The sequence below is a fragment of the Pantoea sp. AG1095 genome, assembly GCF_003208415.1.
Classification (GTDB): domain Bacteria; phylum Pseudomonadota; class Gammaproteobacteria; order Enterobacterales; family Enterobacteriaceae; genus Pantoea; species Pantoea leporis.
The window spans coordinates 57672-115342 of the sequence record NZ_QKMJ01000005.1 but is presented as its reverse complement, the minus strand read 5'-3'; the positions used below and the strand labels follow the sequence as shown (position 1 = coordinate 115342).

The following is a 57671-nucleotide window of genomic DNA, read 5'->3' as shown; positions in this document are numbered from 1 at the left end:
CTGGTGGAAGTGCGTCAGGTGGCGCCCGCCGTGAGTTACTGGAGCCTGCCTTCTATGTCGGTGCGGCTCTACCATGATGCGATGGTCGCTGAAGTGTGTTCCACTAAACAGATCTACCGATTTAAAGCGCGCTATGATTATCCTAATAAAAAACTGCATCAGCGCGATGAAAAACATCAGATTAACCAGTTCCTTGCGGATTGGTTGCGTTACTGCTTAGCGCATGGCGCTGTGGCAGTACCGGTTTGCTGATAGCGTAAAAAACGCAACGATGGCGTGGAGATTAAGGAAACGCTTTGGATAGCCTGCTAACTCTTCCTGCGCAAGATGGGTCTGATATCAGGATTTTACAAATCACGGATACCCATCTTTTTGCCGGAAAACATCAATCGCTGCTTGGGGTAAATACCTGGTCGAGTTTTGATGCGGTACTGGATGCTATTGAAGTACAACAGCGTCAGTATGATCTGATTATCGCCACTGGCGATCTCGCTCAGGATCACACCGTCGAAGCTTACCAACACTTTGTAGCAGGCATTAATCGTCTGCCAAAACCTTGCGTCTGGCTGCCGGGAAATCACGATTTTCAGCCGGCAATGGTGGATACGCTGGCCGACGCGGGCATCAAATCTGACAAGCACGTTCTTTTGGGCGATCACTGGCAACTGGTGCTGCTCGATAGCCAGGTATTTGGTGTGCCACACGGCATGTTGAGTGAATATCAGCTGGAGTGGCTACACTCCGCACTTAGCAAGTACCCAGAACGCCACACTTTGGTACTTCTGCATCATCACCCGCTGGCTTCCGGATGTACCTGGTTAGATCAGCACAGCTTGCGCAATCCGCATCAGCTGGAAGCGGTACTGCAGCACTTCCCACGCGCACGCAATCTGGTGTGCGGCCATATTCATCAGGAGCTCGATCTCGACTGGCATGGTCGCCGCGTGATGGCTTCACCATCAACCTGCGTCCAGTTCAAACCGCATTGCACTAACTTCACCATTGATACGCTGGCGCCGGGCTGGCGTTGGCTTACCTTGCAGCCCGACGGCACGCTGCAGACCGAAGTGAACCGCCTGCAAAGTGACATGTTCCGCCCCGATCTTGATTCTGAGGGCTACTAAGCAATGGCGGCGCTGATTTATCTGCATGGCTTCAACAGTTCCCCGCAATCGGCGAAAGCCACGCAGCTGCAGCAGTGGCTCAACGAACAGCATCCGCATATCAATGTGATGGTGCCACAACTACCGACGTTTCCGTCTGAAGCCGCCAGCATGCTGGAAGATCTGGTGATGCAATATGCCGGTGAACCGCTGGGATTGGTGGGATCGTCGCTGGGCGGCTATTTTGCTACCTGGCTGTCGCAGTGTTTTATGTTGCCAGCGGTGGTGGTTAATCCCGCCGTACGGCCGTTTGAGCTGTTAGTGGATTACCTCGGCGAAAACCGTAATCCCTACACCGGCCAGCAATATGTGTTAGAGTCTCGCCACATTTACGATCTGAAAGTAATGCAGATTGACCCTCTTGAAGCGCCCGATTTACTCTGGCTGCTGCAACAAACCGGCGATGAAATACTCGATTATCGCCAGGCGCTGGAGTATTACAGCGCATGCCGCCAGACGGTTGAAGAGGGCGGCAATCATGCCTATATCGGATTCGAACGCCATTTCGCACAGATCGTTGATTTTCTGGGATTAAACGCCCAGTGACCTTGCGAAGTGGGGCCATTTTCCTATTGCTAATCAGACATTTACGATGAGCCAATCAAGCTATAATGCCGATGCCATTGAGGTCCTGACCGGCCTTGAACCGGTGCGTCGTCGTCCGGGGATGTACACCGATACCACGCGCCCGAACCACCTGGGCCAGGAGGTGATCGATAACAGCGTCGATGAGGCGCTGGCCGGTCACGCTAAACGCGTGGAAGTCATTCTTCATGCCGACCAGTCGCTGGAAGTTATTGATGATGGTCGTGGCATGCCAGTGGATATCCATCCGGAAGAAGGCGTGCCAGCGGTTGAGCTGATTCTTTGTCGCCTGCATGCGGGCGGCAAATTCTCCAACAAAAACTATCAGTTCTCAGGCGGCTTGCACGGCGTCGGGATCTCGGTGGTTAACGCCTTGTCGAAGCGCGTGGAAGTTACCGTGCGACGTAACGGCGAAATCTACCAGATTGCCTTCGAAAATGGCGACAAGGTGCAGGATCTTACGGTTACCGGCACCGTCGGTAAACGCAATACCGGTACCAGCGTGCACTTCTGGCCAGATGAAAGCTTCTTTGATAGCCCGCGTTTCTCGGTTTCTCGTTTATCACATCTGTTAAAAGCCAAAGCCGTGCTGTGTCCGGGCGTTGAAATTGTTTTTAAAGACAAGGTCAACGACACCGAACAAACCTGGATGTATCAGGATGGCCTGACCGATTACCTGTGTGAAGCGGTTGACGGCTTACCCACGCTGCCGGAAAAACCCTTTGTAGGCAGTTTTGCAGGCGATGTGGAAGCAGTGGATTGGGCGCTGCTGTGGCTGCCGGAAGGCGGAGAGCTGCTAACAGAAAGCTACGTTAACCTGATCCCAACCATGCAAGGCGGCACGCACGTCAACGGTTTGCGTCAGGGCTTGCTGGATGCCATGCGCGAGTTTTGCGAATACCGCAATATTCTGCCGCGCGGCGTGAAGCTGTCGGCCGAAGATATCTGGGATCGCTGTGCGTATGTGCTGTCGGTGAAGATGCAGGATCCACAGTTTGCCGGTCAGACTAAAGAGCGCCTGTCGTCGCGTCAGTGTGCGGCATTCGTCTCCGCGGTGGTCAAAGATGCCTTCAGCCTGTGGCTGAATCAAAACGTGCAGGCGGCTGAAATGCTGGCGGAGCTGGCGATCTCCAGCGCGCAGCGCCGCATGCGCGCCGCGAAGAAAGTGGTGCGTAAAAAACTCACCAGCGGCCCGGCGCTGCCGGGCAAACTGGCTGACTGCACCGCACAAGATTTGAACAAAACCGAGCTGTTCCTCGTCGAAGGAGATTCTGCGGGCGGATCTGCCAAGCAAGCGCGCGATCGTGATTATCAGGCGATCATGCCGCTGAAAGGTAAGATCCTCAATACCTGGGAAGTCTCTTCGGACGAAGTGCTGGCCTCACAGGAAGTGCATGATATTTCAGTGGCGATCGGTATCGATCCTGACAGCGAAGATCTGAGCCAACTGCGTTACGGCAAAATCTGTATCCTCGCGGATGCGGACTCCGATGGTCTGCACATTGCCACGCTGCTGTGCGCGCTGTTTGTGAAGCATTTCCGTACGTTGGTGCAACACGGCCACGTGTACGTGGCGATGCCGCCGCTGTATCGCATCGATCTCGGCAAAGAAGTCTATTACGCCCTGGATGAAGATGAGAAAGAGGGCGTGCTGGAGCAGTTGAAGCGCAAGAAAGGTAAGCCGAATGTGCAGCGTTTCAAGGGATTGGGTGAAATGAATCCGCTGCAGCTGCGCGAAACCACGCTTGATCCGAATACGCGTCGTCTGGTGCAATTGACGATCAGTGATGAGGATGTCGATCAAACCCTACGCGTGATGGACATGCTGCTGGCGAAGAAACGCTCGGAAGACCGCCGCAACTGGCTGCAAGAGAAAGGCGATTTAGCCGACCTCGAAGTGTAAAAAAACAGGGACGCCGCGGCGTCCCTGTTTTATTGCTGCTGTAATGCCTGTTTAACCCGCGTAATAACCGTGCTCCACTCTTCATCCTGCCCGCGCCCAAACAATCTCATTTGCGGATACCACGGCGATTCATCGCGATTTTCCAACCAGCGCCAGTCTCGCGCCCAGGCGGGAAGTAATACCCAGCAAGGTATCCCCATCGCCCCCGCTAAGTGAATCACCGACGTATCTACACCAATCACCAAATCCAGTTGTGAAATGACCGCGGCGGTATCCTGATAATCAGTGAATTGGGCACCAAGCGGCTGTATGTGTGGAAAGTCAGCGATTTCCTCTTCACCTGCACCTTTTTGCAAGCTAATCCAGTTGATATCAGGCAGGTCAAATAAAGGTGCAAACTGTGAAAGGTGCGCAAGCGATCGTTGGCTATCATTCTTATGCCCGCGAGAGCCTTTCCATACGATACCAATTTTTTTCCCGTTCCCCTTAATCGGCCACCTCGCCTGTTGTTCTGCAGAGCTAAACAGATAGGGATGATGCGCGCTAAAGGGCTGTGTTGAGTTGAGGAAGTGCTGCGGTAAATCCAGTAGAGAGCACCAGTAATCTGCCGCTGGCAACGTGTGTTGTACATCTTCCCGTGTCAGATAATTATCAAGGTGCGGCAGCGTAACCATCAATGATTTTAAGGACTTGCTACCCAGCATGATCACTTTTACCGCATGCTTTTCAGTTTTAACGCGTGTGAGATAACGACAAAACTGAATTTCGTCCCCCATGCCTTGCTCGGTCCGTACCAACAGCGTTTTGCCGCGCAGATCCTCTCCTTGCCAGTAGCGAATAGGGAGTTTCGGTAAGGTAAAGAAGCGATCGGGATTATCGGGCGCATAACGCGCCTGATAGTTAGACCAGCCAGCAGCGAAGTTGCCTTGTTGTAGCTGAACCATGCCGAGCGAATTTCGGCAACGTTGATCGGCGTCACGCACTTGCAGCACTTGCTGCATCTGACTTTCTGCTTCTTGTAGCTGGCCCATGTGCGCTAGCAACGTACTTATGCCATAGCGGGCTTCGGTATAATCTGGCTGGCTTTGCAGCGCCAATCGATACTGATCTAAAGCAAGGTGATAGCGATGCTGTTTATGCAGCAAAATAGCGTAGTTATTGTGACAGGCGGCATAGCCCATATGTGATTGCAGCGCAGCCTGATAACAGGCTTCCGCCTCGCTCCAGCACCCGGCGTCATAATGGGTTAGGCCAAGACCGTTGAGTAATCCCGCATCTTTTGGCGCAAGTTTTAGCGCCCGCTGATAATAGCGCTGCGCCGTATCCAGATCGCCGTTGCGCCGTGCAAGCCGTGCGGCTTCATGAAGGAACCAGCCATCGTAGGGAGCAAGCGTCAGGTGTGCCCGAATCTTACGCCAGGCTTCTTCCTGTCGCCCTTGCTTCAGCAACTGGGTTACCGCTTGTTGCTGACGTAAATCGTTAGCCACCCGAGGTTTATGGCGCATTGTGATATCCTGCCGCGAATAAAGTGGCGTAATTTAAGCCAAAAGTGTCAGAAACCGCGCTAAGACAGGTCTCGATCTTTAAGGATGGGAATTTGAAAATAACACTGGAAGAGTTACGTGCCTGGGTCGCGGTGGTGGATACCGGATCAATCACATCAGCTGCGGAGCAGTTAGATCAAACCAGCTCTGGCGTGAGCCGTGCGCTTAGCCGGCTGGAAGGTAAGCTGCAAACCACCTTAATGCATCGCACCACGCGTCGCCTGGCATTGACCGAAGAGGGGCTGATTTTTCTCGATCATGCGCGGCAGATTCTGGCGTCGGTTGAACAGGCGGAAGAACTGATCGCGCAGCGCCGGGACATTCCTTCTGGACGCTTACGCGTCAATGCCAATACGCCTTTTACCCTGCACGTCATTGTGCCGCTGGTGGCGGAGTTTCGTCAGCGCTACCCGCTGATTCAGCTGGAATTGAACACCGACGATATTGTGATCGATCTGCTGGAGCAGCAAACGGACATCGCCATTCGCATCGGCGAGCTGCGCGATTCGACGCTGCGTGCGCGTGTGCTCGGAAGCAGCGCCATACGCCTGTTAGCCAGCCCAGATTATCTTGAAAAGTTTGGTGTACCGGAAAACGTTGATGCACTGGCGAACCATCAGCTGTTGGGGTTCAGTCAACTTGATGTACACAACGTCTGGCCGGTTTGGCAGCGCGAAGGCGAGTTCCTGCGTATCAAACCTACGCTGTCCGCCTCCAGTGGTGAAACATTGCGTCAACTGGCTTTAGCTGGGCAAGGTATCGTACGTTTATCCGATTTTGTCAGCCGTGAAGATCGCGAGAGTGGGCGTTTGGTACAGGTTTTGGCAACGGAAACCCGTGAACAGCGTTTACCCATCCACGCGGTCTATTATCGCAATCAATCCCTTACCTCGCGCATTACCTGTTTTCTGAGTTTTTTACGCGAAAAAATTCAGGAAAATCATCTGTTATAGTCTTGTTCCTGCTCGATTATTTACCCTTCATCTTCATATCTTTATTCATAAAAAGGCTTTAATTCATATAGTTAATTAACTAATAACTTTTCTGTCAATGTTGGGAAATTTTTTCTTTCCTAACGGGACGTTTCTTATGTCTCGGAAATCTCTCTTTCCCGATTATGTCGCTCACTTTGAGCCCGCACAGGTGGGTTAAGCCAGGGAGATTGTTGCGCTTGTACGCAATCGCACAATCAAAATCTAATGTACGGAAGGGATTAAACATGAACGTTTCGCCCGTGAGTGTTGCGGTTATTGATAAAAAAACAATAACGAAAGCGGAAGCATTGCGTGTAGGTAAAGACGGTAAAGCTGCAAAAGTTCAGGCTATTACCAACGGCAAATATTTGCTGACCCAGGGTAATGACGGCGTTGCACCAGAAAACATTACCGTTAAGCGTGTCGGGAAAGATTTGCTGGTGATGCTGGAAGGATCCGACGCCAGCGAACCAGATCTGATTATCGAAGACTTTTTTGCTAAATCAGGTGCTTTAGTTGGTAAAGCTGAAGATGGCGCCATGCATGAATACGTCGCTACCGATGGTGATGCCGATCACGATGCTGCCGCATTGGCTGATGGCGAAACCACCGCATTAGCGCTTGGAGAGAGCACGGTTGATACCGATTCTGGTTTCATGCTGGCCTCAGGATTTGAATGGTCCCCGGCGTTGATCGCTTTAGGCGGATTGGCGGCTATCGCTGCGGCCGCCGGCCTGGGCTACGTGGCAGCCAAAGAGCAGTATCAGGATAAAAACGCTCACGAAAACGGCAGCAGCGATCAAAATGGTGGGGACAACGGGAAGGGCGGTGATGGCGGCGGTGATGGCGGCGGTAAAGGTGGCGGCGACAGCGGCGGCGGCAATGTAAACGTCCCGGTAGTTAACGGCCAGTATGACGACGTGGGCAGCATTACCGGATTGATCGCGAAAGGCGGCCGTACCGACGACACCACGCCGACACTGAACGGCACGGGCACCAAAGGGAATGTCATTGAAATTTGGGATGGCAGCACAAAAATTGGTGAAACCACGGTTGGTGAAAACGGCACGTGGTCCTTTACACCTGGTAAAGCATTGGGCGCCGGTAGCCACAGCATCACCACACGTGAACGCAATGAAAGTGGCGTAGTAGGCGATTCAAGCGAGGCCTGGAGCTTCGTTATCGATCTGACCGCCCCTGCCAAGGGCACCATTGGTAGCATGGTGGACGACAGCGTGAATCCGCCGAAAGAGATCGTTAAAGATGGCATCACCAAAGACAACACGCCGACGCTGGCGGGTAAAGCCGAAGCGGGCGCTACCGTTGAAATCTGGAAAGATGGCCAGTTGCTGGGCACTGCCAAAGTAGACAGCGAGGGTAACTGGACCTACACCAGCCCGACGCTGTCAGAGGGTAAACATGATTTCAGCATCGTCGTCGTGGATGAAGTCGGGAATAAATCGCTACCTTCCGAAGCCTGGATTATCGAGGTTGATACCGTAGCACCAGAAAATAAAGGCATTGGTGCCATCGCTGATGATGAAGGTAAGTTGATTGAAAATGGTGGCGAAACGCAAGACAGCACGCCAACCTTCTCTGGCATCGGTGAAAAAGGCGACATCATTAAAATCATTGATAACGGCCAGGTTATCGGCAGCACCGTTGTAGACGACGAAGGAAAGTGGCAATTCACCCCAGAAAAAGCCATTGGTAATGGCGATCACGAATTCCAGATTATTGAAATGGATCCAGCAGGTAATGAATCTGCGCCTTCAGAAAAAGTCATTATCGAAATTAACGATCCGAATAACCCTATTGATCCCGGCAAGGAAGTGATTCCGAATCCCGATGTACCGGTAACTGGCGCGGTTGACGACGTGTATCGTGATGAAATGTTGGATAACGGCGAAAAGTATTTCATCGGTAAACAGCCTATTGCTAACGGCGATGCGGTGAATGATTCAACGATTTTTGTGGGTGGCTCCGGCAACGCGGGCGATATTGTTTATATCTGGCTCAGTGGAAGCAATAACCATTATTACCTCTCCTCTGTCGTAGATGAGAACGGGAAGTGGAGTATCGCCACGCCAGAGTTATCTGATGATGTTTACAAGATTGAAGCGGCATTTAAAAATGCTGAGGGCGTAGTAACAGCCAAAACCGAAGCATTTGAAGTTGAGATCGACACGCTTCCACCAGAACCCATCGATCCGGGCGATCTCTTCCCAGATTTACTTAGCCATGTTGAATTATCTGAGCTGCTCTCGGCAAACGGTGACACGTTATTCAATGAAGCGCAGGAAGAATCTGCATTACTCAATAATATTGATGAAAGCATTTTGAGTAATATGATTTTTGATGCGGATATTAAGAGTTCTGCAGTGGACGGCGTAATGTCTCTCGATATTACAGCTTTGAAGGATTTAGATATTCATTATTTATCTGAATAATTATCACATCATTGCGATTAATAGAATAAAAACAGGCGTCGTCTGGCGCCTGTTTTCTGGAGTTATAATGAAACTTAAAAAATATGCTATTGCCACGGTGCTTGCGTCATTGTCCATCAGCGCAACTATCCAAGCGCAATCTAATTTTGGCAAAGCCTGGCAATCCATGCCTGCAGCGGCCTCAGAGCAAACCCGCATCGTTTATTATCGAGCTACAGACGATAATAATAATAAAGCAGCACACATCTATGTTGATGGCGAATTCCAAACGGCATTATTAACCGGTGGCTACACGGTGTTTTGCCTGAAACCGGGTGTACATTCATTGGGGAGCTATATCGATGATGCGCCGGGTTATCAGGGCAAGCAGCAACAGCCATGGCGCGATAATCTGGCGGCGGGCAAAACCTATTATATTATTGCCAGCCTTGACGGTTCTGGCCGTCCTCTGGTGATGGATAGCGAACAGGCACAGCAGCAATTAGTAGGAACACGTCAGCAAACTCACTTGCTTTCCCGCGCGTCAGCGGTGGTGCCGTGCCAGCCTGGAACTACACAGTCTTATGATAATTATGAGTTTTCATCGGATTTGTTGTTTAATTTTGGTAGTGCGAGCAGCGCCGATATCTCCGCTCAGGGTCACAGCGCCATTCAACAATTTGCGACCTTGTTGAAAAGCAAAAATAAAGCCGAACAGCGCATTATAGTCACCGGCTTTACCGATCCGATTGGGGAGGAGGAAAGCAACATCAAGTTAGGCCAACGCCGCGCGGATGCAATCAAGAAATTATTGGTTAATAACGGGCTCGCGAGCGAGCATATTCATTCGCAAAGTATGGGTGAAAGCCAGGTCACGGCGCAGTGCACCGGCTCCCTGAAGCAGCAAAAAGCATGCTATCAAGGCGAACGTCGTGTAATTATCAGTGTGGAGAATAAATAGTTTTATCACTTTCTTAAAATGAACCAATGGTCTGATTTTTTCAAATTTAGACCATTTTTTTCGGCCGCCGGTTTCTATTAGTGATTTCGTTAAAAGACCATTAATTAAGACATGTCCTGTGTTGGTTATTTCACTAACTGGTCGAGAATACTTGCGTTCCGGGAGGGAACCGGAACACGAATCTAAATATTAAAGGAATATTATCATGGCAAATAACAGCATTAACGCATTAAAAAAAGTGGACATTAAAACTATCACCGATAGTCAGTTTGGTTGGATAGGTCAAACGGTCGATCCTAAAGACGCCGGTGGTTATGTTGAAATTCTTATTGATGGTGTGATTTACAAAGCACCTATTGATGAAAACGCTAATTGGTCTTTCACACCGCCAGCGGGCTGGGACGAAGGCTCACATACCGTGCAGTTGATCACCGTCGATAAAGCAGGTAACCGCGCACCACCATTGTCCTTTATTGTAATTCTGGATACCCAAGCCCCAGAAGCGCCGGAAATCTGGCGTGTGGTGGACAACTCTGGCAGCAATAAAGGCAATTTGAATCCGGGCGAAATCACCGATGAACATAAGCCTGTCATTTCAGGCGTAGCGGAGCCGGGCGCGATTGTTTACCTGTATGACAACGGCGGAAAAGATCCGATTGCGTCAGTCAAAGCCAATAGCATGGGTGCATGGACCATTACTCCAGAATTGGCTGATGGCGAACATAGCCTGACCGTAGTGGCTAAAGATGCGGGTAAACACGAAAGCCCAGCCTCTGCGCCTTTCGTGGTCGTGGTTGAAGCGGGCGCGGTGGTGAAAGCCGAAGGCCCAACTTCAGAGTTACAGCAATCTGAAGAGTCAGTAATTGGCACGCATGATTTCGGCACATTTAAAAATGCCAATGAGGCCTATACAAGTAAAAGTTATATTGAGCAAGCGGGAACAATTAAGGACAAAAACGCCGAAATTCAAATCACGTTAAATAACGAAGTTTATATCATTCGTTCTGATTCAGAGGGTAAATATCATTTCAAATCTGAAGAGCTGCCAGATGGTATTTATTACTATCAGACGCGCGTTCGCGACAACGCTAATAACTGGGGACCAGCTACCACATTTATTATACATATTGAAGCTGAAACACCCGAAGCGCCGCAAATCCTGCGCGTGATTGACGATGTAGGGAATGTTGACCACTTAACTTCGGGTCAATACACCGACGATAAAAACCCAACGCTGTCTGGCGTGGCTAAACCAGGCTCGCTGGTCTTCATTTACGGTGCGGATTCAGCACCGATCGGCAGCGTGACAGCAGGTGGCGATGGTCGTTGGACCTTCACACCGGAACTGACCACGGATGACACCTATATCTTCAACGTGGCGTATCAGGATCGCTACGGTCGTATGAGTCCGAAATCAGACAACTTCATCCTGAAACTGGATGCTACTGCACCTGAAGCGCCTTCACTGGAAGGTGTTTACGATGACGTAGGCCGCGTAACCGGTGAGCTGAAATCAGGCGATACCACTGACGACACCACCCTGTCGCTGTCGGGTAAAGCGGATGCCGGTTCCATTGTACGTATCTGGGATGGTGAAAAAGTAGTTGCAACCGTTATTGCCAACTCACGTGGTGAATGGTCTTACGAACTGGATGTCGCCGAGGGCAAACATGCACTGCGCGTAGATTCCGTCTCCAAAGGTGGTGCTGCTTCTGCTCCATCAGAAGAGTTCATTGTGATTGTTGATACCCAAACGCTGCCTCCGGCACAGATCGAAGAGATCGTTGCCAACAACGGTGCAGAAGAGCGTCCGCTGGTAAGCGGTGATGCTACCAACGATGATACCCCAGTGCTGCGCGGTTCAGGTGAAGAGGGTGAAATTGTTTATGTTTACGATAAAGATAAAGTCATTGGTTCTGCTACCGTAGGCAAAGATGGCAAATGGGAAATCGAGCTTGATCCACTGGAAGAAGGTTCGCATGAGCTGAAGATCAAAATCGAAGATCCAAAAACCGGCAAAAGTTCAGACTTCTCAGATCCGGTCACCATCGTGGTGGATTTGACTGCACCTGAAAAACCGGTTGCTCCGGGCATTGTCGATAACACCGGTGATGAGCAGGGCGTCATCCAGCCAGGCACGCCAACCGACGAAACCCAGCCGGAGTTCACCGGTGGCGGTGCTACACCGGGCGACGTTGTGGAAATCATCATCATTGATAAAGACGGAAAAGAGCAGGTCATTGGTAGCGGCGTGGTCGACGAGAAAGGTGATTGGACCGTCACTCCAACCGATCCAATCGGTGATGGTGAGTACGACGTGGTGGTTGAAATTACCGATCCGGCGGGCAACACCTCCGATCGTTCCGATCCAATTGAACTGATTATCGATACCAAAATTCCGGTCGAAATCAAGGACTTCGAATTGTGGGATGACGTAGGTGCAATTACCGGTCAGATCCTCGATGGCGGCGTTACTGATGATAAATCGCCAACCGTGCGCGGTACCGGTGAAAACGGGTCTAAAGTCATTATCTATGATGGCGATAAGCAGATCGGTTCAGCAACCGTGGTTGATGGGAAATGGAGTTTTGATCTGCCTGCTCTGACGGAAGGTGCGCACAATATCCGCGTTCAACCTGTCAGCGCTTCAGGTGTGAAAGGCCCTATCAATGACGGCATCAACTTTGATGTGGATCTGACCGCGCCTCAGGCTGGTACATACACCGGTGGTACGTTCATTGACGTTGATGGCTATCCTCGTCCAATTGTTCCTGATATCAACGGTCAGGTCATGAAGCTGAACGGTACCGGTAAAGAAGATGGCACCGTGGTAGTGGTCTATGGCGATGCAGCGCGTACCGAAATTATTGGCAGCGCGGTGGTGACCAACGGCAAATGGACACTGGATACCAAAGAACTGGCTGAAGGTAGCTACCATATCTCCTTCGGTTACCGTGACGCGGCGGGTAATGAAGTGGCCGGTGAAGAATCGTTCGATGTGAACGTCGACGTTACACCACCAGAGCCTATCGATCCAGGCGACCTGTTCCCAGACTCATTCAACGAAGCGCTGATGAGCATGTCACTGACGGATATTCTGTCCATGAGCGATGACTCGTTATTCATCGACAACGGTAAAACGCAGTTGATGATTTCGGATTCTGCGCAGGAAGTGACCTTGCAAGACATCCTGCCGGAAGGTGAAGACGTGAATAACTGGAGCCAGGCAAATGGCACCGTAACCGTGGCAGGCGTTGAATATAACGTTTACCAGAACAACGGTGGCGATGCTGAAGTGATGGTTCCACAGCACCTGCTGCAGGAACAACAGCACTAATTTCTGATTAGCTGTTAAACAAAAGCCCCGATCGTAAGACCGGGGCTTTTTTATGCACGATATGTAACAACACAGTAAATTGACTTACTTAGCCGCTTCCAGCACCAGGATCTTCACATCAACCACTTCATCTTTAATCAACGCGCGATGTGCATCCATGTGTGGCATCTGCTGATGCTGCTCCAGATGACGCAGTGATTCCCACAGCTCCAGCATGAAAATGGAATCGGGTGAATTCTGTTTCCAAGGCACTTGCGCCTGATGATCAACTAATGCGTCATATTGATGACAGCCATCTTCTTCCAGCACGGTAGGAATCAGCTGGTTAATCGCATCCAAAACCACCTGGCGACGGCCCGGTTTGACACAAATCTCTGCAACGACGGTTAACATAGTGCTTCCTCTTTTCCCTGGGTGCTTACAGTTAAGCAAAGATCTGGCTGAGATGAGTCCGATAACGTTCAATATCGCGCGGCACGTCCGGCATTTTAATCACATCGTTACAGATAAAGGTCGGCAAACCTTCCATACCGAGGAACTGGTTGGCCTTGTGGAAGTGCAGATACAAACCGTCCACGCCCACGCCTTCAAAGAATTGCTCAGGATCGTTAAAGGCTTCCAGCGGCGCGTTCCAGGTCAATGACAGCATGTATTTCTTACCTTGAATCAGACCGCCGGAGCCGTATTTTTTACCGGCACCGCTGCGTGTGCGGCCATCGCTGGCATACAGTGAACCGTGACCTTCGGTGAAGACATCATCGATATACTTTTTTACTGTCCACGGCTCGCCCATCCACCAGCCGGGCATTTGATAGATCACCACATCGCTGTCGAGGTATTTCTGCACTTCTTCTGCCACGTTGTAGTCGCTGTCAGCAATCGTTACCTGCACCTGATGACCAAGATCGCGCAACTGGCTGGCTGCGACGTCAGTTAAGGTATGGTTCAGTTCGCCTTTCGAATGGGCGAAGGTTTTGCCACCATCGATAATTAAAAAGTTCATGTCATCCGCTCCGTTTCTCGTTAATGCCGCACACTCTACGCGCGCGCAGCAGCGAGAAAAATGCGTGATTGATCACAACACTTTTGCTAATAAAGCAATAATACGCAGGGTTATGAAACAATCCGTGAGCAAACCAACATCAACTCCCATAAAAGAAGAAAACATGAAAACCGCGATACTGAGTGCATTACTTATGGTGACGGGCGCTGCTCAGGCGCAATCCCACCTCGATGACATCCGCGCAAGCAAAACCTTAAAAGTCTGTACCACCGGTGATTACAAGCCATATAGCTATTTGCGCAGCGATGGCCAATACGAAGGATTGGATATCAGCATGGCGCAATCGCTGGCGGCAAGCCTGGGCGCAAAAGTGCAGTGGGTGCCAACCACATGGAAAACCCTGAGCGATGATTTTGTGGCCAAGCAGTGTGATATCGCATTGGGCGGCGTATCAGTCACCCTCAAGCGTCAGCAGATCGCCTGGTTTGCTCAGCCGCTCGGTGTTGATGGAAAAATTCCACTGGTGCGCTGTGCTGATAAAGCGAAATACCAGACGGTTGAACAGATTAACAAGGCGAGCGTGCGCGTGATCGAACCGGCGGGCGGCACCAACGAAGCCTTCGTGCACAGCCATCTGCCGCAGGCAACGCTGCAGCTGGCTGACAATGTGGGGATTTTCCAGCAGTTGGTGGATAACAAAGCGGACGTAATGATCACCGATGCGTCTGAAGCGCTGTTCCAGCAGCAGCATTATCCCACGCTGTGCGCCATCAATCCGGACAAACCGATGCAGTACGGCGAGAAGGCCTACATGATCCCGCGCGATGATATGAGCTGGAAGTTGTATGTCGATCAGTGGCTGCATCTCAGCACCGCCACCGGCGAATACGCGCAGATTGCTAAACAATGGTTGGGTGCGACTAAATAACAAAAGAGCGCGATAAATCGCGCCGCTACAAATATGTGCGCGTGGCTGATTACCATACTTAATATCTGCACATATCGTAGCGGCGCAATTTATTGCGCATTGCCGAGCACGTTGAAGATGCCAGGCTTACTACTTAACTCAGCGATACAAACTCGCCTTACCCAACCCGCCAAACAGATTCATTTTGTAGCGAATGACTTCCTTCGCCGCCGCAATGGCATCGGGATAAATCACATTCGGATCCCACCAGGTTTCGCGTGCCAGAATCTCGCGCAGCTTAGCGAAATAGGCGAACTTCATGTCGCTGGAAATATTGATTTTGCCCACGCCCAGCGTCACCGCTTCCGCGATCTCAGCATCCGGATTTGCTGAACCGCCGTGCAGCACCAGCGGAATAGTGGTGCGCTGCGCAATGTCTCTGAGGATATGCATCTGCAGCTCAGGCTTCATATCTTTCGGGTAGATGCCGTGCGCGGTGCCAATCGCTACCGCCAACGTATCCACACCGGTGCGCTGCACGAAATCCTCTGCCTGCGCCGGTTCGGTGTAGATCACTTTACTCACGCCGCCTTCCACTGAAGTGCCGGTATCGCCGATGGTGCCGAGTTCACCTTCCACCGAAACGCCCACCGCATGTGCCAGTTTCACCACTTCTCTGGTCAGCGCCACGTTCTCTTCATAAGGCAGCAATGAACCATCGATCATCACTGAGGTAAAGCCGCATTGAATAGCGCGCAGCACCTGAGCAATGGACGCACCGTGATCGAGGTGGATGGTGAACGGCACTTTGCTTTTCAGCGTGCGTTCGCGCACATAGCCAAAGAACTCATCAGTGACAAACTCCAGCTCGCTTGGATGGATGGAAATGATCGCCGGCGTATGGGTAGCTTCAGCTTCTTCAACTACCGCGCGGATAAAGCAGCTGTCGGCCACGTTAAAAGCGCCAATCGCGTAACGGTGTTCACGAGTCGGTGCCAACATCTCTTTCATTGAAATCAACATGTTAATATTTCCTCAGCGTGATGTTTACCGGAGCCGACGCATGCGCCGACCCGATAGTGGATATGAATGTGAAATTGATAATGCGACCTTGTGTCGCCATTCATGGCGAACACCAACCAACCTGATGGCTAAACCTTGCCCGCCGATCCCGACCAGCTTAGGTACTCCGCCACCACTTCGCGGCAGGCGGACTCCATCAGCCCAAGCACATCGGCTAACTCAGCGTGAGGATGCTGCTTCAAGGCCTGTTCCACCGCCATTTTTCCGGCATCAAACACCGCCGCGCCGACGTTGATCTTGGCAACGCCAAACTCACTAACGCGGCGAATATCCTCAGCGGGCGTGCCCGATCCGCCGTGCAGCGCCAGCGGTCGCGAAGAAACCGCCTGCAACTCCTGCAAGCGCTGAAAGTCGATCTTTGGCTTCACACCCGCCGGATAAAGCCCGTGCGCGGTGCCAACCGAGATCGCCAGCAGGTCGATATCGGTCTGTTCGATAAACGGCAGCACATCGGCCACCTGCGTCATCTTCACTGAGGCATCAGCCAGTTCGTAGGTTGGCGCATCGGCGATGTGTCCTAGCTCGCCCTCGACGCACACGCCGGCGGTATGCGCCATCTTCACCACGGCGGCGGTCTGGCGAATGTTCTCGGCCAGCGGCTCCGAGGAGGCGTCAATCATTAAGCCGGTAAAACCGGCGCGAAACGCCTGACCAATCAGCGGAAAGGCTTTGCCGTGATCGAGTGCCAGCGCCACCGGCACGCTGGCGGTCTCGGCCAGCGCACGCACTAACGGCACCGCGACAGCAGGCGGGAAGTGCGCGCTGTGTCCCTGATAAACATTGAGGATCAGCGGAGCGCGCTGCTGCTCGGCGGCCTGAATGGCGGCGCGCGCGGTTTCAAGGTTGAAACAGTTGATCGCTAACACCGCATAGCGCTGTTGGGCGGCGGCCTGAATCAGGTCGTTCATCATGGCAAACATGGTGGCTCCTTATTCCAGAGTGAATTTGATCTCTTCATCGCGGACGCCGGGGGCTTCCACGTCATCGAACTCTTCATCCGCCTGCGTCACCGGCTTTTTCAGTACCGACAGCATCACGCCGCACACCGTGGTGCCGATACCGAGTGCCAAACAGAACAGCCAGGGTTTGGTGAACAACGGCACCACAAACATGCCACCGTGCGGCACCGGTGCGCCGACGCCCCACACCATAATCAGCCCACCGGCGATGGCGGAGGCCACCACGCAGCTGCCGACCACGCGGAACAGGTCGCGCGCTGCAATCGGAATCACGCCTTCGGTAATCATGCAGATGCCCATCGGGAAGGCGGCTTTTAGCGCCTCTTTTTCCGCTTTGGTATATTTGTTGCGGCTCAGCAGATAAGAGAGCGTGATGCCGAACGGCGGAATCATTGAGCCGACAAACTTCACCGCTTCCGGTCCGTAAATGCCATCAACCAGCATGCCGTCGGCGAACAGCGACATGGTTTTATTCACCGGACCGCCGAAGTCGAAGGTGGCCATCGCGCCGAGGATCGCGCCCATTACAAATTTCGAACCGCCTTGCATCGACTCCAGTAGGGCAATCAGCGCCTTCTGCAGCCAGACAATCGGCTGGCCGATAAAGGTCATCATCAGCAGCCCGGCGATGATGGTGCTCAGCACCGGCAGCACCATAATCGGCATCAAGCCCTGCATCGATTTCGGCAACTTAATGGTGCGGCGCAGCAGCAGCACGGTGTAACCGACCAGGAAGCCACCGAAGATGCCGCCGATAAAGCCGGTGCCGATCTGCCCGCAGATAAAACCGACGATCAGGCCAGGCGCGAAGCCGGGACGATCGGCAATCGAGTAAGCAATCGCCGCGCTGATCAGCGGCACAATTAGCCCCATGCCCCAACCGCCGATCTGATTCAACATCCACGCGAGGGTGCCGGTCTGTTTGCCGACATCCGGCCCGCCGATCACCTGGCCGAGCGCGATGCAGATCCCGGCGGCGACGATCAGCGGGATCATCCACGAGATCCCGGTAAGCAAATGCCCTTTGATCTCCTGGCCGTACTGACGTTTGTTGTCACTCATGATGGATCTCCTCAGGCGCGCGCCAGTGAATCCGCCACTTTTTCGAGGAATTTTACCGGTGATTTGATCACTACTTCGGTTTTCACTCGCACAATGGGTTTGCCCTGAAAGCGCTCCTCGCCTTTGATCTTCACGTCAACGGCGAGGATCACCACGTCCGCAGCGGCGATATCTTGCTGCGTCAGCGCCGTTTCGGTGCCGATGGTGCCCTGAGTTTCAACGTGGATGGTGTGGCCCAGCGCGTGGGCCCCTTTAATCAGTTTTTCGCGCGCAATGTAGGTATGCGCGATGCCTGCCGTGCAGGCCGCTACACAGACGATATTCATGTGTCACCTCAGAGAGTTAGGGTGTTAACAGAGGTCGGTTTCGGCGTACTGACTAAACAGCCGGATGATATTGCTGGCATCGTTTTCCACCAGCAGTTGGGCTATCACCTCATCATCGGCCAGCGCACTGGCCACCTGCGACAACAGGCGAATATGGGTGGTGTTCTGATCTTCCAGTCGCACCGCGAACAGGATGATGCAGCGCACCTGGCTGCCATCGAGCGTTTCCCACGAAATGTCGTGTTGGGTGCGGCCGATGGCGAGCGTGGTTTGTTTCACCGCGGCGGATTTACCGTGCGGGATGGCGATATGATTTTCGAAGCCGGTGGAACCTTCAGCTTCCCGCAGCCAGACGTCTTCAATAAAGGCAGCGCGGTCGCTGATGGCGCCGTCGTGGTAGAGCAAATCGGTGAGCTCATGAATCGCTTGCTCTTTGGTGGTGGCGGTCAGCGCCAGGTTAACGCGGCGTGGCGTCAGAATGCGCGAAATATCCATGTTCAATCCTCATTCAATTAATGTTCAGCCAAAGCGCAGGAGGCGCCGTCGGGCAGCTGGCTGCCAATCATGGCGTCAGTCACCCGCCGAATATCGTCATCGTTAAAAAAGGCGCTGACATACACCGCCGGAACCGCTCCGGCGTTGAGGTGAATAGTAGTAATCACCAAATCCACCGTTTCTCGCTGGCAAAACTCCGCGTGATTACTGGCGGAAACCACGCCGACAATCTCCCAATCCGGGAAGGCGCGCAGAATGCGACTCTTCAAAAGGTGCGAGGTTCCCACGCCGCTGGAGCACACCACCAGAATGCGTTTGTGGGCGATTTGTCGCTCCAGCGCTGCCTGGAAATGCACGCACAGATAACCTATTTCGTCATCCGCCACCGATGAAAGTCCCTGGCTACGCGCGGTTAATTGCATCGCCTGTTGCGTTAATGAAAATATTTCCTTCATCTCCTGCTGAATATCCTCCAGCAGCGGATTACGAATGTGAATATGATATTTGAGTCGATTTAATAATGGCTTTATATGAACTAATAACCCTTCAAATAATAATCGGTCCTGCGCTAAGTCCTGCTGAATAAATGACGCGAAGCGATCGATTAATTCACAGGTTATTTTCACTGATTCAGCGGTGGAAAATTGATTATGCAGCGGGGCATTATCGCCACGCTCTTCCACCACAATGCCGGACGAGACAATATATTGATAAATAAAACCCACTTCATCGGCTGGCAATGCGCAGCACATGCGCTGTTCAATCTGCACCACCATGTTTTGGGCAATCTTCAGAATGCGCTGATCGAGATCCTGCGCGCTGGTCAGGGTTTCCAGCGCCAGCGCGTTACCTTGCGCCATGCGATGCATCATGATCAGAATATGGGTGCAGAGATTGAGGTACCACGCGTCGCCCAACGGATAACTCAGTTGCTGCTCCATCTGCTGCAGCAGCGCCTGCACAAAAGCCACATCCTCGTCGCCAAAATAGTGCACCAGCGCTTGCTGGCTGCCGGGATCGAGGCGTGGTAGCAGCGGCGTGCCGGCGACGTTCTGCTGCATCACATCATTGATCAGCGAAACCATCGCCTGGCGCAACGTCTGCTCATTGCCTTCGATGTGGGTGCCGCCGGGGCCGCGCTGCAGCACCAAACCCAGCGGCTGCAGCCACTCTTCGATCACCTTCAGGTCATTCACGATCGACGCATGACTGATAAAGTAGCGTTCCGACAATTTACTGATTGAAGTTGCGCGTGGCGCATCGCTCAGCAGCTGCGAGGCAATCTTCACCCGTCGGCTGTTGTGGCTCAGCGCATCCGAACTGCTTTCGTCGCCGTTAAGCTGCTGCTCCAGTTGCAGACGCTGCTGCAGATCGTCTACCCGCAGACGTATGCCGCGTCCCGGCATTTTTTCCAGCTGCAGCGACCAGTCGCGAAGCCAACTCTCCAGCCATTGCAAATCACGCTGGATGGTTTTCTCCGACACGCCAAGCTGTAAAGCTAATTCTTTTGTCGGCTGCGGTGCGGCATGATGCAGCAGCAATTTTACTAATCGGTGTTGTCGCGAAGTCAGTATTTGCATTCGTTCACCCTTATTTTGGCAAAACGTTTATGGCTAATTGGTGGTTATATTTATTCCATGCCAGAAATCAGACGCGCAAAAATGTGGGGCTTGTGGAGTATGAATTTAGGAGAGTAATCACTAAGCAACAATACTAAATGTTGTCCCGGCTTGCGGACACCATTAATACGCTAAATGCCTCGCGATATTAATTGCGAAGTTGCTCACAGATTATTGCCGATATTCACTGTGACATGGCTCCCATTCCGTTTTAATTTTCCAACCAATATCACGCTATTTAATGCAAGACGATTCTGTTTGCTGAACGGGCTTCTCTGTGACTAAACCGCACGAATAAGGTAATATCCTCGCCAAATGACCGCCGGATGTCCCGCCGTTGCGGGCCACGAAGTGAGGATGCGAGCTGAATGAGCGAATTGACGCAGGATGGTGCAGAGCGTCTTGCCCTGCACACGTTTACCGAAAACGCGTACCTGAACTACTCCATGTACGTGATCATGGACCGCGCGCTGCCGTACATCGGCGATGGCCTCAAGCCAGTGCAGCGCCGTATTGTGTATGCCATGTCGGAATTGGGTCTCAATTCCAATGCTAAATTCAAAAAATCGGCGCGTACCGTTGGTGACGTGCTGGGTAAATACCATCCGCACGGCGACAGCGCCTGTTATGAAGCGATGGTGTTGATGGCGCAGCCGTTCTCCTACCGTTATCCGCTGGTGGATGGCCAGGGAAACTGGGGTGCGCCGGACGATCCGAAATCCTTCGCCGCGATGCGTTACACCGAATCGCGCCTGTCTAAATACGCTGAAATCCTGCTGGGTGAACTCGGTCAGGGCACGTCCGATTACATCCCGAACTTCGACGGCACCATGCAGGAGCCGAAGATGTTGCCGGCGCGTCTGCCCAACATTCTGCTCAACGGCACCACCGGCATCGCCGTGGGGATGGCGACCGACATTCCGCCGCATAACCTGCGCGAAGTAGCGGAAGCGGCGGTCAAGCTGATCGACAACCCGAAAACCACGCTGAATGAGCTGCTGGATATTGTGCAAGGTCCGGATTACCCGACCGAAGCGGAGATCATCACGCCACGCAGCGAAATCCGTAAGATTTATCAGAGCGGTCGCGGTTCGATTCGTCAGCGTGCGGTGTGGAAAAAAGAAGATGGTGATGTGGTGATCACCGCGTTGCCGCATCAGGTGTCGGGCGCACGCGTGCTGGAGCAGATCGCTAACCAGATGCGCAATAAAAAGCTGCCGATGGTGGAAGATCTGCGTGATGAGTCCAACCACGAAAACCCGACGCGTTTAGTGATTGTGCCGCGCTCCAATCGCGTGGATCTCGAGCAGGTGATGAATCACCTGTTTGCCACCACCGATCTGGAAAAAAGCTACCGCGTTAACCTGAATATGATCGGACTGGATAACCGTCCGGCGGTGAAAAACCTGCTGGAAATCCTCTCTGAATGGCTGGTGTATCGCCGTGATACCGTGACGCGCCGCCTCAACTATCGTTTAGATCGCGTGCTGCGTCGCCTGCATATTCTTGAAGGTATGCTGGTGGCGTTCCTCAATATTGATGAAGTGATCCACATCATCCGTACCGAGGATGAGCCGAAGCCGGTGCTGATGTCGCGTTTTGACATCAGCGAAACCCAGGCCGAAGCGATTCTCGAACTGAAACTGCGCCATCTCGCCAAACTGGAAGAGATGAAGATTCGCGGCGAGCAGGCGGATTTGGAAAAAGAACGCGATCAGCTGCAGGCGATTCTGGCGTCCGAGCGCAAGATGAGCAATCTGCTGAAGAAAGAGCTGCTGGCCGATAGCCAAACCTACGGCGACGATCGCCGTTCACCGCTGCACGAGCGCGAAGAAGCCAAAGCGCTGAGCGAAACCGAGCTGGTAAGCGCTGAGCCGGTGACCATCGTGCTGTCGCAGATGGGCTGGGTGCGCAGCGCCAAAGGTCACGATATCGATCCGGCGGGCTTAAGCTACAAAGCGGGCGACAGCTATCTGGCCGCCGCACGCGGCAAGAGCAATCAGCCGGTGGCCTTTATCGACTCCACCGGACGCAGCTACACGCTGGAACCGACCTCATTGCCGTCCGCGCGCGGACAGGGCGAGCCGCTCACCGGCAAACTGACGCCACCGCCGGGCGCGGTGATTGAGCAGGTGCTGATGGAGCCCGACGATCAGAAGCTGTTGATGGCCTCTGACGCCGGTTACGGTTTCATCTGTACCTTTGCCGATCTGGTGTCGCGCAACCGTGCCGGTAAAGCGCTGCTGACGCTGCCGGAAAACGCCAAAGTGATGACGCCAATGGCGGTACATTCGGGCGATGATATGCTGCTGGCAATTACCCAGGCCGGACGCATGTTGATGTTCCCGGTTGGCGATCTGCCGCAGATGTCGAAAGGCAAAGGCAACAAGATCATTTCGATTCCTGCAGCGGAAGCCGCGGCGGGCACCGACAAACTACAATGGTTGCTGATTCTGCCGCCGGGCGCATCAATCACCGTATATGTCGGTAAACGTAAGCTGATCATGCGTGATGAAGATCTGCAGAAAGTGCGTGCCGAGCGCGGTCGTCGCGGCAGCGTGGCGCGTGGCCTGCAACGCATCGATAGCGTAGAAGTGAATGCACCAGCGCGTCCGAAAGCCGACGCGAGTGAAGAGTAACGCTGTAATTCAGGCGATGGAATGCCCCATTTGAGGAATCTATGTTACTAATTTTACGAGCAATTATTGTTATTGTTTATTCGATTCTGGTCAGTATTGTTGGCTGTATCTGGTGTCTGTTTTCACCGCGTAATCCGCGTCACGTCGCGACGTTCGGCCATCTGCTCGGTCGGCTGTCGACGGTGTTTGGTCTCAAAGTGGAACTGCGTAAACCGGCGGAAGCCGCGCATTACGGTAACGCGATCTATATCGCTAACCACCAGAACAACTACGACATGATCACGGCGGCTAAAATCGTGCAGCCGACCACTGTGACCGTGGGCAAGAAAAGCCTGCTGTGGATTCCGTTCTTTGGCCAGCTCTACTGGCTGACCGGTAACCTGCTGATTGACCGTGATAACCGCTCCAAAGCGCACGGCACCATCGGTGAGTTGGTGGAACAGTTCAACAAAAAGCGCATTTCGTTCTGGATGTTCCCGGAAGGGACGCGCAGCCGCGGTCGTGGTTTGCTGCCGTTCAAAACCGGTGCGTTTCATGCAGCGGTAGCAGCCGGTGTGCCAATCATCCCGATTGTGGTTTCCAACACCCACGACAAGATCAAGCTGAACCGCTGGAACAACGGTTTGGTAATTGTGGAGATGTTGCCGCCGGTCGATACCTCGCAGTTTGCCACCACCTCGGTGCGTAAGCTCGCCACGCACTGCCGTGAATTAATGTCGACTAAACTGGAAGAATTGAACGCCGAAGTCGCCGAACGCGAAAAAAACGGTAAACTCTGAGCAGCCAAAATGGGGCAGGTGATCATCTGCCCCGTTCTCAAGCCACACAGCAACTCATCATTAATTAGAACAACATGGACACGGCGTCCTCACGCCACGCTCAAAAGGTCTGAAGTTTTATGTCTTGCAGCAGACGTCAGTTTATTCAGCTTTCTGCCGGTGTCGCACTGGCTTCCGGTGCTATGCCTTTCGCCGCCCGCGCCGCCGCGCCATTGGGCGATACGCCACTTCCTATTCCACCGCTGATTGAATCCCGTCGCGGTCAGCCGCTGTTTCTCACCTTGCAGCGCAGCCATTGGTCGTTCAGCGGCAACAGCAACAAAGTGCCGGTGTGGGGCTTTAACGGCATGTATCTCGGCCCAACGGTGCGCGTGTATAGCGGCGACGATGTGAAGCTGATTTACAGCAACCGCCTCAACGAACCGGTATCGATGACCGTCAGCGGTTTGCAGGTGCCGGGCGCGTTAATGGGCGGTGCGCCGCGCATGATGTCGGCCGGAGCTGATTGGGCGCCGGTGCTGCCGATTCGTCAGGGCGCGGGCACATTGTGGTATCACGCCAATACGCCAAATCGCATGGCGCCGCACGTCTACAACGGACTCGCCGGCATGTGGCTGGTGGAAGATGACGTCAGTAAATCGCTGCCGCTACCGAAGCATTATGGCGTCGATGATTTCCCGCTGATTATTCAGGACAAGCGCCTCGATAACTTTGCCACGCCGGTTTATAACCCGCCCTCCAGCGGCGGTTTTATGGGCGACGTGCTGCTGGTGAACGGCGTGCAAAATCCCTATGTCGAAGTCTCACGCGGCTGGGTGCGTTTGCGTTTGCTGAACGGCTCGAACGCGCGCCGCTTCGATCTCACCTTCTCCGATAATCGTCCCTTTACGGTGATCGCCAGCGATCAGGGCTTCCTGCCTGCGCCGGTGGCGGTGCAGCTGCTGACGTTGGCTCCCGGCGAACGTCGCGAAGTGCTGGTGGATATGTCACAGGGCGATGAAGTCTCGATCATGGCCGGAACGGCGGCGGGTTTGATGGATCGCCTGCGCGGATTGTTTGAGCCGTCATCGATTCTGACCAATACGCTGGTGCTGAGCTTACGCCCAACCGGTTTATTGCCGCTGGTGACTGACAATCTGCCGATGCGTTTGCTGGCGGATCAGATTCTTGATGGCGTGGCGGTGCGCACGCGCGAATTCCGTATTGGTGACAGCGAGCCGGGCATTAATGGCGTGTTGTGGGACATGAACCGCATTGATACCACCGTGCAGCAGGGCACCTTTGAGCGCTGGATTATCCACGCGGATCGTCCGCAATCGCTGCATATTCAGGGCGTGATGTTCCTGATTAAGAACGTCAATGGCGCGCAGCCGATGGGCGAAGATCGCGGCTGGAAAGATACCGTTTGGGTGGATGGCAGCGTGGAGTTGCTGGTGAGCTTCCCGCAGAGTTCGTCGGATCACTTCCCGTTTGTCTATTACAGCCAGACGTTAGAGATGGCGGATCGCGGGACGGCGGGGCAGTTGCTGGTGAATTCAGCGTCTTAATGCCCTCACCCCAGCCCTCTCCCGCAAGCGGGCGAGGGAGCAGATCGAGCAAATCCCACCTTACGATTCCCTCTCCCGCCTGCGGGAGAGGGTTAGGGTGAGGGGAAACGCGCGCCATCCTACCCGTTAAACGCCTCTGGATCCGGACCCAAACGGTTACCGCTATCCAGCTTACTGATCTCACTCACTTCAGTTTTATCCAACCTAAAATCAAACACCTGGAAATTCTCACGAATACGTTCCGGGGTAATCGACTTCGGAATCACCACCAGGCCGCTATCCAGATGCCAGCGAATCACGATTTGTGCCGGTGTCTTGCTATATTTTTTCGCCAGCTCGCGGATAATCTCCTGATCAAACACGCCTTTACCGCCTTGCGCCAGCGGGCTCCAGGATTCGGTTTGAATCTGGTGCAGCGCATTCCACGCATGCAGCGTGCGCTGTTGCAGCATCGGATGCAGCTCAATCTGGTTCACCACCGGCGACACGCCGGTTTCATCGATCAAACGCTTCAGGTGCGCCTCGTGGAAGTTACATACGCCGATGCTCTTGGTTAAGCCCTGTTGCTGCAGCTCAATCAAGCCTTTCCAGGCTTCAACGTAGTGATCTTTTTCCGGGCACGGCCAGTGCATGAGATACAAATCCACCTGCTCTAACTGCAACTTCTTCAGGCTGGTTTCCATTGCCTGTTGCCAGTTGGTCTGGTCGTCGTTCCACAGCTTGGTGGTGATAAAAATGTCATCGCGCGCCACGTCGGTCTCTTGCAGCGCTTGCCCAACCGCTTCCTCATTTTTGTAGATAGCGGCGGTATCGATGGAGCGATAGCCAACTTTCAGGGCTTCCAGGATGGCGTTGCGCGCATCCTCAATGCTCGCTTGCCACACGCCGAGGCCAAGCTGCGGCATCATGTTGCCGTCGCGCAATTTAATAATGGGTTGATCTGCCATAATTGCTCCTTATCTGTTGCAGGGACTTACCGTAGAAAAGATGTGCTTAAGTCTAGTCAACAAACCTCACCTCAGGATCATTGTGGCAAGCGGGCGGCACTTTTGCCTGATGGATATCTGCAAGAATCTTGCCTGATTCTCCAGAATAGTGGAGCTTTGCACAGCCTTACGGCAAACTGACTTTTTAGCTGCCCAAGAGAGATGCATGCCAAACGACGCCCTTTGCCGCCAGCTAGCGCAGCGCGTGGTTGCGCTGATGAGTGACCTGCATAAGCCGCTGTGCGCGGTAGAAAATGTCAAATTGATCTATGCCTGCGAAACCTTGCCGCGTACGCCGATGATGTATCAACCCGGCATTGTGATTCTGTTTCAGGGGCGTAAAACCGGCTATCTCGGCAGCACCGTTTTCCACTACGACGCCACCAAATATCTGATGCTCACCGTACCGCTGCCGGTGGAGTGCGAAACCGAAGCCACGCTGGCGGAGCCGCTGGCCGGCATGTGTTTGAGCGTGGATGTCGCCAGCCTGCAGGATTTGCTGATGGATATCGGCGATGACGAGCAGTTCCAGCCGCAGGCGCAAACCTCCGGCATCCATTCGGCGTTCATGAGCGAGGAGATGCTGTGTGCGGCCGAACGCTTGCTGGATGTGATGAATAACCCGCGCGACGCCCGCGTGCTGGGGCCGCAGCTGGTGCGCGAGATCATCTATTACGTGTTAACCGGACCGATTGGCGGCGCGCTGCTGTCGCTGGTCAATCGGCAGACGCAGTTCAGTCAGATTGCGCGTGCGCTGCGTCGCATCGAAAACCACTTCGCGGAGAGTTTGAGCGTCGACATGTTGGCCGCTGAAGTGAACATGAGCGTTTCGGCGTTTCATCATAACTTCAAAGCGGTGACGCAAACCTCGCCGCTGCAATACCTTAAGCGCTATCGCCTGCATCAGGCGCGCCTGATGATGCTGCAGGATGGCATGAAAGCCAGCGCGGCGGCGGTGCGCGTCGGTTATGAAAGCCCATCGCAGTTTTCGCGTGAGTTTAAGCGCTATTTCGGCGTGACGCCGGGAGAAGAGGCGAGCCGCGTGCGTCAAACTTTACCGTTTGACGCCGCGTCGTAATCAGGAGAGTTTCTGGCGGCGTTTTTTCCAGATCACCACAATGCTGCCGGCCAAGCCGATAAACAGCAGCGCGATCGGCAGAATCATCAGGATCGCCATCACCTGATCTTCATGGCGCTTGATAAAGGGCACATGGCTGATGCCGTAGCCCAGCGTCACCACAATCCCAACCCACAACAAGCCGCTCAGCCAGTTAAACAGCTGGAAGCGGCCATTGTTTAAGCCGGAAATCCCGGCCATGGTCGGCAGTAAGGTGCGCACAAAGGCCAGGAAGCGGCCAACCAGCAGCGCCATCAAACCGTGGCGGTTAAACATATTCCACGCGCGCTGATGATATTGCGCGGGCAGATGCAGCAACCAGCTTTTCACCAGTTTGGTGTTGCCGAGCCAGCGTCCTTGCAGATAGCTGAGCCAGCAGCCGAGACTGGCCGCCGTGGTCAGAATCACAATGGTCGGCACGAAGTCCATCACACCTTTGGCGACCATCGCGCCCGCCAGTAACAGCAGGCTATCGCCCGGCAGGAATGACGCGGGCAGCAAACCGTTTTCCAGAAACAGCGTTAAAAACATCACGCCGTAGACAATCCAAACCACATCCGGATTGCCGAGCGCGGCAAAATCCTGATGCCAAAGCGCCTGGACAATCTCATGTAAAACACCCATCAGCTATTCCATCGAGTCACAAGGAGTCTAATTTTAACCTTCTGTGGCATTGCATACGTTGATCTCTCATCGCCGCCACAGCGTGGTTTATCTTCTGTTTAACTTCTTAAACGTGCAAAACCGGCTTTAAGATCATCCAGCAAGTCATCGACATGTTCGAGGCCGATATGCAGACGCACCAGCGTGCCGTCAAAATCCACGCCGCCCGCCGGACGAATCGCCGCCAGCTCTTCAGGCTGGTTCGCCAGAATCAGGGATTCATAGCCGCCCCACGAATACGCCATGCTGAAATGGTGGAAGTGATCGAGGTAATTTGCCAGCTGCTCACGGCTCAGTTTTTCATGCAGGATAAACGAGAACAAACCGCTGCTGCCGCTGAAATCGCGCTGCCAGAATGCGTGGCCTTTACACTGCGCCAGGGCGGGATGATTAACGCGCGCCACTTCCGGCTGCGTGGCCAGCCATTCCGCCACCTGCAATCCGCTCTCTTCGTGCTGACGCAGACGTGTGCCCAGCGTACGAATGCCGCGGCTCGCCATATAAGCGGTATCGGCATCGACCATTTGGCCCATCAGATAGGAGTTCTCGCGCAGCTGCGGCCAGCAACGCTCATTTGCTACCGCCGTGCCAATCATCGCGTCGCTGTGACCAATAATGTATTTGGTACCGGCCTGAATCGAAATATCGATGCCATGCTCCAGCGCGTTAAACAACACGCCCGCCGCCCAGGTGTTATCGATCATGATGATCGCCTCCGGCGCTTTGGCGCGCACGGCGGCAACAATCGCGGGAATATCTTGCACTTCCATGGTGATCGACGCCGGTGATTCCAGGAACACCACGCGCGTATTCGGCTGCACCAGTTCGCCAATTTCGCTGCCGATGCAGTGATCGAAATAGGTGGTGGTGACGTTCAGCTTACTGAGAATTTTCGAGCAGAAATCCTGCGTCGGTTCGTAGACCGCGCCGCTCACCAGAATATGGTCGCCGGCTGCGACAAAGGACAAAATGGCATTAGAGACCGCCGCCGCGCCGCACGGATAGAGCGCGCAACCTGCGCCGCCTTCCAGCTCGGTCATGGCGTCTTGCAGCGAGAAATGGGTGAGGGTGCCGCGACGACCATAAAACAGCTCGCCTGACGCGCGGCCAGCGGTAGCACGTTTCTTGTCGGCGACCGTGTCAAAAACCAGGGATGAAGCGCGCTGAATTACGCTGTTAACTGAGCCTTGCGTGTAACGTTTACTGCGTCCCGCGCTGACAAGCGTGGTGTCTATTTTTTTCGTTGCCATCACTGCCTTTCCTGACATTTCCCACAAAACATTCACGTTACCACGAATCAGTGTAGCGGGTTGAGCCTGATTGCGGATTATCAGAGTGAGGCCAGTATTGCGCATAACATCCGCTAACTTGTGGAAATCGCGGGCATCTTTGCTTTGTAAATAGTAATGAGAACCACTATCACTTCGGTGGTGTTTTTTGCTATGATCCGCGCTTCAATCGTGAACTGTGCAACAGAAGTTGGAGATGCAGCGTGGTAGCCAGTGATTTGATGCAAACGGATCTTTCCGTTTGGGGCATGTATCAGCATGCCGATATCGTGGTAAAGATTGTGATGATTGGCCTGTTACTGGCTTCGGTTGTCACCTGGGCAATTTTCTTCGGTAAGTTTGCTGAGCTGAGCGGGGCGAAACGTCGCCTGAAACGCGAGCAGCAAGCGCTGGGCGAAGCCCGCTCATTAAACGATGCTTACCGTGCTGCTGAAAACTTCAAAAGCAACAGCCACAGCGCTGTGCTGCTAAACGACGCGCAGAATGAGCTGGAGCTCTCCGCTGGTACTGAAGATCTGGATGGCATCAAAGAGCGCACCAGCTTCCGTCTCGAACGCCGCGTGGCTGCATTTAGCCGTCATGCCGGTCGCGGTAATGGATTCCTCGCCACCATCGGTTCCGTTGCGCCGTTTATCGGTCTGTTCGGTACCGTTTGGGGCATCATGAACAGCTTCATCGGCATCGCGAAAACGCAAACCACTAACCTCGCAGTCGTCGCGCCGGGCATCGCCGAAGCGCTGCTGGCTACCGCGATTGGTCTGGTGGCGGCAATCCCCGCCGTGGTTATCTACAACGTCTTCGCGCGTATGATTGCCAGCTACAAAGCGTCGCTGGGCGATGTCGCCGCGCAGGTGATGTTGCTGCAGAGCCGCGATCTGGATCTCGGCAACGTTGATACCGCGAAAGAAGCCAACCGTCCAGCGGCGGCACAGAAACTGCGCGTAGGATAAGTATTATGGCGATGCGTTTAAACGATGACTCGGTCGGCGATGGCGAAATGCACGAAATCAACGTGACGCCGTTTATCGACGTCATGTTAGTTCTGCTGATCATCTTTATGGTCGCCGCGCCATTAGCTACCGTCGATGTGCGCGTTAACCTGCCAGCATCGACCAGCGCGCCGCAGCCGCGTCCGGAAAAACCGGTTTATCTCTCCATCAAGGAAGATAAGCAGATCTTCATCGGAAACGATGCGGTCACCAAAGAGACGCTGGTGAATGCGCTGACGGCACAAACCGAAGGCAAGAAAGACACCACCATCTTCTTCCAGGCGGATAAATCGGTGGATTACGCCACCCTAATGGAAGTGATGGATCAGCTGCGTGAAGCCGGTTATCTGAAGATTGGTTTGATGGGCATGGAAACGGTGAAGAAGTAACGTCACTCCACTTAGCCTTGCCGTAAAGGTCGCACCCGCAGCGGCCTTTTTTAATGCCTGCACGCAATTTGTTAATTTATTGTTACTATTGGTCGTATTTTTGTAAACTGCAATGGTGAAGAAGATCACGTTTATTCCTGGCCCGGCACGCTACAACGGAAGAAAAACCAGGAAGGACAATATGAGCGCGAGTCACTCTTTACAAAAGTCGCCGCAAAGCGGTGCCAAAACCATCTTTAGCGTTACCAGCGGTAACTTCCTTGAGATGTACGATTTCATGGTGTTTGGCTATTACGCCACGGCGATCGCCAAAACCTTTTTCCCCGGCGATGATCCCTTTGCCTCTCTAATGCTCACGCTGATGACCTTCGGCGCAGGCTTCCTGATGCGCCCGCTCGGCGCGATTATTCTTGGTGCTTACATCGACCATCATGGCCGTCGTAAAGGCTTGCTGTTAACGCTCGGCTTAATGGCGATTGGGACCTTAACCATCGCGCTGGTGCCCGGATACGCCACGCTCGGTGCCGCCGCACCGATCCTGATTCTGCTCGGTCGTTTATTGCAGGGCTTCTCGGCGGGCGTTGAGCTGGGCGGCGTCTCGGTGTATCTGGCGGAAGTGGCGCCGAAAGGGCGCAAAGGCTTCTATGTCAGCTGGCAATCGGGCAGCCAGCAGGTTGCGGTGATCTTCGCCGCGCTGCTCGGTTTGGGCCTGAACCATCTGCTGGCGAAAGACGCCGTCACCGAATGGGGCTGGCGTATTCCGTTTGTGGTGGGATGTATGATCGTGCCGTTCCTGTTCTATATCCGCCGCATGCTGGAAGAGACCGAAGCTTTCAGCCAGCGTAAACATCATCCCTCAATGCGTCAGATTATGCGTTCGGTCGGGCAGAACTGGGCGCTGGTGCTGGCAGGGATGTTGATGGTGGTGACCACCACCGTAATGTTCTACATGATCACCGCCTTTACCCCGACGTTCGGCAAAACCGTGCTGATGATGAGTGACAAACAGAGCTTCCTGGTGACGCTGTTTGTCGGCATCTCCAACCTGTTTTGGCTGCCGGTGATGGGTTCGCTGTCGGATCGCATCGGTCGTCGTCCGCTGCTGATTGTCTGCACCCTCTTGATGATTTTAACTACCTGGCCGGTGCTGCATTGGCTGGTGGGAGCGCCGACCTTCTCCCATCTGGTTGAGGCCGAGCTGTGGCTGTCGTTCCTGTATGCCAGTTATAACGGCGCGATGGTGGTGTATCTGGCTGAGATCATGCCGGCAGAAGTGCGCGCTTCGGGTTTCTCACTGGCCTACAGCCTGGCAACCGCGCTGTTTGGCGGCTTTACGCCAGCGGTGTCGAGCTATCTGATTCATGCGACAGGCGATAAAGCGATGCCGGGCGTGTGGCTCTCTTTTGCGGCGGTGTGCGGATTGGTCGGCACGCTGCTGATTGGCCGCATGGTGAAGCAGTATCAAGCGCAACATCGTTCCCCTCACCCTAACCCTCTCCCGCAAGCGGGAGAGGGAATGTTTAGGTAAAAACTTAACTCACAAACCTCTCGATCAGCCCCTTCTCCCGCCTGCGGGAGAAGGCTGGGATGAGGGACTGCGCGCACCCCGCTAAAACGACACATCCACCACCACGCTATCGGTATAATTCCCCGCCGCGGGCGTATTCTGCGTGGTCAAAATCTGCGCCGTATAGGTAAAGTTGCGCGTCACGGTATCCGCATTCAACGATGTCGAGGTGGTGCTGCTCCAGCGATCGGTGCCGGTCGGTCCCCAGCGCGATGTGGTGGTGGTGCCTTTGTAGATGTCATACGCCAGCCGGTTAGTTCCGCTCGCCATCTGCCGCGTGGTGCCGCTGTAGTAACTGCCGTTGCTCAAGCCCACGGTATAAGTGCTGCCCTTCGAACACACCACGTTAATCGTCTGCTGCACCGTTGAGAAACTGCCCACCAAAGGCGCGCTGCCAAAACTGACGTTGGGCGCAGTGATGGTGGTGCAATCGTTGGTCACCACCAGATTCACGGTAATCGGCATCGCCGTACCCGTGCTGCTCTGTACCGTTCCCACACACAATCCTCCCACGTTTAACCCGGCGCACACCGTATAACTCACGGTAATGGTAATGGTGGTGGTATAGGTGCCGGCGGCGATCACCTGGCCGGGTACGGTGCGGAAGTAGAGCGGAATATTGAAGTTAAGGGTGTTTCCCAACGCCAGCAGCGAGGCGGAACTCCAGCGATAGCTGCCGCCCTGCTGTAATTCGGTGGCGCAGGCGCTGTCGATACACAGCTGAATCGGAATGTTATCGGTGCCGCCGCTGGCGGTTTTCAACACGGCACGCGTGCCGCTGAGGTTTGAGGCGGTGGTAAAGGCATAGGTGATGTTATCGGAGCCCAGCAGCGAAAGCGTCCCCGAACCGCAGTTCACGTTGGTGGTGCTCGACGTGTTATTCACTGTCGAACCCACCGAAAACGTGGTAACCGATCCGAACGTGGCGGCGGGGGCCGATAAGCTACACAACGCATAGCTGGTGCCCGGCAGTAAAAACAGCGCCAGCAGGAGCAGAAGCTTTCTCATGGTGAATTCCCTGACGGTGAATTATCCGCGCTGCTCACCGCAGAGCCTTGCGGTGGCGGTGGCAGCGGGCAGGTAAGCGGTCCGTAAGTTTCCAGCGCTTTTGGCTGCCCGTCGGCGATAGACAGTTGCGTATCGCAGCTGCGTCCATCCGGCGTCACCACATGAATCGGGTTATTAGCACCGAGATCTTCCATCCACACAATGCCGTCCCAGCCGACATATTCGGTGGCCTGATTCGGACGTAACACCTGGCTGGAAATAGGCAGCGGCTGATGATTGCTGTCATGCAGTACCACGCTGGCGGCGCGCAGACGCTCCACCGGGAAATTGAGCAGGTAGCCACTTTTGCGCTTCACCGCAAAGCGTTGTTCAACCTTCGGCGCAGTGCGATCGGCGGGCAGATCCAGCGTATCGATATCGTACTTCGCACCGTAATAGCTGCTGATCGATGGCACCAGCAGATAGCCTTGTTTATCGGTGCGGCCCATGGTCTGGTTCTCATAACGCACCGTTACGTCGGGATAATCGGTTTTCACCACCACAAAGGCATCGTTAATGTCGTTGGCAGCGAACACGCGGTTATCCATCAATACCACCGAGCCGGTAAAATCGGCCCATTGCGTGGTGTTGTCGTTATCGCCGTAGAAACCGGCTGAGGTATCAATTTTGTTATTGCGATAACGCAGACTGGCCTGACGATAATCGCCGCTGTCGCTGGCCTGATTAGCCCAGGCAGCATCCCAGGAGAAGCCACCGTCGGTTGGCATCGCGCGCGACACATACAGACGCTGGCTGTTATTGCCCTCCTGATCGCGTTCCGTACTTACCGAGGCGCTGCTCTGTTCGCCGAAAGGGATAATCAGCGAAATGGCGCCGCTCCAGTTGCCCTGATCCTGATCGCGGCTGGCGGAGATATACAGGCTGCTGTTGCCCCACAGATTTTTACTCCACGACAGATTCAGTAAACGCGTACGGTCACCGTTGCCGCCGGAGATATCAAAATAAGCCAGGCCAAGACTGCCGTAGTCACTCAGCGACACGCTGGCGGTGTATTGCGCGCTGCGTCGTGCCAGCGAGTAACTGGTGTTCGCGCTGTCGCCACGGCTGCCGACCAGCGCGAGATTCCCGAAATCGACGCTACGAATGATGTGCTGGGTTCCCAGGCTGAACCAATTATTGTTGTACTGATAGCCCCAGCTGTATTGCGTGCCGGGATTACCGTCCATCTGGCTCTGCGCCAGCGCGCCATTCACCACGCCAAAACTGCCCAGTTTCAGCAATCCACCCGCGCCGCCCATCGCCACGCTGTCGCTGCCTTCCGCATGGCTCTCCAGCGTCAGCCAGTCGTTCAGCCCGTAGCGATAGGAGCCGCTGGCCGCCGCCGCACCGTAATCAAAATTGTTGATGCCGTAGTTTTCGCGAATGGCACCGGCGGAGAATGAATAATCGGATAACCCGGTTTTCAGCAAGCTGCTGGAGACGTAAAACGGCAGCGTGGTGGTGACTTGTCGGCCCACCGCATCGGTGGTGGTGATTACTGCATCGCCGGCGCCGTTAACGAAAGGGACATTGGTGAGCGACCACGGGCCCGGTTGCACGTCGGCCTGTGTGCTGCGATAGCCATTGATAAACAGATCGACCGAAGAGGGCACCGCCGCTTGGCCGGAAAAGGCGGGCAGCGGATAGGTCACCAGATCCGGCCGTACGCTGAAGTCGCGGCCAATCTGCACGCCACCCAGCCGCACGCTGTTGCTCCAGCTCAGCGCATCAGTAACCAAATCCCCGGCGCGCCAACTGATCGCTGCGTTCTCGTTTTCATTACTGAACCAGCTATCGTAGCGGATATAGCCTTCCTGCTGACCGGCAACGCCACCTTCCAGTTGCTGCACGTAAACGCCGTTGGTAGAAAACTGACCAGCCGGGCCAAACAAGCGCAGTTCGTTCCAGCTGGAGAGGCGCGAACCGGCGTTATCGGTACGGGTGGCGTAAAAGTCATAGTTGAGCAGCGCGCCATTGCTGGCACGACCGGGAAAGCGCGGTGCATTCTGTAACTGGCCAATGGTTTGACCCGGCAGCCAGGCGGGTGGCACCGTCAATAACAGGCGCTGGCGTCGTTCGTCATACTCCACTTTCGCTCCGCTGAGTTGATTGACATCGATCTGCTGACCTTGCAGTTTCTCGGCCGGAATACCGGCGCGTTGCAGATCGCCGCGTCGCAGCCAGAAATCGCCATTCTTAAGTTCAACCGGCACGATGTCGCCACGTTCGCCCTGATTCACCACCAGTTCCAGCATGTATTGCTGACCGCTGGCGTTATTCTCCAGCGCAGGCGGCGGTGGCAGTTCGGAGAAGGTTTCCGCGCTGCTACTCATCGGACTGATACAAAGCACGCTGGCGACGGCCAGCGTGCAGGGATGCGGCGTAAACTTCATCAACGCGCGGCCGCGCTGCTCCAGTGACCTTTATTCATTTCGGCCGACAGCTCACCGCTCACGCTGCGGGTTAACGGCCAGCGATGGCTGCTGTTGGCCAGCACATAGCCAAACAAGCCGTTGCCCATTTTGCGTCCGCCAATGGTGACGTTACTTAAGCGCGCGTGGCCATTACCGCGATTAGTCAGCTCCAGCCAGCGTTTGCCGCCGCTGTTCACTTCCTGCCAGCTCAGCTGCGGTTTTGCCGTGTCGCGCGTCACGCCGCTGCCGTAGATGAACAGCGGCACCGAATAGCGCATCTGGAAAGTGAGTCCGGCCTGATTTTCGCCTGGCGTACGCGGCGTAGGGATCTCATCCAGCACCACGCGAAAGGCCACTTCACGTCCGGCTTCAGGTGGCGTTTGCTTAATTAAACGCACCAGCTGCTTCTGTCCTGGCTCGAGGCGCACCATCGGCGGGCTCGCCACTACTTGCTGCTGGGTTTGATACTGCTCCTGGCCGTTAACCTGCTGCCAGCTGAAGATGCGCACCTGCATCATGGTGGTGGCATTGCCGCGATTCTCCAGCCACAGCTCGCTGGCTTTATCTTCCGGATCAATCGCCGGATCGATCGGCCACACCATCAGCGAATTGGCGGCATTCACCGCAGGCGTTAGGGCCACAAATAACAACAGGATCAGGGCGCGCAGGTTCATCATCATTCCTCCTTTTAAGTGACGCCATCACCAACTCAGCGTGACGGTTAAAGTGTCGGTATAGGTCCCGGCGCGTGTGGGGCCGGGCAGCGTTAATAAGCCGTAAATCGGCAACGTGATGTTGTTGGCATTGCTGTAGCTCAGCGCCATCGGGCTATTCACCGGAATAGCCGTGGTGTGTGCCGCATTGGTATACAGGCTGTACGCCACGGTATTGGTGTTACTGGTGTGTTTGAGATTGCGCGTGGAGGTGTAATTACTGCCGCCGTTGATGCTCATACTCACGGCGGTGCCTGGCGTGCAGGCGAGCGTGATGGTGGTGCTTTGCACATAGCTGGCGCTGACGCTGCTTGCGGCCACGCCAGATTGGGTACCAAAATTAAGCGTGCCAAATACCCCGGTATTGGTTCCGGAGACAACACAGCCTGCCACTACTGATGCTGAAACCTGAAACGTTGCGGTCGGCAACCCCCAGGCGGAGACGCTCCCTATCAGCAGGGCAAGGCCGCCTGCATTGTGCACCCACCGCTGCACCACGGCCTCCCTGATTATCCTTTCCCTCAGTAATTCACCGCCACGTTGATGGTGTCGGTGTAGGTCCCTGCCGGAATCAAGGGGTTAAAGCCGCCACCCACTACCTGACCATAAATGGCGTAGTTGGTCCCGAGTGTGGGATCGGTGGTACCACTGGCAGCGATATTGGTGTTGTTGGCGATGGCGGTAGTGAATGCGGCGTCGCTATACAGCGTATAGGCAATGCCTTGCGTATTATTGGAGCCGAGGATCAGGTAGCGTGGCTGGCCACTCACCGTACCGTAAACGGTCGCCGGTGCAGCGTTGCTGCTGGTGACCTGCACGTTGAAAGTTTGTCCGGTGGTGCAGCGAACAAAGATGCCGTTACCTGCTGCGCCAACCAGGGTGGCATTGAGCGTATCAAAAGTGGCTGCGCTGCTACCAAAGTTCAGGGTACCGAAGTTCACTCCCGCCGTGGCCGATTGACCGTTCACCAAACAACCGGTGGTCAGCGTCAACGTCGCATTGATGGTTCCCGTTGTGGTGGCGGCAAAAACAGCATGAGGTGCCAGTGCGGCGCTTAGGCTAGACGCCACAAGAAAAAGCTTGAGTTTCATAATCATTCCTTACTGATTATCCAAGGTCAGTGCTTTTTCACCTGGTCATACATTTATGGAAATACATCCGAAATCAAACAAGAGCCGCAATGGACTCGACAGCGTAAGCGCCTGCCGCCTAAGAAAATTCCTGGATGGCGGATTAATGATTTATATCAGTTTTCTTTACTATAGATCAGCAAATTGGCCCCTGTATGCAGATGGTTCAATTTTTCCCTAATCAATTCACACTTTTCGCCGATAACTCAGTAATCACAAGGGGTAGCGAGCGGTTAAAAAAACTAAATAGACGATGATTTCACCCTCTACCGCGCGCTTCGGTTCAATGTTATGTTCGTGCATTAATCAGATATTATTAATTTTTCGCTTAACGACTGACGATGAAAATAAAAAAAATCCGCACGACAACTCCAGATTTTTCTGGACCAGTTCTGTATTGAACTGCGCCGCAGGGGGACATTAATCGCCCTTGATCGGCGCTTTATCATCCTTGTTCTAATTTGACGACACCGCACCCGCTCCGCAGCGGGTGGAGTTTAGGAGCGCACATGCTGCTGGTTACCTGGGATAGCGTTCTGGTTACCGTTTCACTGATCGTGGCCTTCATTGCCGCGTTCACCGCCTTAGATACCGCCGGGCGCGTGGCCGTTTCACGCGGTTATCTGGCAACACTGTGGTTGATCGGCGGGGGCACCGCGATGGGCATCGGCGTGTGGGCAATGCACTTTATTGGCATGCTGGCGATGATGATGCCAATGACCATGCGCTACAACGTTGAGCTGACCGCCATCTCATTGCTGGTGGCGATTATCAGCGCCATCTTCGCCTTTGCGCAGGGCGTGCAGGGCAGTCATCTCACCCGACGCCGCTTAATTCGCGGCACCCTTATCATGGGAAGCGGCATCATTGTCATGCACTACCTCGGCATGAACGCGCTGATGATTGCCACCCCGATTTACTGGAATCTGCCGCTGGTGACGCTCTCGGTGCTGATTGCCTACGCAGCATCAGGTGCGGCGTTGTGGCTGGCGTTTCATCTGCGCCAGGGCGAAAGCCTGCTGCTGCTGCGTGCCTGCGCGGCACTGGTGATGGGCATTGCGATTGCCGGCATGCATTACACCGGCATGGCGGCAGCAGAATTCGTTATGCCGGTGAGCATGCAACATCACGGCGCCAGCGAAGAGGGAATGGCGGTGTGGGTCACGATTATCACGCTGAGCATTCTGGGGCTGATGTTGCTGATCTCGATGCTGGATGCGCAACTGCGTGCCGCGCGTCTCGCTGCCAAACTCAAGCGCGCCAACAGCGAGCTACGTCAGCTGGCGATGCATGACAACCTCACCGCGCTGCCAAATCGCGTGATGCTGGAGCAGCAACTCACCACGGCGATCAAGCAGGCGACGCTGCAGGATGAAAACTTCGCGCTGATGTTCATGGATCTGGATGGTTTCAAAGCCATTAACGACACATGGGGCCATCACGTTGGCGACCGCTTGCTGATCGCGGTAGCCGATCGTTTGCGCGATGAACTGAGTGAGGAGATTCTTTTGGCGCGTCTGGGCGGCGATGAATTCGTCATACTGTGCCCGCAATTTCATCTGCATCAGGCCAGCAAACTGGCGCAGCGTTTGGTTCAAATCATTGATGCGCCTTTCGAACTCGATCGCTATTCGCTGCGCGTCTCGCTCAGCGTCGGTATCGTTATCTTCCCGCTGCATGGTCGCAGCCAGCAGGAGCTGATGTTCAACGCCGACTCCGCCATGTATCACACCAAACACAGCGGGCGTAACGGCTGGTGCCTGTTTGAACCGGCGATGAGCGCGGTGGCGCAGCATCAGTTGGCGCTGGCTAACGATCTGTGGAACGCGCTGGAGTATCAGGAGATGCGCCTGTTCTATCAGCCAAAATTCCGCGCGGGCGGCACCGTATTGATGGGCTTCGAGGCGCTGCTGCGCTGGCAGCATCCGCGTCGCGGCCTGCTGATGCCCGATATGTTTCTGGCGCGCGCCGAGAAAACCGGGCAAATTGTCGCGCTGGGTAACTGGGTGATCAATGAAGCCTGCCGCCAGCTGAAGCAGTGGCACGATGAAGGTAACGGCGACTGGACGGTATCGGTCAATCTCTCGGCTCTGCAGTTTCAGCAGCGTGATTTGATTGAGAGCGTGCGCCAGGCATTGCAGCGCCATCAAATCCCTGACGGGGCGTTGATGCTGGAAATTACCGAGAACATCGCGATGCGCGATCCGCAGTTCAGCCAGCAGCGCATTGCCGAACTGCATCGTCTTGGGGTGAAAGTGGCGATTGATAACTTCGGCATCGGCTACGCCAACTTGCTGCACTTGAAACACCTTGAAGCTAGCGAGTTGAAAATCGACCGCGCCTTTATCAACAGTTTGCGCGCCGGCAGCGAAGACGCCACGGTGGTCACTGCGATGTTGACGCTGGCACAAACGCTTAACCTGCGCATGGTGGCGGAAGGGGTCGAAACTGAGGAGCAGCAGCGTTTGCTCACCGGGTTAGGCTTCGACACGCTGCAAGGTTATCTGCTCGGCAAGCCCACGCCAGCCGATCGCATCGGTGAATTTACCGCTGCGCTTGCGGTGCCGCTGGCCTTTAGCGATAACGTGGTGCCGCTGGCGGGCGCGCAATAAACAATTTTTAGTTTCTTCCCCATCGGAAGGTTTCATCGTTCAAAAACTCATATCGGCAGTTACGCTGCCGATAATTCCTACAATAAAACCAATAGACCGCACTTTTTTAACAACAACACCACAGCTGACTTACACCGGCTTTTACTTGGGAAATCACTATGTTAGTGACTTCGTACGATTCGTTTACCGTCATCGTCTCGATTCTGGTAGCGATGCTGGCCTCGTTTACTGCGCTTGATATGGCAGGGCGCGTGGCTTCCTCAACTGGCAAGGTGGCGCTGGTTTGGTTATTCGGCGGTGGATTCGCTATGGGCGTGGGCATCTGGGCGATGCACTTCATTGGCATGCTGTCGATGAGCCTCGATATGGTCATGAGCTATGATCCTACGCTCACTGTCACCTCCATGGTGGTGGCGGTATTAGCCTCGGTTTTTGCGCTGTGGCTGGTGTGCTCAACGCCCACTTTGCCGTGGCTGCGACTGTGTGGAGGCGCTGTGGTGCTGGGTTCCGGCGTTGTAGCAATGCACTACACCGGCATGGCGGCGCTGATGTTTACGCCCGGCATCACCTGGAATTGGGGTTGGGTGGCGGCATCGGTGGCGATTGCGCTGGTGGCCTCAGGCGCCGCGCTCTGGCTGGCGTTTAACCTGCGCGAAGGTCACGGCCGCGTCACCGCGCTGCGTTTAGGCGCATCGGTGGTGATGGGCTGTGCGATTGCCGGCATGCACTACACCGGCATGGCGGCGGCCAATTTCCCGATGCACAGCCATGCGACGCACATGGGCGTAAACAGCAACTGGCTGGCGGTGGTGGTGACGGTGGTGACGCTAGCGATCCTCGGCATTACTTTGCTGGTCTCAATGCTCGATGCACGTCTGCAAGCGCGCACCTCGATCCTTGCCCACTCGCTGGCGGAAGCCAACCGTGAGCTGGCACAGCTGGCGCTACACGATAATCTGACGCGTCTGCCCAACCGTATTTTGTTGGAAGATCGTCTGGAGCAAGCCCTCAATAAAGCCAACCGTGAGAAAACGCAGTTTGCGCTGATGTTTATGGATCTGGATGGATTCAAAGCGGTAAATGACGCTTTTGGCCATCACGTGGGCGACAACCTGCTGATTGGCGTGACCGAGCGCATGACCGAACAGATGAAAGGGCACTACACGCTGGCGCGCATGGGCGGCGACGAGTTTGTGCTGCTGCTGGAAATTGATGAACCCAATGATGCCGCAGCGGTTGCTGATACGCTGGTGAAAGCGGTGGATCGCCCATTCGATATCTCGCGCTATGAGCTGGTGGTGTCGCTGAGTATTGGAATTGCGGTTTACCCCGGTGACGGCAAAGATGATCGCGAGCTGATGTTCAACGCCGATGCCGCCATGTATCACACCAAGAACAACGGCCGCAACGGTTACACCTTCTTCCAGCCGTCAATGAACACGCTGGCGCAGTCGCAATTGCAGCTGAACAACGATCTGTGGCAAGCGCTGGATAACGAAGAGTTACGCCTGTTCTATCAGCCCAAATACTGCGCGCCGAGCGGCCCGATCCTTGGCTTTGAAGCGCTGCTGCGCTGGCAGCATCCTTCACGCGGTCTGCTGGCGCCGGACGCCTTTCTGCCGATGGCGGAAAAGACCGGCATGATCATTAACATCGGCAACTGGGTGATCAACGAAGCCTGTCGCCAGCTGCGTGCCTGGCATCTGCAGGGTCATCCGCACTGGTCGGTGGCGGTCAATTTGTCGGCTGTACAATTTGAGCAAAGCAATCTGGTGGAAACCGTCACCGAGGCGCTGGCGCAGCACCTTATTCCGGCTGAACTTTTGACGCTGGAAGTGACCGAAACCACGGCGATGCGCGATCCGGAAGAGAGCGTGCGTATCCTCACCGAACTCACCAACATGGGCGTAAAAGCCTCGATTGATGATTTCGGCACCGGCTACTCCAGCTTGTTGTATCTCAAGCGGTTACCGGCCAGCGAGCTGAAAATCGATCGCGCTTTTGTTAATGAACTGCAGGCGCATTCGGAAGATGCCACCATCGTCTCCGCCATTGTCGCGCTGGCGCAGTCGTTGCATCTGAAAGTGGTCGCCGAAGGGGTAGAAACCCAGGATCAACAGGCGTTCCTCACTGGTTTAGGCTGCGATACGTTGCAGGGCTATTTGCTGGGTAAACCGGTGCCACCGGAACGCATTGGCGAGCTGCCGAATTTTTATCAAGAAGAGTTAGCGCTGGAGCAGGTGCCTTAACGCCTTCATTCCCTCTCCCGCTTGCGGGAGAGGGTTAGGGTGAGGGAAACTAGCCGCCAAATCCTCTACATCGGAGTTCGGGTGGCGAAATATCAGCAGTTGGTCGAGCAGCTTCGTACGCAAATCGAGGCGCGCATCTGGCCGCCGGGCGAAAAACTGCCGTCGCTACGCCAGCAGGCGGAGCAGAGCGGGTTGAGCCTGATGACGGTGATGCACGCCTATGAAGTGCTGGAGAGTCAGGGCTGGATCGTCTCAAAGCCGCAATCCGGCTATTACGTGGCGCCGCGCGCCGCCGAAAGCCGTCCGCGACTGCCCACGCAAGAGATCGGCAAAACCGATCAGGCGGATACCAACAGCTTCGTGTTCGACGTGCTGCAAGCCACGCGCAATCCCGCCATCATGCCGTTTGGCTCAGCCTTTCCCGATCCCGAACTCTTCCCGCAGCGCCAGCTGATGCGCTCGCTGGTAAAAGTCTCACACAACTTAAAGCCCACCGATGCGCTCAACAACCTGCCGCCAGGCAATGAAGCGCTGCGCAAAATTCTCGCCCAGCGCTATGCACAGCAGGGCATCACGCTGTCGCCGGATGACATCGTCATTACCAATGGCGCAATGGAGGCGCTCAACCTCAGCCTGCAAGCCGTCACCGAACCCGGTGATTGGGTGATCCTCGAAAACCCATCGTTTTATGGTGCGCTCCAGGCGATTGAACGCCTGAAGCTGAACGCGATTGCCATCGCCAGCGATGTCGAACACGGCATGGATCTGGATGAGCTGGAGCAGGCCTTGCAGCGCTGGCCGGTGAAAGCCTGCTGGCTGATGACCAACCGGCAAAATCCGCTCGGCTTTACCCTGAGCGCCGAGCGCAAGCAGCAATTGGTAGAACTGCTGGCGCGCTACAACGTGGCGATGATTGAAGACGATGTGTACGGCGATCTGTATGAAGGCCATGACAAACCGCTGCCGGCTAAAGCTTTTGATCTTGATGGCAACGTGCTGCACTGCGGAAGTTTCTCGAAGAATCTGGTGGCGGGATTTCGTGTCGGTTGGGTGGCTGCCGGACGTCATGCGCAGCGCGTGCAGCGTATTCAGTTGATGAGCACGCTCTCGACCAGCGCGCCGATGCAGCTGGCCCTCGCCGATTTCCTCAGCACGCGCAGCTACGATACGCATTTAAAGAAGCTAAGGCAGACGCTGGCTAAACGTAAGCAGCTGGCGCAACAGGCGCTGCGCCGGGTATTACCTGCTGAGGCCAACATCAGCGATACGCCGGGCGGTTATTTTCTCTGGGTTGCGCTGCCGGCGCAGATCAATACCACTGAGCTGTATCATTTGGCCTTGCAGCAGGGCATCAGCATCGCGCCCGGCCAGCTGTTTTCCAGCAGCGAAGGCTTCAGCCACTGTTTCCGCTTCAACACCGCCTGGCCGTGGGATGCACGCGCCGAGGCGGCGGTAGAGACGTTGGGAAAACTGATTGGCACGCTAAACGGTTAAACCTGGGCCGCCTGCTGGTGGCCCCAGGTGAGATAGTAAACGTCGTAGAAATCCACTTCACCTTTCTGCTTCATCAGGCGATCAATGCCGCTGCGTACGCGCTCCGGCGTGTGGGGGTTATCGAGGATCTTATCCAGCGCTTGTTGAGAAACCGGCTGCACGTAATACCATTCGCCGTTGTAACAAACGCGCAAATCCAGCGTGTCGATATCTTCGAAGCGATATTTCGGGTTGATATCCATCAGCATCAGCACGCTCATCACCACCACAAACACTGTGGCAAACCAGAACGCTGGCCAGCCGAGCATGTCGGTTGAAAAGATCAGCGCCACGCAAAGCGCGTAGCACAGATACATGATGGCCCAGAGCCCCGGATGGGTTTTGAGGAAGGAAAAGCTAAAGCGCGGCAAATTATCACGCTGTCCTTCGCGGTTCAGCGTGGCGATTTCGTCGAGCAGGATTTGTTTGATCGCGTCCATTGTTCACCTCTAATTATCACTGCCTGCCAGTAAAGCACATAACAGTGAAGCGAATTAGAGACAGATTCGCTGTGTTTTTTTATAACAGTTGCGATGTGTTGCTCAAGATTGCACTGCATGCGTTGAGATTGAGCCATTGCGGAAACAAGATGCGCTTTTTCAGGATGAATAACATGCGACATCATGTGCTGCGCGCGAAGGAACTGAGAAATAACATGACCCCGGCAGAGCGAAAGCTATGGTCTGTGCTGCGTGCCAGACAATGTGGCGGTATGCGATTTCGCCGACAGTACCCTTTCGGCCCGTATATTTTGGATTTCGCCTGCCTGGAGAAGCGGCTAACGATTGAACTCGATGGATCGCAACATGGTGAAACTATCAGATATGACGATGAACGTACGCAACGGTTAAATAGACATGGCTGGCGGGTGCTGAGATTTTGGAATCATGAGGTGATGCTGCAGCCGGACGCGGTTTTTGCGGTGATTATGGCGGCGCGGGAGGGTTAGTGCTAGTGGTGCCTGGATCGTGCTCGCTGTTAGATTTCGCTCGTGCTTGCTGTCCCCCTCCTCGGTCCTCCCCCATTAATGGGGGAGGAAGATGCTGCCACATGCAGCTTCAGCACTGGCATGTGGCAGCATCTCCTTCCCCCGCTTGCGGGGGAAGGCCGGGATGGGGGACAGCCAGCACAATCTGGGGACAGCCAGCACGATCTAACTCACCTGACCCACAATCTGCAAATTCGCATCATCGGGCACTTCGTTGTACGACAACACATTCAACCCATTGGCAAACAGACGGGCGTAGCGCGCAATCAGCGGGCGCAGTTGCGGCGTTACCAGCAGCACCTGCGTCAGGTTCTGCGCTTTCAACTGCTCCACCATCACCGGCAGCGTGCTCTGCAGCTGCGTCAGGATATTCGGATCAACCGGGAAGCTATCCAGCGCCACTTTGCCGGCTTGCTGTGCCTGATTCAGCGCCGCCAGCAGCAGATTCTCCAGGCTGTTTTCCAGCGTATAAGCCGACAGCGGTTTGTTGTCCGGCGCAATCGCCGCCACCATGGCGCGACGCAGGGCATAGCGCACATCGGAAGTCAGCAGGATCGGATCTTTGGTGATCGCCGCGCTCTCCAGCAACGTCGTCGCGATGGTGGTGATGTCTTTCAGCGACACCTGATCGTTCAGCAGCAGACGATACACTTTCAGCTGCAAGCTGTAGTTCACCGCTGCGTTCACATCTTCCGACAGCTTAGGCGCCACATTCGCCAGACGCTGATGCAGCTGAGTGATGTCATCGTAGTTAAACAGCTCCGGCAGATTCTCGCGCACCACTTTATTCACATGGGTGGCCACCACGCTGGCGCAATCCACCACCTGATAACCCAGGTTCAGCGCTTTGGCTTTCTGCTCGGGCAGAATCCACGTCACCGCCATGCCGTAGGCCGGATCGGTATCCAACACGCCATCGATTTCGCCGTACTGTTCCGGCGTCGGGATCGCCATCAGACGATCGGCATGCACTTCGCCGACGGCGGTGCGCACACCATTGATCTTGATCGCGTACTGCGCCGGCTTGAGGTGGAAATCTTCGCGCAACGCAATTTCCGGCAGCAGCACGCCGCTGGTTTCCGACACCACTTGCCGCACGCCACGCATACGCAGCGTCAGCGGCGCACCTTTGCCTTTATCCACCAGCGTCACCAGCTTGTAGCCGAGATTCAGCCCGATTGGCTCAACCATCGGGATAGTGTCCCACCCGATGGCGGGCTGATCGTCCGGCTGCGTCAGCGCCTGGTTGATCGCTTCCATAGCGTGATGATCTTGCGTCGGCGCTTTGATTTTCTGGCTTTGACGCCACGCAGCGAACAGCAGCAGGCCGGTAAATACCAGGAACACCAGATGCGGCATGCCCGGCACCACCGCCAGCACAAACATCACGGCCGCAGCGGTATACAGCGTACCTGGCTTAGCCAGCAGCTGAGACTTGATGTCATCTCCCATGTCCGCACCATCGCTGATGCGCGTCACGATAATCGCCGCCGCCGTTGAGAGCAGCAGTGAAGGAATTTGTCCGACTAAGCCATCACCGATGGTCAGCAGGACATATTGTTCAAACGCTTGTCCTGCCGGTAAACCGTATTTGAATACGCCAATCAAAATACCGCCAACCACGTTAATCAGCAGGATCATGATGCCGGCGATGGCGTCGCCGCGTACGAATTTGGACGCGCCATCCATTGCACCGTAGAAGTCGGCTTCGTTTGCCACATCCTGGCGACGCGTGCGCGCCTGTTCCTGATTGATCAACCCGGCATTGAGATCGGCATCGATCGCCATCTGTTTGCCTGGCAACGCATCAAGCGTAAAGCGCGCCGAGACTTCAGATATACGTTCGGCACCTTTGGTGACCACCACAAAGTTGATCATCAAACGCGGCGGCAAAAAGGCACACCATGCGCATCATGGCGGCGCGTGGAAAGTGGCCTTTGCGGACTTCACGTTGGCGATGATGGCGCTGTTTATGGTGCTGTGGATCATGGGCGCGGTGAGTGAAGAGGAGCGTAAAGAGATCGTCGCGCAATTGAACGGCACGTCGGTTTTTGATGGCACCAATTTCAATCCTTTTGACGTTGAGAACTCTGGCGGATCGGCGATTATCGGCGAAACCATGGCAATTTCCCCGCCGACGCAACCAGCGACTGTCAGCCCAGATAAGGCTGACATCAGTTTGAACGCCGGCAGCAAGCCACAGGAAGATTTAGACAGCGTGCTGTCACGCTCTGATGCGGAGTTGGTGCTGCTACATAACCAGCTGCAACGGATGATCAACAGCTATAACGCGCAAAATTACCTGATGCTGGAAACCTTGCCACAAGGGCTGCGCATCCTGATTCAGGACGATCAGGATCGCATGATGTTCCCACGCGGTAGCGCGGTGCTAACGCCGTTCTTCCAGAAACTGCTGACCGAGCTCGGCCCGGTGTTTAACCGCATCGACAACAAAATCATGATCAGCGGCCACACCGATGCCGCGCAGTACAGCGGCAACGCCGCCTACAACAACTGGAATCTGTCGGGCGATCGTGCGCTGGCGGCACGCCGCGCGCTGGAGCGTGGCGGGCTGGAGAGTGCGCGCGTATTGCAGGTTAATGCCATGGCGTCACGCATGCCGCGCGATCATGACGATCCCATGAGTGCGCGTAATCGCCGCATTGAAATTCTGGTGTTAACCGATGCCGCTGCAGAAACCCTGTTCCAGTTTTATGGCCGCGAAGGTGAGAACGTTGTGAAACCTATCGCTGAGCGCCTGCGATAACCTGTCAGTGCCTTTGAATCGCTTTTTTTGATTCGGCCGGTGGCGAAATCCACCGGTTTTTTTTTGCATTAAATTCATGCCGCTTTGCGGCCTGGTGCGCATAAATGCGCGCCAGTTATGGCGATCCTCATTCACCCGCACGAGATGTTAATTATGTTGCTAATAAATTTGGCTTTAGTTAGCTAAATCATTCTTTTTTGTGAATTTTGTTGGTGGGCGCACATTGCAATGCCACTTTGGTAAGCCACAATCAAGCATCGTGATTAACCGGAGAAAGAGTATGACTGCCAACCACTCCAGCCTGCTGTTACTGATGTCTTTCGCCGCCGGCACCTTTTCCGCTGGATCCTCCAGCAATCCGCAACATCTGATGTTGTCGCTGCCGTCGGGCGGCGTGCCCAATAGCCCGCTGCCGCTGATCATCTGGCCCGGCATTGTGCCGTATGACGATGAAAACCCTACGGAAGACAGCGCCGCCTGGTTTGAAAAAACCTTTACCCGCAACGGCTGGCCCGCCGCATGGCGTGCGCCGATCTTTCCTTATACGCATTACCATCCGAACACCCATGAAGTGCTGGGTGTTGCGGCTGGCTGGGCGGAAGTGCTGTTCGGCGGCGACAGCGGTCGCATGGTGACGCTGCGCGAAGGCGATGCGGTACTGATCCCGGCGGGCGTCGGCCACAAACAGGTGTTTGCCTCAGAGGATTTTTTCACCGTTGGCGCCTATCCTGAAGGCATGTCCCCGGAAACCGTGCGTGATGAGCCGTCGCGTTTACGTACGTCGAAGGAGAAGATCCAGCAGGTGCCGCTGCCATCCCGCGATCCTTTTACCGGTGGCGAAGGCGCGATGACGGAGATCTGGCTGCCAATCGCGCAGCAGCTAATGCACCAGTAAAGTGCAAAACAGCCATTTCCGTTGACGCGGCGCGTGTGCCTTACCGGGGCAAGCCTCTGGCACAGTTTGTGCAGGAGAGAGTGAGGTCCTCTGACAAGCGCCGGGTAAATCATGAAAGAAAGCTACCAGATAGCATCACAATTCTATGATGAGATGTGGCTGAGCGATGGCCAACACCGCGCTCACTACCAGCAATACTGGGAATGGTTACAACAGGCGGACAAAGAGGCCGTGGCGCGCAAACGTGAAGAAGCGGAACTGCTGTTTCATCGCGTCGGCATCACCTTTAACGTCTACGGTGATGACGGCGGCGCGGAACGTTTAATTCCTTTCGACAGCGTGCCGCGCATCATTCCTGCCAGCGAGTGGGCGATGCTCGATCGCGGCATTCGCCAACGGGTACAAGCCCTTAACGCCTTCCTGCACGACATCTACCATCAGCAACTGATCCTCAAAGCCGGCATCGTGCCCGCTGAACAGGTGCTGGTGAACGATCAATATCAGCCCTGTATGCAAGGCGTCGATCTGCATCGCCACATCTACGCACACATTGTTGGGGTAGACATGGTGCGCAATAACGACGGCGAATATTACGTTCTCGAGGACAATCTGCGCACGCCGTCTGGCGTCTCCTATATGCTGGAGAACCGCAAGATGATGATGCGCCTCTATCCGGAACTGTTCGCCGGGCAGCACATCGCGCCGGTAGAGCGTTATCCTTCGCATCTGCTGCAAACCCTGCGGGAAAGCTCGCCGGTCAACGATCCGGTGGTGGTGGTGCTGACGCCGGGCCGCTTTAACAGCGCCTACTTCGAGCACAGCTTCCTCGCGCAGCAGATGGGCGTTGAGCTGGTGGAGAGCGCCGATCTGTTCGTCAAAGATGGCGCGGTGATGATGCGTACCACCGCCGGGCCGTGCAAAGTCGATGTGATCTATCGTCGCGTTGATGATGCCTTCCTCGATCCTCTGGCGTTCCGCCCGGATTCGATGCTCGGCGTGCCGGGCTTGTTGTCGGTGTATCGATCCGGCAACGTGGTGCTGGCGAACGCGATCGGCACCGGCGTCGCCGATGATAAATCGATCTATCCCTACGTCCCGGACATGATCCGTTTCTATCTCGATGAGGATCCGATCCTCAATAACGTACCCACCTGGCAATGCCGCAAACCGCAGGATCTCACCTACGTGCTGGCCAACCTGGCGAAAATGGTGGTGAAAGAGGTGCACGGCGCAGGCGGTTACGGCATGTTGATTGGCCCGGTGGCGAGCCAGCAGGAGCTGAGTGATTTCCGCGATCGCCTCAAAGCGCGCCCGGAAAACTACATCGCGCAGGACACGCTATCGCTCTCCACGTGTCCAACCTTTATCGATAACGGCCTCGCGCCGCGCCACATTGATCTGCGCCCGTTTGCGCTGTGCGGCGCGGATATTCGTCTGGTGCCCGGCGGCTTAACCCGCGTGGCGCTGAACGAAGGTTCGCTGGTGGTGAACTCGTCGCAGGGCGGTGGCACCAAGGACACGTGGGTTCTGGAGGATGACGCATCATGCTAAGCCGCACGGCCAGTGGCCTCTATTGGATGGCGCGCTATCTTGAGCGCGCAGAACAACTTGCTCGCGTGTTAGACGTGACCAACCGTTTGTCGTTAATGCCGGTGCGCGGTGACCAGGGCGACGATCTGCTGCTGCCGCTTAATCTCACCGGCACGCGTGAACTGTTTGAAACCCTCAACGGCCGCTTCACCATGCCGCAGCTGTTCAACTTTTTCGCCCTCGACGATCGCAATCCGTGCAGCATTTTCAGCTGCTGGCAGGAGGCGTGGAACAATGCGCATGCGGTGCGCGGCAGTTTGTCGTCGGAAGTGTGGGAGAGCATCAACTCGACGTGGATTGAGATGCGCAATACGCGGCGGCGCGGTATTACCAGCGCCAACGCCGATAGCTTTTTCGATTGGGTGAAAGAGCGCTCGCACCTGTTTCGTGGCGCGATGTTCGGCACCTTGCTGCGCGGTGATGCCATGAGTTTTATCCGCATCGGCACGCTAATGGAGCGCAGCGACGGCACCGCGCGTTTGCTGAGCGTCAATCAGCAACTGCTGGAACAACAGTCCGATTCGGTGCGCGAATATTATCGCCTCGATACCTTGCTGCGCGCGGTGTCGGCGCGTGAAGCCTACAACGCCATCTTTAAGCAGCAGCTGTTGCCGGATCTGGTGAATGAGATGCTGATCCTGCGCAGTGAAAGTCCGCGATCGCTGCACTCCTGTATTGATGAGATCGCTACCCAGCTCGAGCAGATCGGCAGCAGCGGCGAAGATCGTCCGCGTTATCTGATCACCGTGCTGCTGGCGGAAATCAGGTTTAGTACCTGGGAAAGCCTGACCCAGGAAGGGTTAACGCACTGGCTCAATGCATTCCTGACGCGCCTGAACGCGCTGGCAGACAGCATCAATCACACCTATCTGGAGGCGAAATGAGACTGAACATCGAGCACAAAACCCGTTACGCCTACGAGCAGCAGGTGACACTCAGCACCCAGTATCTGCGTTTGACGCCGCAAAATTCGGTGCATCAGCAAATTATCTCGTGGGATTTGGAGCTGCCCTGCGCAGCCACCTGCACGCAGGATGCTTACGGCAACGTGATGCATGTGCTAACGCTGGATACGCCGCATCAGCAACTCGATATCGCCGCGCGCGGTGTGGTGGAGATCCTTGATGCCGGCGAGTGGGCACCCGATCCGGAGTGCGCGTTGTCGCCGCTGGTGTTTCTGCGCGCCACGCCGCTGACGATGCCCAATCCCGAGATCCGCGAGTTTGCCCAGCGCTACTGGCGGCCGGAAAAGCCGCTCGCCAGCCTGGAAAAGTTGATGGATGAATTGCTGCTGAAGATGCCGTATCGTCCCGGCAGCACCCAGGTAACTGATACCGCCGCGAAAGTATTTGCCGCCGGCAGCGGCGTTTGCCAGGATCACAGCCACGTGTTTCTCGCCTGCTGTCGCACTCTGGGAATTCCGGCGCGCTATGTAAGCGGCTATCTCTATACTGAAAACGTTGAGCACGTCGCCACTCACGCCTGGGTTGAAGCCTGGCTGGATGGCAGTTGGCACAGCTTTGATATCACCAATAATACCCGCAGCACGCGCCAGCATTTACGTCTGGCAGTTGGTGTGGATTATCTCGATGCCTGTCCGGTGCGCGGTATGCGGCTGGGCGGCGGCGGTGAAGATATGCTGGCGGTGGCTGCGGTGCTTCAGGTGCATGCGCAGCAGTAATCAGAACAGGCGTAACTATGACTTATTGTGTGGCAATGCGTTTATCGTCAGGGATGATTTTTGTCTCTGATTCGCGGACCAATGCGGGCGTCGATCATATTTCCTCGTTCCGTAAACTGCATGTGTTTCAGGTCGATGATGAACGCACGCTGGTGCTGCAAAGCGCTGGCAATCTGGCTACCACGCAGAGCGTGCTGAGCCTGCTGCGACGTCATAACGGCGATAACGATCAACCTAATTTGCTGAATGGACGATCGCTGTATGACATTGCGTTGATGGTAGGTGAAACGCTGCGCGAGGTGATCAAGCGCGATGGCGAGGAGTTTGGCGGCACGCTGCTGCTGGGGGGACAGATTCGTGGCGAGGAGCCGCGTCTGTTCCAGATCTATCCGCAGGGCAACTTCATCGAAGCCAGCGTTGATACGCCTTATTTCCAGATTGGTGAGAGTAAGTACGGCAAACCGATTATTGATCGCGTGCTGCTCTATGAAACGCCGCTCAGTCAGGCGATGCAGTGTGCGTTGATTTCAATGGATTCCACGTTAGCGAGTAATATTTCGGTGGGATTACCGCTCGATGTGATGGTCTATCGCACCGACAGTTTCAGCGATAGCGAGCAATATCACATCACCGAACAGCATCCCTATTTTTCACAAATTCGTCAGCTGTGGAGCAAAGGATTGTTGAGCGTGTTTTCGCAGCTGCCACCGTTAAAACTCTAATTGAGTGGGGTCGCCATGAATGGCGACCCGATCTTTCACACCAACTCATTCAATTTTGCTGTCATATTAATGCCACTAATCCCTTTTAAACCTAATTTACGCAGGATTTTTATTTTATAGGTACTCACCGTTTTACTACTGAGTTGTAATTGTGAGGCGATCTCTTTATTTGTCATTCCCGACGCCAGTTTCACCAATACCATCAGTTCCCGGCGCGTCAGGCTCATCAATTTTTCACTCTCAATTAACTCGTTTACCTCGGCCGCTTCCTCCGTTACCGGATAAAAACGCTTACCACACTCCACCTCTTTTATTGCGGTAAGGAGAGTGTCTAAATTGCCGCGTTTACACACATAGCCTTCCACGCCTAATTGCAAGCAACATCGTTGATAAAAAAGGCTTTCTGAAGCGGTATAAACAATGATTTTGAGGTCTGGCAGCGCGCGCTTAATGTCCGTAATCAACGGAATGCCAGCGCGTCCAGGCATGGTGAGATCGAGCAGTAAAACGTCCGGACGTGTCCTATGCAGCTCGGTTATTAACAGATCGCTTTTATTAGCAGTGCCAGCAATGGCGTAGTGATATGACTGCAGTAATGCCTGAATGCCCGTACAGATTAACGGATGGTCATCAACAATAAATACCGAATGAATCATATGTGTAGCCCAGAGGAAAAAATAAAAAATAAACGCAAAGTTAAAACACCCTTTAACAAACAATTTAACTGGTGTGACCAGATTAATTCACGCTGCTTAACAATAAGCTTTAAGTCATGTCTTGAATTTGGGGTTTTAAGGTCAGTTTTTGTTTTTTATGCGCAAGAACAATGCAAGTGGCTGCTTTTTAGGCTCTCACGACGCTGCAGTCATAAATCTGAAAACAAGCCGTTTTAACGTCGAAGCGATAAACCGCTGCGTGTAAAAGGTGAATGATGTTTTCCGTTGATCAGCTTCTCGATACCTACTGGCCAGGTCATCAACCGGCAAACTGGCAGAAAAGCGCCCTGAAATGGGCCGTTCGCGAACATGAATTCCAGGCGTTTGCCGCCCGCTATCGTCATCTGAAAGGCGTGGATATGGTGGAGCAGGTACTGGAGCATCTTGATGTGCGCTGTGAACTGAGCGAGCGCGATTTGGAGCAGATACCCACGCGTGGCCCGGTGGTGATAGTTGCCAACCATCCACTCGGTGCGCTGGATGGGTTAGCATTGCTGGCGGCGGTTTCGCAGGTGCGACGCGATGTGAAAATTGTCGCCAACCGCATGTTGATGATGCTGGAGCCGATCAACAACATGATGTTGCCGGTGGATAACATGGGCAACCGTACCAGCCGCGAACAGCTAACGCGCATGCAGCAGCATCTCGATAATCAGGGCGTGCTGATTATCTTCCCGGCGGGTGAAGTGTCGCGCCTTTCCAGCCGAGGCGTGCGCGATCGTCACTGGCATCACAGCTTCTTACGCCTCGCGGCCCGCGCTCGCGCGCCAATCGTGCCGGTGCACGTGGTGGGGCGCAACAGCCTGGCATTTTACGCCGCCGCAAAAATTGCCTCGCCGCTCGCGTTACTGATGCTGGTACGCGAAATGTTTCGTCAGCGCGGTTCGCGCATTAAGTTGCACATCGGCGAACAGATCCCGTTTGCCAACTGGCATGATGGCCACACGCCGGGCAAAGAGCTGGCGAAGCGGCTGCGCAAACATCTGTATCGCATTGGTCAGGGACGACGCGGCTTGTTTCAGACCGAAGCGGCGATTGCGCGGCCGGAAGATCGCGCCGAACTGAAAAAAGCGCTGATGGAGAGCGAGCGACTCGGCACGCTGCCGGATGGCAAGCAGATCTACCTGTGGCGACGCAACGGTGCCAGCTGGGTGCCGCTGCTGCGTGAGCTCGGGCGCTTACGGGAAGTGGCATTCCGCGCGGTGGGTGAGGGCAGCGGGCGGCGTCGCGACCTCGATAAATACGATGACGATTACTATCACCTGATTCTGTGGGACGACGATGCGCTGGAGATCGTCGGCGCCTATCGCTTTATTCCGGGCGCCGAGCAGCTGGAGCGTCGTGGGCTGGAAGGCATCTACAGCGACAGCCTGTTCCACTACGACGAGCGCATGTTGCCGATCATCAACCAAGGTCTGGAGCTGGGCCGCAGTTTTATTCAGCCTGCCTATTGGGGCAAACGCGGCCTCGATTATCTGTGGATGGGCATTGGTGCCTACATCGCTAAATATCCCGAAACCCGCTACTTATTTGGTCCGGTCTCGATCTCGGGCGGCATGCCGCTGGCGGCGCGCGATCTGCTGGTGGCGTTCTATCGTCTCTATTTCCCTACCGAACTGCCGCTGGCGACTTCACGCCGCCCTTATCCAGCCTCGTTACCGGAAGTGCTGGCGCAGTTCACCGGCGATAACTACAGCGAAGATTTACGCCGGTTGAAACATCTGCTGGCGAATCTCGGCACCGCCATTCCCACGCTCTACAAGCAATATTCCGAGGTGTGCGAGCCGGGCGGCGTGCAGTTTATCGATTTCGGCAGCGATCCCGATTTCAATAACTGTATTGATGGCTTAGTGCTGGTGGATCTCACGCGGGTGAAGCCCGCGCGCTATGAGCGCTATATCGGCATGCATCTGTGAATCGCGTCATGCCGCTTAGTTAAGCACGGAGCGGCTTTCGTTCGCCTTGAACCTGGGCAGTTGCAGCACTTCGGTGCGGCGACCGAGCAGAGGACGCCTGGCCGCGCCCTCTGCACTCCCGGGCCTTGCGCCAGCCCAACCCGCCGCTTCGCGGTGCCTTCACTCATTCACGATTCCTGACGGACCGGCGGCGATTCGCTCCTGCTCAGCGCCACCTCTCGCCGCATCCCTGCGGCTCGCCCTGGAATCCCTCATTCGTTCAGCGGGTTAGGATGTCGCCCCCACACCCTCGCTGCAGCAGTGGTGCGTATCCTTAACTCAAAATCGCTATGAATCCCTTGGGATTGCCATTCATGGCAACCAGATGCGCATAAATGCAGACTCTCGAAAAACCAAGCCAGGCATTCTGATACTGCTGGATGCTTAGCGGGCGATACCCCTGCGATGTCAGCGCGCTGCTTATCAGACAAGCATTACGCCATTTAGGGCGACCAGCTTCAATGTCATGGAATCGTCATCACAGTGTCGTAGGGTCTTAGCCGGACTGTTAGCGAAAGGCCAGAAACATGGCATCAATCACACTGCGCTGGCTGCGCAAATCCTTTGCGGCGCAGCCGGTATTGCAAGACATCTCACTGCAGATTGCGCAGGGAGAATTTATCGCCGTATTGGGCCCGTCGGGCTGCGGCAAAACCACCTTGCTGCGCCTGCTGGCCGGTTTTGAAACCGCCGATGCCGGAGAGATCCACGTGGGCGAACGCTGCTTCGCTGCACCGGGCGTGCATCTGCCGCCGGAAGATCGTCAGCTTGGCGTGGTGTTCCAGAGCTACGCACTGTGGCCGCATATGACGGTGGCGGAAAATGTTTCCTACAGCCTGAAAGTGAACGGCGTCGCGCGTGCCGAGCGCGAGCGCCGCACGCAGCAGGCGCTGGAGCTGGTGGGATTGGAAGCGTTCGCCGCCCGTCGTCCCGCCGATCTCTCCGGCGGTCAGCGTCAGCGCGTGGCGCTGGCGCGCTGTTTAGTGGCGCAACCGACCTTAGTTCTGCTCGATGAGCCGCTCGCCAACCTCGATGTCCACCTGCGCGCTACCATGGAAGAGGAGTTCCGCCGCTTCCATCATCACAGTCACGCCACCTTGCTCTACATTACCCACGATCAGCATGAAGCGATGGCGCTGGCCGATCGCATCGTGGTGATGGATGCCGGCCGTGTGATGCAGTTCGCCACGCCGCAAACGCTGTGGCGCGAACCGGCGAACGCCATGGTCGCGCGCTTTATTGACGACGGCAAAGTGCTGCCGATCAGCGATATCGAACCGCTCGGCGAGGGCCGCGCTTATGCCACCCTGTGCGGCCTGCGCGTGTCGTTACGCTGCGCGCCGCATCAGCGTCCGCAGCCGCAGGCGCAAGCCAGTTTTCACGCAGTCGATTTCCACTTAGCCGCGCCGGGCGAACCACAGTTTGCCGCGCGCGTGCAGCGGGTGATCTATCGCGGCGGCCACTATCAGCTCAACGTGACGCCGCTGGCCGCGCCCGAATGCAGCATCACGCTGCTGCTGGCCGATCAGCCTTTACCCGTTGTCGACGCCACTGTGGGTGTGACGCTGCGTGACGGCTGGATTCTTCCTTCTTAATCTTCTAAACCTTCAGGGAAATGCTATGCGTACGATGTTCAACGTGTTGATGTTAGCCAGTGGATTCGTGATCTCTGCCGCCAGCTTTGCCGACGAGGCGCCAGCAGGGAAATTGGTGGTTTATACCTCACAGGCACCCGAAATTGCCCAGCAAACCATGGATGCGTTTAAAGCCGCCTATCCCAATGTGCAGGTCGAGTGGACGCGCAACGGCACCACGCAGTTAATGAACGTGCTGCGCACCGAAATGATGAGCGGCGAAGCCAAGCCGGATGTGCTGCTGATTGCCGACGCCATCAACCTCGGCGCGCTGAAAAACGAAAACCATCTCTACAGCTACAGCGATGCGCCGCTTAGCCACATCAATCCATCGTTTTACGACAAAGACAAAACCTTCTTCGGCACCAAAATCATCGCCACGGTAATTGCCTACAACACCCAGCATGCGCAGCCGATTGATAGCTGGAACGCGCTGGCGGTGGAAGCCAACAAAGGGCAGATTGCGGTACCAAGCCCGCTTTACTCCGGCGCGGCGCTCTACAAGCTGCACACCGATATCAACACGCCATCGATTGGCTGGAGCTTCTACAAAAAGCTGGCGGCCATCGGCATCGCGCCGCAGGGCGGCAACGGCCCGGCGCTGAAGGCGGTCGCCAGCGGGCTGGATAAGTACGGCATCATCACCGACGCCGACGTGATTCTGGCGAAGAAAAAGGGTTCACCGGTGGATCTGGTCTATCCCAAAGAGG

The 57671-nt window shown here is 55.1% G+C and carries 48 protein-coding genes and 1 pseudogene (2 of these 49 cut by a window edge); 29 read left to right on the top strand and 20 right to left on the bottom strand.

Translation table 11 applies throughout. The annotated features are described in order from the left end of the window. The 4 genes in view from DEU53_RS12565 to parE are tightly spaced (at most 46 nt apart) and all read left to right on the top strand, a layout consistent with a single transcriptional unit that may run on beyond the window. A protein-coding gene (locus DEU53_RS12565; RefSeq protein WP_008103400.1) for a DUF1249 family protein crosses the window boundary here: on the top strand, positions 1-252 show its 3' portion. Its footprint begins 174 nt before the window's first position; only the last 252 of its 426 coding nucleotides appear in the window; its start codon lies off the left edge, out of view; its stop codon occupies positions 250-252. 44 nt (positions 253-296) lie between these two features. Continuing rightward, positions 297-1124, top strand: coding sequence for a 3',5'-cyclic-AMP phosphodiesterase (cpdA, locus tag DEU53_RS12560; RefSeq protein WP_110867306.1), 828 nt, complete (start codon positions 297-299; stop codon positions 1122-1124). Positions 1125-1127: 3 nt separating this feature from the next. Next, positions 1128-1709 (top strand): esterase YqiA, encoded by a 582-nt coding sequence (gene yqiA / locus DEU53_RS12555; protein ID WP_101762998.1) that lies wholly within the window; start codon positions 1128-1130, stop codon positions 1707-1709. Between the two features lie 46 nt (positions 1710-1755). Further along, entirely contained in the window at positions 1756-3651 is a 1896-nt protein-coding gene (gene parE, locus DEU53_RS12550; protein WP_110867305.1) for a DNA topoisomerase IV subunit B, read from the top strand. Between the two features lie 29 nt (positions 3652-3680). Here parE and DEU53_RS12545 read toward each other — a convergent pair whose 3' ends face one another. Next, the gene (locus tag DEU53_RS12545; RefSeq protein ID WP_110867304.1) at positions 3681-5156 is read right to left on the bottom strand and encodes a tetratricopeptide repeat protein; all 1476 of its coding nucleotides are present in this window, start codon (positions 5154-5156) and stop codon (positions 3681-3683) included. A gap of 92 nt (positions 5157-5248) precedes the next feature. On the opposite strand from DEU53_RS12545, the gene DEU53_RS12540 reads away from it, so the two are divergent. The 4 genes from DEU53_RS12540 to DEU53_RS12525 all read left to right on the top strand — a co-directional run bounded on the left by DEU53_RS12540 (position 5249) and on the right by DEU53_RS12525 (position 12896). Further along, positions 5249-6148: a LysR substrate-binding domain-containing protein gene (locus DEU53_RS12540; protein WP_101763001.1), complete on the top strand. Its 900-nt coding sequence runs from the start codon at positions 5249-5251 to the stop codon at positions 6146-6148. Between the two features lie 266 nt (positions 6149-6414). After that, a complete protein-coding gene (locus DEU53_RS12535; RefSeq protein ID WP_110867303.1) occupies positions 6415-8619 on the top strand; it encodes an Ig-like domain-containing protein in 2205 nt (734 codons plus the stop codon). A 67-nt stretch (positions 8620-8686) separates the two neighbouring features. Then, positions 8687-9559 (top strand): OmpA family protein, encoded by an 873-nt coding sequence (locus DEU53_RS12530; protein WP_110867302.1) that lies wholly within the window; start codon positions 8687-8689, stop codon positions 9557-9559. A gap of 205 nt (positions 9560-9764) precedes the next feature. Next, positions 9765-12896, top strand: a complete 3132-nt coding sequence (locus DEU53_RS12525) for an Ig-like domain-containing protein (RefSeq protein ID WP_110867301.1) — start codon at positions 9765-9767, stop codon at positions 12894-12896. 84 nt (positions 12897-12980) lie between these two features. Here the strand turns inward: DEU53_RS12525 and DEU53_RS12520 are convergent, their stop codons facing one another. Together DEU53_RS12520 and DEU53_RS12515 are read right to left on the bottom strand one after the other, a co-directional pair. Beyond that, the gene (locus DEU53_RS12520; protein WP_008103384.1) at positions 12981-13289 is read right to left on the bottom strand and encodes a putative quinol monooxygenase; all 309 of its coding nucleotides are present in this window, start codon (positions 13287-13289) and stop codon (positions 12981-12983) included. A 31-nt stretch (positions 13290-13320) separates the two neighbouring features. Then, the gene (locus tag DEU53_RS12515; protein ID WP_110867300.1) at positions 13321-13899 is read right to left on the bottom strand and encodes an NAD(P)H-dependent oxidoreductase; all 579 of its coding nucleotides are present in this window, start codon (positions 13897-13899) and stop codon (positions 13321-13323) included. 163 nt (positions 13900-14062) lie between these two features. On the opposite strand from DEU53_RS12515, the gene DEU53_RS12510 reads away from it, so the two are divergent. Then, the gene (locus DEU53_RS12510; protein WP_110867299.1) at positions 14063-14827 is read left to right on the top strand and encodes a transporter substrate-binding domain-containing protein; all 765 of its coding nucleotides are present in this window, start codon (positions 14063-14065) and stop codon (positions 14825-14827) included. A gap of 138 nt (positions 14828-14965) precedes the next feature. Here the strand turns inward: DEU53_RS12510 and DEU53_RS12505 are convergent, their stop codons facing one another. The 6 genes from DEU53_RS12505 to DEU53_RS12480 form a co-directional block, all read right to left on the bottom strand. Beyond that, a complete protein-coding gene (locus DEU53_RS12505; protein ID WP_110867298.1) occupies positions 14966-15829 on the bottom strand; it encodes a ketose-bisphosphate aldolase in 864 nt (287 codons plus the stop codon). A gap of 128 nt (positions 15830-15957) precedes the next feature. Continuing rightward, positions 15958-16809 (bottom strand): class II fructose-bisphosphate aldolase, encoded by an 852-nt coding sequence (locus DEU53_RS12500; RefSeq protein ID WP_101763007.1) that lies wholly within the window; start codon positions 16807-16809, stop codon positions 15958-15960. Between the two features lie 9 nt (positions 16810-16818). Then, a complete protein-coding gene (locus DEU53_RS12495; RefSeq protein WP_101763008.1) occupies positions 16819-17910 on the bottom strand; it encodes a PTS fructose transporter subunit IIC in 1092 nt (363 codons plus the stop codon). A gap of 11 nt (positions 17911-17921) precedes the next feature. Further along, on the bottom strand, positions 17922-18236 hold the full coding sequence (locus DEU53_RS12490) for a PTS fructose transporter subunit IIB (RefSeq protein ID WP_101763009.1): 315 nt from the start codon (positions 18234-18236) through the stop codon (positions 17922-17924). 24 nt (positions 18237-18260) lie between these two features. After that, on the bottom strand, positions 18261-18731 hold the full coding sequence (locus DEU53_RS12485) for a PTS sugar transporter subunit IIA (RefSeq protein ID WP_110867297.1): 471 nt from the start codon (positions 18729-18731) through the stop codon (positions 18261-18263). Positions 18732-18748: 17 nt separating this feature from the next. Next, complete coding sequence (locus DEU53_RS12480; RefSeq protein ID WP_101763010.1) at positions 18749-20311, bottom strand: transcription antiterminator; 1563 nt, start codon at positions 20309-20311, stop codon at positions 18749-18751. 407 nt (positions 20312-20718) lie between these two features. Between DEU53_RS12480 and parC the strand changes: the two genes are divergently transcribed. The 3 genes from parC (at position 20719) to ftsP (ending at position 25315) form a co-directional block, all read left to right on the top strand. Continuing rightward, complete coding sequence (gene parC, locus DEU53_RS12475; RefSeq protein WP_110867296.1) at positions 20719-22989, top strand: DNA topoisomerase IV subunit A; 2271 nt, start codon at positions 20719-20721, stop codon at positions 22987-22989. A 41-nt stretch (positions 22990-23030) separates the two neighbouring features. Beyond that, the gene (locus tag DEU53_RS12470; RefSeq protein ID WP_101763012.1) at positions 23031-23768 is read left to right on the top strand and encodes a 1-acylglycerol-3-phosphate O-acyltransferase; all 738 of its coding nucleotides are present in this window, start codon (positions 23031-23033) and stop codon (positions 23766-23768) included. A 119-nt stretch (positions 23769-23887) separates the two neighbouring features. Beyond that, complete coding sequence (ftsP, locus tag DEU53_RS12465) at positions 23888-25315, top strand: cell division protein FtsP (RefSeq protein WP_101763013.1); 1428 nt, start codon at positions 23888-23890, stop codon at positions 25313-25315. A gap of 119 nt (positions 25316-25434) precedes the next feature. Here ftsP and dkgA read toward each other — a convergent pair whose 3' ends face one another. Beyond that, positions 25435-26262, bottom strand: coding sequence for a 2,5-didehydrogluconate reductase DkgA (dkgA, locus tag DEU53_RS12460; protein WP_110867295.1), 828 nt, complete (start codon positions 26260-26262; stop codon positions 25435-25437). 205 nt (positions 26263-26467) lie between these two features. Here dkgA and DEU53_RS12455 point away from each other — a divergent pair, with 205 nt between their 5' ends. Continuing rightward, entirely contained in the window at positions 26468-27379 is a 912-nt protein-coding gene (locus DEU53_RS12455) for an AraC family transcriptional regulator (RefSeq protein WP_101761795.1), read from the top strand. Here the strand turns inward: DEU53_RS12455 and DEU53_RS12450 are convergent, their stop codons facing one another. Both DEU53_RS12450 and metC read right to left on the bottom strand, forming a co-directional pair. Continuing rightward, entirely contained in the window at positions 27380-28042 is a 663-nt protein-coding gene (locus tag DEU53_RS12450) for a DedA family protein (RefSeq protein WP_101761796.1), read from the bottom strand. A gap of 98 nt (positions 28043-28140) precedes the next feature. After that, the gene (gene metC / locus DEU53_RS12445; RefSeq protein ID WP_110867294.1) at positions 28141-29331 is read right to left on the bottom strand and encodes a cystathionine beta-lyase; all 1191 of its coding nucleotides are present in this window, start codon (positions 29329-29331) and stop codon (positions 28141-28143) included. 260 nt (positions 29332-29591) lie between these two features. On the opposite strand from metC, the gene exbB reads away from it, so the two are divergent. The 3 genes from exbB (at position 29592) to DEU53_RS12430 (ending at position 32276) form a co-directional block, all read left to right on the top strand. Next, positions 29592-30320: a tol-pal system-associated acyl-CoA thioesterase gene (gene exbB, locus DEU53_RS12440; protein WP_192236537.1), complete on the top strand. Its 729-nt coding sequence runs from the start codon at positions 29592-29594 to the stop codon at positions 30318-30320. 5 nt (positions 30321-30325) lie between these two features. After that, the gene (gene exbD, locus DEU53_RS12435; RefSeq protein WP_008103349.1) at positions 30326-30748 is read left to right on the top strand and encodes a TonB system transport protein ExbD; all 423 of its coding nucleotides are present in this window, start codon (positions 30326-30328) and stop codon (positions 30746-30748) included. 181 nt (positions 30749-30929) lie between these two features. Beyond that, the gene (locus DEU53_RS12430; RefSeq protein WP_110867293.1) at positions 30930-32276 is read left to right on the top strand and encodes an MFS transporter; all 1347 of its coding nucleotides are present in this window, start codon (positions 30930-30932) and stop codon (positions 32274-32276) included. A gap of 81 nt (positions 32277-32357) precedes the next feature. On the opposite strand, the gene DEU53_RS12425 is transcribed toward DEU53_RS12430, so the two are convergent. From DEU53_RS12425 to DEU53_RS12405, 5 genes are read right to left on the bottom strand one after another with little or no spacing between them, the layout of a single operon-like run. After that, the gene (locus DEU53_RS12425) at positions 32358-33323 is read right to left on the bottom strand and encodes a spore coat U domain-containing protein (RefSeq protein WP_110867292.1); all 966 of its coding nucleotides are present in this window, start codon (positions 33321-33323) and stop codon (positions 32358-32360) included. After that, entirely contained in the window at positions 33320-35755 is a 2436-nt protein-coding gene (locus DEU53_RS12420) for a fimbria/pilus outer membrane usher protein (protein WP_110867291.1), read from the bottom strand. The genes DEU53_RS12425 and DEU53_RS12420 overlap by 4 nt, the downstream gene beginning before the upstream one ends. Continuing rightward, the gene (locus DEU53_RS12415) at positions 35755-36453 is read right to left on the bottom strand and encodes a molecular chaperone (protein ID WP_199559717.1); all 699 of its coding nucleotides are present in this window, start codon (positions 36451-36453) and stop codon (positions 35755-35757) included. The genes DEU53_RS12420 and DEU53_RS12415 overlap by 1 nt, the downstream gene beginning before the upstream one ends. Positions 36454-36477: 24 nt before the next feature. Beyond that, positions 36478-36984 (bottom strand): spore coat U domain-containing protein, encoded by a 507-nt coding sequence (locus DEU53_RS12410; RefSeq protein WP_233501772.1) that lies wholly within the window; start codon positions 36982-36984, stop codon positions 36478-36480. Between the two features lie 26 nt (positions 36985-37010). Further along, positions 37011-37580 (bottom strand): spore coat protein U domain-containing protein, encoded by a 570-nt coding sequence (locus DEU53_RS12405; protein WP_101761803.1) that lies wholly within the window; start codon positions 37578-37580, stop codon positions 37011-37013. 548 nt (positions 37581-38128) lie between these two features. Between DEU53_RS12405 and DEU53_RS12400 the strand changes: the two genes are divergently transcribed. The 3 genes from DEU53_RS12400 (at position 38129) to DEU53_RS12390 (ending at position 43974) form a co-directional block, all read left to right on the top strand. Next, complete coding sequence (locus DEU53_RS12400) at positions 38129-40231, top strand: bifunctional diguanylate cyclase/phosphodiesterase (RefSeq protein WP_110867289.1); 2103 nt, start codon at positions 38129-38131, stop codon at positions 40229-40231. Positions 40232-40389: 158 nt separating this feature from the next. Next, entirely contained in the window at positions 40390-42480 is a 2091-nt protein-coding gene (locus DEU53_RS12395) for a bifunctional diguanylate cyclase/phosphodiesterase (RefSeq protein ID WP_110867288.1), read from the top strand. A gap of 81 nt (positions 42481-42561) precedes the next feature. Next, positions 42562-43974 carry a PLP-dependent aminotransferase family protein gene (locus DEU53_RS12390; RefSeq protein WP_110867287.1) on the top strand — a complete coding sequence of 471 codons (1413 nt, stop codon included), beginning with the start codon at positions 42562-42564 and terminating at the stop codon, positions 43972-43974. Here DEU53_RS12390 and DEU53_RS12385 read toward each other — a convergent pair. Continuing rightward, entirely contained in the window at positions 43971-44453 is a 483-nt protein-coding gene (locus tag DEU53_RS12385) for a YlaC family protein (RefSeq protein WP_101761807.1), read from the bottom strand. The genes DEU53_RS12390 and DEU53_RS12385 overlap by 4 nt on opposite strands. Positions 44454-44524: 71 nt before the next feature. Here DEU53_RS12385 and DEU53_RS12380 point away from each other — a divergent pair, with 71 nt between their 5' ends. After that, complete coding sequence (locus DEU53_RS12380) at positions 44525-44962, top strand: endonuclease domain-containing protein (RefSeq protein ID WP_233501762.1); 438 nt, start codon at positions 44525-44527, stop codon at positions 44960-44962. A gap of 204 nt (positions 44963-45166) precedes the next feature. On the opposite strand, the pseudogene DEU53_RS12375 reads toward DEU53_RS12380, so the two are convergent. Beyond that, positions 45167-46882 (bottom strand): annotated as a pseudogene (locus DEU53_RS12375) (flagellar biosynthesis protein FlhA); the annotation flags it as partial. Between DEU53_RS12375 and DEU53_RS12370 the strand changes: the two are divergent. The 6 genes from DEU53_RS12370 to DEU53_RS12345 all read left to right on the top strand — a co-directional run bounded on the left by DEU53_RS12370 (position 46854) and on the right by DEU53_RS12345 (position 52656). Continuing rightward, a complete protein-coding gene (locus DEU53_RS12370; protein WP_110867285.1) occupies positions 46854-47768 on the top strand; it encodes a flagellar motor protein MotB in 915 nt (304 codons plus the stop codon). The pseudogene DEU53_RS12375 and the gene DEU53_RS12370 overlap by 29 nt on opposite strands. A gap of 280 nt (positions 47769-48048) precedes the next feature. After that, positions 48049-48663, top strand: a complete 615-nt coding sequence (locus DEU53_RS12365; protein WP_110867284.1) for a cupin domain-containing protein — start codon at positions 48049-48051, stop codon at positions 48661-48663. Positions 48664-48774: 111 nt separating this feature from the next. Then, entirely contained in the window at positions 48775-50214 is a 1440-nt protein-coding gene (locus tag DEU53_RS12360; RefSeq protein ID WP_101761811.1) for a circularly permuted type 2 ATP-grasp protein, read from the top strand. After that, positions 50208-51137, top strand: a complete 930-nt coding sequence (locus DEU53_RS12355; protein ID WP_101761812.1) for an alpha-E domain-containing protein — start codon at positions 50208-50210, stop codon at positions 51135-51137. The genes DEU53_RS12360 and DEU53_RS12355 overlap by 7 nt, the downstream gene beginning before the upstream one ends. Further along, positions 51134-51934, top strand: a complete 801-nt coding sequence (locus DEU53_RS12350; protein ID WP_110867283.1) for a transglutaminase family protein — start codon at positions 51134-51136, stop codon at positions 51932-51934. Before DEU53_RS12355 ends, DEU53_RS12350 begins: the two co-directional genes overlap by 4 nt. Positions 51935-51951: 17 nt before the next feature. Beyond that, positions 51952-52656 (top strand): proteasome-type protease, encoded by a 705-nt coding sequence (locus DEU53_RS12345; RefSeq protein WP_110867282.1) that lies wholly within the window; start codon positions 51952-51954, stop codon positions 52654-52656. A 35-nt stretch (positions 52657-52691) separates the two neighbouring features. Here the strand turns inward: DEU53_RS12345 and DEU53_RS12340 are convergent, their stop codons facing one another. Beyond that, entirely contained in the window at positions 52692-53312 is a 621-nt protein-coding gene (locus tag DEU53_RS12340; protein WP_101761815.1) for a response regulator transcription factor, read from the bottom strand. 275 nt (positions 53313-53587) lie between these two features. On the opposite strand from DEU53_RS12340, the gene DEU53_RS12335 reads away from it, so the two are divergent. The 3 genes from DEU53_RS12335 to DEU53_RS12325 form a co-directional block, all read left to right on the top strand. Further along, positions 53588-55288 carry a lysophospholipid acyltransferase family protein gene (locus tag DEU53_RS12335; protein WP_101761816.1) on the top strand — a complete coding sequence of 567 codons (1701 nt, stop codon included), beginning with the start codon at positions 53588-53590 and terminating at the stop codon, positions 55286-55288. A 566-nt stretch (positions 55289-55854) separates the two neighbouring features. Next, entirely contained in the window at positions 55855-56922 is a 1068-nt protein-coding gene (locus DEU53_RS12330; protein ID WP_110867281.1) for an ABC transporter ATP-binding protein, read from the top strand. Between the two features lie 34 nt (positions 56923-56956). Further along, positions 56957-57671, top strand: partial view of an ABC transporter substrate-binding protein gene (locus DEU53_RS12325; RefSeq protein ID WP_370445570.1) — the 5' portion only. It continues 266 nt past the right edge of the window; the window shows 715 of its 981 coding nt (coding positions 1-715); its start codon is at positions 56957-56959; its stop codon lies beyond the right edge, outside the window.

Excerpts from the sequence above, each read along its gene's own strand:
- DEU53_RS12515 (WP_110867300.1), bottom strand. The coding sequence starts at position 13,899 with ATGAACTTTTTAATTATCGATGGTGGCAAAACCTTCGCCCATTCGAAA.
- dkgA (WP_110867295.1), bottom strand. The coding sequence starts at position 26,262 with ATGGCAGATCAACCCATTATTAAATTGCGCGACGGCAACATGATGCCG.
- ftsP (WP_101763013.1), top strand. The coding sequence starts at position 23,888 with ATGTCTTGCAGCAGACGTCAGTTTATTCAGCTTTCTGCCGGTGTCGCA.
- DEU53_RS12525 (WP_110867301.1), top strand. The coding sequence starts at position 9,765 with ATGGCAAATAACAGCATTAACGCATTAAAAAAAGTGGACATTAAAACT.
- DEU53_RS12480 (WP_101763010.1), bottom strand. The coding sequence starts at position 20,311 with ATGCAAATACTGACTTCGCGACAACACCGATTAGTAAAATTGCTGCTG.
- DEU53_RS12420 (WP_110867291.1), bottom strand. The coding sequence starts at position 35,755 with ATGAAGTTTACGCCGCATCCCTGCACGCTGGCCGTCGCCAGCGTGCTT.
- DEU53_RS12490 (WP_101763009.1), bottom strand. The coding sequence starts at position 18,236 with ATGAATATCGTCTGTGTAGCGGCCTGCACGGCAGGCATCGCGCATACC.
- DEU53_RS12400 (WP_110867289.1), top strand. The coding sequence starts at position 38,129 with ATGCTGCTGGTTACCTGGGATAGCGTTCTGGTTACCGTTTCACTGATC.
- DEU53_RS12350 (WP_110867283.1), top strand. The coding sequence starts at position 51,134 with ATGAGACTGAACATCGAGCACAAAACCCGTTACGCCTACGAGCAGCAG.
- DEU53_RS12395 (WP_110867288.1), top strand. The coding sequence starts at position 40,390 with ATGTTAGTGACTTCGTACGATTCGTTTACCGTCATCGTCTCGATTCTG.
- exbD (WP_008103349.1), top strand. The coding sequence starts at position 30,326 with ATGGCGATGCGTTTAAACGATGACTCGGTCGGCGATGGCGAAATGCAC.
- DEU53_RS12545 (WP_110867304.1), bottom strand. The coding sequence starts at position 5,156 with ATGCGCCATAAACCTCGGGTGGCTAACGATTTACGTCAGCAACAAGCG.
- DEU53_RS12425 (WP_110867292.1), bottom strand. The coding sequence starts at position 33,323 with ATGAGAAAGCTTCTGCTCCTGCTGGCGCTGTTTTTACTGCCGGGCACC.
- DEU53_RS12470 (WP_101763012.1), top strand. The coding sequence starts at position 23,031 with ATGTTACTAATTTTACGAGCAATTATTGTTATTGTTTATTCGATTCTG.
- yqiA (WP_101762998.1), top strand. The coding sequence starts at position 1,128 with ATGGCGGCGCTGATTTATCTGCATGGCTTCAACAGTTCCCCGCAATCG.
- DEU53_RS12345 (WP_110867282.1), top strand. The coding sequence starts at position 51,952 with ATGACTTATTGTGTGGCAATGCGTTTATCGTCAGGGATGATTTTTGTC.
- DEU53_RS12360 (WP_101761811.1), top strand. The coding sequence starts at position 48,775 with ATGAAAGAAAGCTACCAGATAGCATCACAATTCTATGATGAGATGTGG.
- metC (WP_110867294.1), bottom strand. The coding sequence starts at position 29,331 with ATGGCAACGAAAAAAATAGACACCACGCTTGTCAGCGCGGGACGCAGT.
- DEU53_RS12505 (WP_110867298.1), bottom strand. The coding sequence starts at position 15,829 with ATGTTGATTTCAATGAAAGAGATGTTGGCACCGACTCGTGAACACCGT.
- DEU53_RS12405 (WP_101761803.1), bottom strand. The coding sequence starts at position 37,580 with ATGAAACTCAAGCTTTTTCTTGTGGCGTCTAGCCTAAGCGCCGCACTG.
- DEU53_RS12330 (WP_110867281.1), top strand. The coding sequence starts at position 55,855 with ATGGCATCAATCACACTGCGCTGGCTGCGCAAATCCTTTGCGGCGCAG.
- DEU53_RS12340 (WP_101761815.1), bottom strand. The coding sequence starts at position 53,312 with ATGATTCATTCGGTATTTATTGTTGATGACCATCCGTTAATCTGTACG.
- parE (WP_110867305.1), top strand. The coding sequence starts at position 1,756 with ATGAGCCAATCAAGCTATAATGCCGATGCCATTGAGGTCCTGACCGGC.
- DEU53_RS12365 (WP_110867284.1), top strand. The coding sequence starts at position 48,049 with ATGACTGCCAACCACTCCAGCCTGCTGTTACTGATGTCTTTCGCCGCC.
- DEU53_RS12520 (WP_008103384.1), bottom strand. The coding sequence starts at position 13,289 with ATGTTAACCGTCGTTGCAGAGATTTGTGTCAAACCGGGCCGTCGCCAG.
- DEU53_RS12450 (WP_101761796.1), bottom strand. The coding sequence starts at position 28,042 with ATGGGTGTTTTACATGAGATTGTCCAGGCGCTTTGGCATCAGGATTTT.
- DEU53_RS12415 (WP_199559717.1), bottom strand. The coding sequence starts at position 36,453 with ATGATGAACCTGCGCGCCCTGATCCTGTTGTTATTTGTGGCCCTAACG.
- DEU53_RS12500 (WP_101763007.1), bottom strand. The coding sequence starts at position 16,809 with ATGTTTGCCATGATGAACGACCTGATTCAGGCCGCCGCCCAACAGCGC.
- DEU53_RS12335 (WP_101761816.1), top strand. The coding sequence starts at position 53,588 with ATGTTTTCCGTTGATCAGCTTCTCGATACCTACTGGCCAGGTCATCAA.
- DEU53_RS12355 (WP_101761812.1), top strand. The coding sequence starts at position 50,208 with ATGCTAAGCCGCACGGCCAGTGGCCTCTATTGGATGGCGCGCTATCTT.
- DEU53_RS12430 (WP_110867293.1), top strand. The coding sequence starts at position 30,930 with ATGAGCGCGAGTCACTCTTTACAAAAGTCGCCGCAAAGCGGTGCCAAA.
- exbB (WP_192236537.1), top strand. The coding sequence starts at position 29,592 with ATGCAAACGGATCTTTCCGTTTGGGGCATGTATCAGCATGCCGATATC.
- DEU53_RS12485 (WP_110867297.1), bottom strand. The coding sequence starts at position 18,731 with ATGGATATTTCGCGCATTCTGACGCCACGCCGCGTTAACCTGGCGCTG.
- DEU53_RS12385 (WP_101761807.1), bottom strand. The coding sequence starts at position 44,453 with ATGGACGCGATCAAACAAATCCTGCTCGACGAAATCGCCACGCTGAAC.
- DEU53_RS12530 (WP_110867302.1), top strand. The coding sequence starts at position 8,687 with ATGAAACTTAAAAAATATGCTATTGCCACGGTGCTTGCGTCATTGTCC.
- DEU53_RS12510 (WP_110867299.1), top strand. The coding sequence starts at position 14,063 with ATGAAAACCGCGATACTGAGTGCATTACTTATGGTGACGGGCGCTGCT.
- parC (WP_110867296.1), top strand. The coding sequence starts at position 20,719 with ATGAGCGAATTGACGCAGGATGGTGCAGAGCGTCTTGCCCTGCACACG.
- DEU53_RS12495 (WP_101763008.1), bottom strand. The coding sequence starts at position 17,910 with ATGAGTGACAACAAACGTCAGTACGGCCAGGAGATCAAAGGGCATTTG.
- DEU53_RS12535 (WP_110867303.1), top strand. The coding sequence starts at position 6,415 with ATGAACGTTTCGCCCGTGAGTGTTGCGGTTATTGATAAAAAAACAATA.
- DEU53_RS12455 (WP_101761795.1), top strand. The coding sequence starts at position 26,468 with ATGCCAAACGACGCCCTTTGCCGCCAGCTAGCGCAGCGCGTGGTTGCG.